The following is a 57451-nucleotide window of genomic DNA, read 5'->3' as shown; positions in this document are numbered from 1 at the left end:
CCATCGTGTCCCTGAAGGTGGCGGACATCGAGCAGTGGCTGTTGTGGATGGAGCAGGACCGGAAGCTGACGGCCCGCACCCGGCGACAGCGGTTCTCGTTCTTCTCCGGGATGATGGATTGGGCTGTCGTCAACGAGATCATCGGGCGCAACCCGTGCAAGAAGATCAGGCATGCGGGCAGCCGCGCCAAGGAGATTCGCGAGCACAAGAGCAACGCTCGACGGCTGACGACACGGGAAGTCCTGGCCATGCTGAACGGGGCTCCGCCCCGGTATCGAGCAATGCTCTGGCTCATGGCGGGATGCGGTCTGCGCATCGGTGAGGCCATGGCGGTCTCGCGCGATCAGATCGACTTCCAGGCCGAGGTCCTGCGAGTCGACTTCCAGATTGCGGAGGACGGCGAATCCGAGTCGGGGAAGAACAGTGCGCTACAGCGGCGGCACATCAAGGCTCGTGACGAGGAGGAGCCGGGGCGCGTCGTGCCGCTTCCGCCGAACGTGGCCTTCGAGTTGCGCAGGCACATCAAGAACCACGGCGTGTGGGGACCAGAGCGCCTGTTGTTTCCGAACGTCACCCGGACCGGCTACGTGTACGCCTCGTACTTCTACCGGCAGATCTGGCTGCCAGCCCTGACGAAGGGCGAGGTGACCTACTGCAAGCCGCACTCCATGCGGCACTACTACGGATCCCGATTGCTCTATGCGGGCGTCCCTGAGAACGATGTGGCCGACTGGATGGGGCACAGCAGCACGGACGTGCTCCGCGAGCACTACCACTACATATTCGAAGGGGCCGAACAGCGCGGACGGGCAGCCATCGCAAGCATGCTGACCCCAGGCGCGGATGACCCCACGGAACGGGCCGAAGTCGCCTGATCCAACCCTTACGAAAAGCCCCCGGCATCACGCCGGGGGCCTTCTCGTTTGTGCAGGTCAGAGCAGCTTTGGGGCCCGGCATCCGCCCAGGATTCCCCCAGCATGACGCCCAGGAAGGGACCCGAACGGACCTGGATGGACCGGAAGCTGATCACGACTTCCGGATCACCCAACCGGGCCGCTGACCTGCGGAAACCTTGCTACGGCAGGTTCCTCGCCATGACGATCCGCTGGACCTGATTCGTGCCTTCATAAATCTGCGTGATCTTCGCATCGCGCATCATGCGCTCGACCGGGTAGTCACGGGTGTAGCCGTAGCCGCCGAGCAGCTGGACGGCGTCCGTGGTGACCTCCATGGCCACGTCGGAGGCGAAGCACTTGGCCGCGGCGCCGAAGAAGGTCAGGTCGCTGTCGCCGCGCTCCGACTTGGCGGCGGCCGCGTAGGTCAGCTGGCGGGCGGCCTCGAGCTTCATGGCCATGTCCGCGAGCATGAACTGCACGCCCTGGAAGTCGGCGATCGGCTTGCCGAACTGCTTGCGCTCCTGGACGTAGCCCTTGGCGTAGTCCAGGGCGCCCTGGGCGATGCCGAGCGCCTGGGCGGCGATGGTGATGCGGGTGTGGTCGAGGGTCTTCATCGCGGTGGCGAAGCCGGTGCCCTCGGCGCCGATCATGCGGTCGGCGGGGATCCGCACGTTGTCGAGGTAGACCTCGCGGGTCGGCGAGCCCTTGATGCCGAGCTTCTTCTCGGGGGCGCCGAAGGAGACGCCCTCGTCGCCCTTCTCGACGACGAAGGCCGAGATGCCCTTGGAACGCATCGAAGGGTCGGTGACGGCCATGACCGTGTAGTACTCGGAGACGCCCGCGTTGGTGATCCAGCGCTTGACGCCGTTGAGGACCCAGAAGTCCCCGTCGCGCACGGCGCGGGTCTTCATGCCGGCGGCGTCGGAGCCCGCCTCGGGCTCGGAGAGGCAGTACGAGAACATGCCGTCGCCCTTGGCCAGCGGGCCGAGGTACTTGGCCTTGAGCTCCTCGGAGCCGGAGAGGATCACAGGGAGCGAGCCGAGCTTGTTCACGGCCGGGATCAGGGAGGAGGAGGCGCAGACGCGGGCCACCTCCTCGATCACGATCACGGTGGCGAGGGCGTCGGCGCCGGCGCCGCCGTAGATCTCGGGGACGTGGACGGCGTGCAGGTCGTTGGCGACGAGCGCGTCGTGGGCCTCCTGCGGGAAGCGGGCCTCCTCGTCGACCGCGGCTGCGAACGGCAGGATCTTCGCCTCGGCGAGCGAGCGGACGGACTCGCGGAGCATGTCGTGCTCCTCGGCCGGGCGGTACAGGTCGAAGTCGGCAGAACCCGCCAAGACTCTCACTCCCCAAGTGTGATGCGTGATGCTAACTACCGTTAAGTAACCCAAATCTTAGTGTCCGGCGTCCTGGCAGCGATATGTACGGGGCACGTGAGCTGCGTGACAGCCGTGTCTCCTGGGGAACGTCCCCCCGGACCGGCCCGACTATGCTCAGTGGCCGCAAACGGCCCCGCACCTCTGGAGCACCCATGGCCCCCCTCAGGATCACTGTGATCGGCACCGGCTATCTCGGCGCCACCCACGCCGCGGCGATGGCGGAGCTGGGCTTCGAGGTGCTCGGGCTGGACGTGGTGCCGGAGAAGATCGAGATGCTGGCCGCGGGCCGGGTGCCGATGTACGAGCCCGGGCTCGAGGAACTCCTCGCCGCGCACGTCGCGGGCCTGCCGGGCTCCACCGGGCGGCTGCGCTTCACCCAGTCCTGGGAAGAGGTCGGCGCCTTCGGCGACGTCCACTTCGTCTGCGTGAACACCCCGCAGAAGCACGGCGAGTACGCCTGCGACATGTCGTACGTCGACTCCGCGATGGAATCGCTGGCCCCGCACCTGACCCGGCCGGTGCTCGTCGTCGGCAAGTCCACCGTGCCGGTGGGCTCGGCGGAGCGGCTCGCCGCGAAGCTGGCCGAGCTGTCCCCGGCCGGCCCGGACGTCGAACTGGCATGGAACCCGGAATTCCTGCGGGAGGGCTTCGCCGTGCAGGACACCCTGCACCCCGACCGGATCGTGATCGGCGTCCAGGGCGAGCGCGGCGAGAAGCTGCTGCGCGAGGTGTACGAGACGCCGATGGCGGAGGGCACCCCGCTGGTGGTGACCGACTTCCCGACGGCCGAGCTCGTCAAGACCGCCGCGAACTCCTTCCTCGCCACGAAGATCTCCTTCATCAACGCGATGGCGGAGGTCTGCGAGGCGGCCGGCGGCGACGTGGTCAAGCTGGCCGAGGCCATCGGCCACGACGAGCGGATCGGCGCGAAGTTCCTGCGCGCCGGGATCGGCTTCGGCGGCGGCTGCCTGCCCAAGGACATCCGGGCGTTCATGGCGCGCGCCGGCGAGCTGGGCGCGGACCAGGCGCTGACCTTCCTGCGCGAGGTCGACTCCATCAACATGCGGCGGCGCGGGCACATGGTCGAGCTGGCGCGCGAGGCCGTGGGCGGGTCCTTCCTCGGCAAGCGGGTCGCGGTGCTCGGCGCCACCTTCAAGCCGGACTCGGACGACGTCCGCGACTCCCCCGCGCTGAACGTGGCCGGGCAGATCCACCTCCAGGGCGGCCAGGTCACCGTCTACGACCCGAAGGGCATGGACAACGCCCGCCGCGTCTTCCCGACGCTCGGGTACGCGGACTCGGCGCTGGAGGCGGCCCGCGGGGCGGAGGTCGTCCTGCACCTCACCGAATGGCGCGAGTTCCGCGACCTCGACCCGGTGGAGCTGGGCTCGGTCGTCACCGACCGCCTCATCCTCGACGGCCGCAACGCCCTCGACACCGACCGCTGGCGCGCGGCCGGCTGGACGTACCGCGCGATGGGCCGCCCCCGCGCCTGAGCCCTGGCCGGGCGGTCGTCGCGGCGGCCCGGAGCCCGGCAGCGCGGCACCGCAGGACCCCGCGTACCGGCGAAGACGGCCCCGGCACAAGGCCCGGACTGCGGGCTACGCGGTCCTGCGGTGCTGGGCGGCGCGGGCCGTGAATTCCGCGTCGCGCAGCACCCGTTGGGCGTTGTCCCAGGTCAGCAGGGCCAGGTCGGTCTCCGACCAGCCGCGCTCCAGCAGTTCCGCGATCAGCCGCGGATAGCCCGAGGGGTCGGTCAGGCCCATCGGCCGGGGGGTGCCCTGCTCGGAGCCGAAGGTGGCGCCGAGGCCGACGCAGTGCGGGCCCGCGACGGCCCGGACGTGTTCCAGGTGGTCGGCGACCGCGTGCAGGGAGTCCCCGGTCTGTTCGGCATCGAAGGTGACCATCGCCAGACCGTTCGCCGCCCGCAGGGCCATCAGCACCTCGTCGGTCACATTCCCCGGATGCGGGTTCAGCGCCGCCGCCGCGGTGTGCGAGGCGATCACCGGGGCCTTGGAGGCCCCCGCGAGCTGGCAGGCCACCTCCGGCGCACAGCCGGTCAGGTCCACCAGCATCGCCAGCCGGTTCATCTCCTTGACCACCTCGTGGCCGAAGGGCGTCAGATCGTGCTGGGCCCAGGGTGCTCCCGCGGGCGCGAGGATCCGTACGCCCAGCGCGTGGAACGCGTGCAGGGCGCCCAGCGAATCGGTCAGCGTACGGCCGGCCACGGGGCCCAGGAACGAGGCGATCCGGCCCCGGTTGCGGGCATCGGCCATGTCGTCCGCCGTCAGGGCGAGGCACAGGCCTTCGGGATAACGGCGTATCAGGGCCAGCGCCACGTCGATCTGTTCCAGGGTCTCGGACACCACCCGGTCGGCCGCCGCGGCCTCGCGCGGCAGCAGCAACGACCAGAACTGGGCGCCGACCCCGCCGGCGCGCAGCCGCGGGATGTCGGTGTCGACACCGGTGTCCGAGGTGTCGATGTCGTGGTACGGACTCTGGCGCAGGGTCCAGACAAGCGTGTTGTGCCCGTCCGCGACGGGATGCACGGACAGCAGCGCGACGGCCCGCTCCAAGGCGCTGCCCGCCACCGCGGCGGGCAGGTCCTCGGCTCCGACGGAGCCGGGGGTCCCAGGGGCCGTATCGGCGGTGTACGCGGCGTTCTGTTCATCCTGCAGGTCGGCCATGGCGTTCGCTCCGGTCTCGGCGGCAGCAGGGAGAGATGCTGCCACCGTGACACGCCGGACGGCCGGATCGCCCGGCGGATGTGGCGTTCGGGTGAAACCCGCAGGTCACACCCTTCGCCGCAGCCGCCGGGGAGGCCCTCGGCGGCTACAGCACGGCGTTGGAGGGGCCGCGGGACGCCGAGAGCTCGCGCGCCACCGCTTCCGCGTCGCGCAGCGCCCGTACCGCGTTGGACCAGGTCAGCTTGGCCAGGTCGGTCCGCGACCAGCCGCGCGTGAGCAGCTCCGCGATCAGGTTCGGGTAGCCGGCGACGTCGTCCAGCCCGGCCGGGGTGAAGGCCGTGCCGTCGTAGTCCCCGCCGATGCCGATGTGGTCGACGCCGGCCACTTCGCGCATGTGGTCGAGGTGGTCGGCGACCGTGGCGGCCGTGGCCACCGGGCGCGGGCGCTCCGCCTCGAAGGCCCGGTGCAGGGCCATCGCCCCGGGCGTGGTGTCCAGGTGGTGGAAGCCGTGCGCCCGCAGGTTCGCGTCCGCGGCCAGGGTCCACTCGACCGCGGCCGGGAGGATGAACTTCGGCACGAACGTGGCCATCGCCACCCCGCCGTTGGCCGGCAGCTGCGCCAGGACGTCGTCCGGGACGTTGCGCGGGTGGTCGCAGACCGCCTGCGCGGACGAGTGCGAGAAGATCACCGGCGCGGCCGAGACGGCGAGCGCGTCCCTCATCGTCGTCGCGGCGACGTGCGAGAGGTCGACGAGCACGCCGATGCGGTTCATCTCGCGGACGACCTCGCGGCCGAAGCCGTTCAGGCCGCCGTGGCGCGGCTCGTCGGTCGCCGAGTCCGCCCAGTCGATGGTGTCGTTGTGCGTGAGCGTCATGTACCGCACGCCCAGCTGGTGCAGGGCGCGCAGCGTGGCGAGCGAGTTGTTGATGGAGTGGCCGCCCTCGGCGCCCATCAGCGAGGCGATCCGGCCGTCGGCGCGGGCCGCCTCCATGTCGTCCGCCGTCAGCGCCCGCACCAGGTCCGCCGGGTAACGGTCGATCAGCTGGCCGACGGCGTCGATCTGCTCCAGGGTCGCGCTGACCGCCTCGTCGCCCGCGTAGTCGGAGCGCACGTAGACCGACCAGAACTGCGCGCCGACCCCGCCGGCGCGCAGCCGGGGGATGTCGGTGTGCAGCCGGCCGCTCTGGTCGCCGGCGATGTCGCGCTGCGCCAGGTCGTAGCGGACCTGCTCGCGCAGGGCCCACGGCAGGTCGTTGTGCCCGTCGACCACGGGATGCTCGGCCAGCAGCTCCCGCGCCTCGCTCAGGCGCTGCGCGGCGCTCACTTGCCGAACCCGAAGGACTCCGCGCCCGCGACCTTCGTCCGCAGCCGCTTGCCCTTCTCGGTGGCCTGGTCGTTCAGCTCCTGCTGGAAGTCCTTCATCCGGCCGAGCAGTTCCGGGTCGTGGGCGGCCAGCATCCGTACGGCCAGCAGCCCGGCGTTGCGCGCCCCGGCGACGGAGACGGTGGCGACGGGAACCCCTGCGGGCATCTGGACGATCGACAGCAGGGAGTCCATGCCGTCGAGGTACTTCAGCGGCACCGGGACGCCGATGACGGGAAGCGGGGTCACCGAGGCGAGCATGCCGGGCAGGTGGGCGGCCCCGCCGGCACCGGCGATGATCGCCTTCAGGCCGCGCTCGGCGGCCTGCTCCCCGTAGGCGACCATCTCGCGCGGCATCCGGTGCGCGGAGACCACGTCGACCTCGTAGGGGATCTCGAACTCGTCCAGGGCCTGGGCGGCGGCCTCCATGACGGGCCAGTCGGAGTCCGAGCCCATGACGATGCCGATGACGGGACCTGCGGTGGAGGTGCTCATTCGGTGATGGTTCCTCTGAGGTAGCCGGCTGCGTGACGTGCGCGTTCCAGCACATCGTCCAGGTCGTCGCCGTAGGTGTTGACGTGGCCGACCTTGCGGCCGTGTTTCACGTCCTTGCCGTACATGTGGATCTTGAGCTGGGGGTCGTGGGCCATGCAGTGCAGGTACGCCGCGTACATGTCGGGGTAGTCCCCGCCGAGCACGTTCGCCATGACCGTCCAGCGGGCCCGGGGGCGCGGGTCGCCCAGGGGGAGGTCCAGGACCGCGCGGACGTGGTTGGCGAACTGGGAGGTGACGGCGCCGTCCTGGGTCCAGTGGCCGCTGTTGTGCGGGCGCATCGCCAGCTCGTTGACGAGGATCCGGCCGTCGGTGGTCTCGAACAGCTCCACGGCCAGGTGGCCGGTCACGCCGAGCTCCTTGGCGATGCGCAGGGCGAGGGCCTGGGCCTCGCCCGCCAGGGCCTCGGAGAGGTTCGGGGCGGGGGCGATCACCGTGTCGCACACGCCGTCCACCTGGACCGACTCGACGACGGGGTAGGCCACGGCCTGGCCGTGCGGGGAGCGGACGATGTTGGCCGCGAGCTCGCGGACGTACTCGACCTTCTCCTCCGCGAGGACCGGGACGCCCGCCCTGAAGGGGGCCTCCGCGTCCTCGGGGGTCCGGACGAACCAGACGCCCTTGCCGTCGTAGCCGCCGCGCACGGTCTTGAGGATGACCGGGAAGCCGCCCACCTCCTGCGCGAAGACCGCCACGTCCTCCGGATCGCTCACGATCCGGTGGCGGGGGCTCGGCGCGCCGATCTCGTCGAGCTTGGCGCGCATCACCCCCTTGTCCGCGGCGTGCATCAACGCGTCGGGCCCCGGGCGGACGGGGATGCCGTCCGCTTCCAGGGCCCGCAGGTGTTCGATGGGCACGTGCTCGTGGTCGAAAGTGATCACATCGCAGCCGCGCGCGAAGGCGCGCAACGTCTCCAGGTCGCGATAGTCGCCGATGACGACATCGCTCACGACCTGGGCCGCCGAGTCCTGTGGGGTGTCACTGAGGAGCTTGAATCTGATGCCGAGGGGGATACCCGCCTCGTGGGTCATGCGGGCGAGCTGTCCGCCGCCGACCATGCCGACTACCGGGAACGTCACCCCTCCAGAGTATCCGCCGGTATTCCGCCATCCGGACACGGCCCTGGCCCGTACTGATCGGCGCGCGTCGTCGTCACGTCCCTGTGTGCCGTGCGTCGCACGGTGTACGAAGGCACGGACGGGCCCACGGGGCGACACTTAGCATGGGTGGGTTGACCCAAGGCGGCAGACGCCTCCGCGGACGCCTCCACGCGGGGCGGCGAAGGACAGGACTGATCCATCACATGAGCACCCCGCAGCAGGGATCCGTCCTCGAACGCGTACGCGGCCTCGCCTCCGAGGCCGCGAAGTTCGGGGCCGTCGGCGGCGTCGGTGTGCTCGTCAACCTGGGTGTCTTCAACCTGATCCGCCACACGACGGACCTCCAGGTCGTCCGGGCGAGTGTGATAGCCACCGTCGTGGCCATCATCACCAACTACATCGGCTTCCGGTACTTCACCTACCGGGACCGCGCCCAGAGCGGCAGCTCCCGCGAGCTGCCGCTGTTCGTGGCGTTCAGCGTGATCGGCCTCGTGATCGAGAACGGCGTCCTGTACACGGCCACCTACGGGCTCGGCTGGGACGGCCCGCTCGCCACCAACGTGTTCAAGTTCATCGGCATCGGCACGGCCACCGTGTTCCGCTTCTGGTCGTACCGGACCTGGGTCTTCAAGGCCCTGCCGGAACCCGCCCCGGCCCCGGCCGCGGCCTCCGCGGCCGCCTCGCCGCGCGGCGGGACCGAGAGCGGCCCGAGCGCCGCGCGCGCCCCGGAGCACGCCGGCAAGTAGCCCGGCGCCCGGCCCGTCCCCGGGGGTGCCGGCCGGCTCAGCGGACCGTTTGCTCCGGCTCCGGCCGCGTCGGCGCCGTCCGGCTCAGGAACAGCGCGAACACCGGCGGCTGCGTCTGCAGCAGCTCCAGGCGCCCCCCGTCGGCCTCCGCGAGGTCCCGGGCCACCGCCAGACCGATCCCGGTGGAATTGCGGCCGCTGATGGCCCGCTCGAAGATCCGGTTGCCGAGGTCCGGCGGGACCCCCGGCCCCTCGTCCGTGACCTCCAGCACAGCCTGGTTCCCGATCACCCGGGTACGCAGCGCGACCGTTCCGCCACCGTGCATCAGCGCGTTCTCCACGAGGGTGGCCAGCACCTGCGAGACCGCGCCCGGGGTGCCGACGGCCCGCATGCCCGTCTTGCCGGAGCGCACGATGGCCCGGCCCGCGCTGCGGTAGGCCGGCCGCCACTCCTCCACCTGCTGCTTGACGACCTCGTCCAGGTCGAAGGGGACCGCCGAGCCCGTCCGCGGGTCCCGCGAGTTCGTCAGCAGCCGTTCGACCACGTCCGTGAGCCGCTCCACCTGGGTGAGGGCGATGCTCGCCTCCTCCCGTACGGTCTCCAGGTCCTCGGTGACCGTGATCTCCTCCAGCCGCATCGACAGGGCCGTGAGGGGGGTGCGCAGCTGGTGCGAGGCGTCCGCGGCCAGGCGCCGCTCGGCGGTCAGCATCCGGCCGATCCGCTCCGCGCTGGAGTCCAGCACGTCCGCGACCCGGTCGAGCTCGGGGACCCCGTACCGCTTGTGCCGGGGCCGCGGGTCGCCGGAGCCCAGCCGCTCGGCCGTCTCGGCCAGGTCGGTGAGCGGGGAGGTCAGCCGGTTGGCCTGCCGTACGGCGAGCAGGACGGCCGCCACGACGGCGAGCAGCGCCACCGCGCCGACGACGGCCAGGGTCCGTCCGACCTCCCTGGTCACCGTGGAGCGGGACTCCTCGACGACCACGGTCTCGCCCTGCTCGCCCTTCGCGGTGCCGCGGATGACGCTGTCGGGGATCCGGTCGCCGACCTCCACGGGCGGCTGCCCGGGGACCGTGATCCGGGCGTACCCGCCCACGTCCAACTGCTCGGCGAGGGCCTGGGCGTCGATGGGCTTGTTCTCCAGGACGCTCCCCTCGACGATGCCCACCAGGCGCAGCGCCTCGGATTCGATGCGGTCCTGGGCACTGCTGGTGATCGTCCGGGTCTCCACGATCACCAGGGAGACGCCGAAGACGGCGATCACGACGAGCACCACGGCGAGCGTGGAGTTGATCAGACGGCGGCGCATGGTCCGGGAGGCCGCTCAGCTCTTCTCGAAGCGGAAGCCGACGCCGCGGACGGTGGCGATGTAGCGCGGGTTCGCGGCGTCGTCGCCCAGCTTTTTGCGGAGCCAGGAGATGTGCATGTCGAGGGTCTTGGTGGAGGACCACCAGGTGGTGTCCCACACCTCGCGCATCAGCTGGTCGCGGGTGACGACCCGGCCGGCGTCGCGGACGAGGACCCGGAGCAGGTCGAACTCCTTGGCCGTGAGCTGGAGCTCCTCCTCCCCCATCCAGGCGCGGTGCGACTCGACGTCGATCCGCACGCCGTGGGTGGCGGGGGCCTGGGTGGCCTCGTTCGCGCCGCGCCGCAGCAGGGCCCGCACCCGGGCCAGCAGCTCGGCGAGGCGGAAGGGCTTGGTCACGTAGTCGTCGGCGCCGGCGTCCAGGCCGACGACCGTGTCGACCTCGTCCGCACGGGCGGTGAGTACCAGGATGGGGAAGCCGTGGCCCTCGGCGCGCAGCCGGCGGGCGACCTCGAGGCCGTCCATGCCCGGCAGGCCCAGATCCAGGACGACGAGATCGACGCCGCCCTGCAGTCCTGCGTTCAGGGCGGTGGGGCCGTCCTCCCGGACCTCGACCTCGTACCCTTCCCGGCGCAGGGCACGGGCCAGGGGCTCCGAGATGGATGCGTCGTCCTCGGCGAGCAGTACACGCGTCATGTGGGTGATGGTAGTCCGCGGCGGCGTTGCGCAGGGTCGCACCTGCACACCCCTGCCGATCTGGTCTTATGGCAGATGCCGACCTTCGAATGTGGCCAAACGGTTCCCCGCTCGCCTGTGATCCATGTCTCAAGTCCTTTCATATGCCGCACTGTCGTGTCGTATGGTGGCGAGACGCCTGATGCACTACCTCAGAGACCTTTGCGCCGAAAAGCGAGCCGAAGGTCTCGATTCTGTCCGGATCGATCAGGGGGTCTTGACGACTCTCCTCATCGAATCCGGTGACAGTGAATGACCTGTGGGCCGGGCTCCGCACGCGAAGATGCGCGACGGAGCGTGGATCCCGGTTACGGACATCCCCCGCCTCCCTCCTCACCGGACGGGGGCAGACCCCTGGGCGTGGGGTGGGACACCCGTGGCCGGTGCCGGCCACCCCCCACCGGGCGCTGTTCCGCTCACGAAGCGAAGCGTCCCGACCAAGCAAGGATCGACCATGGCTTCCAGCCTGACGAAGGGTTCGGCGGTTCCGTCCACCGAGAAGACCTTCTTCGGACACCCCCGTGGCCTGGCCACTCTGTTCATGACCGAGATGTGGGAGCGTTTCTCCTACTACGGCATGCGTGCACTCCTGGTGTACTACCTGGTCTCGGGCGGCGCCGACGCCGCCACGGGAAGCCAGGGTGGCGGACTGGCCATGACCGCCGCCACGACCACGGCCATCTATTCCGTGTACGTCTCCATGGTCTACCTCATGGCCATGCCCGGCGGCTGGTTCGGTGACCGCGTCTGGGGCGCCCGCAAGACGGTCGCCATCGCCGGCTTCGTGATCATGGCCGGTCACCTGTCGCTGGCCCTGCCCGGCCAGGCGATGTTCTTCGTCGGTCTGATCCTCGTCGCGGCGGGTTCCGGTCTGCTGAAGGCCAACATCTCGACGATGGTCGGCCACCTGTACGACGGCCCGGAGGACCCGCGCCGCGACGGTGGCTTCACCCTCTTCTACATCGGCATCAACCTCGGCGCCTTCGTCGCCCCGCTCGTCGTCGGCACCGTCGGCAAGGAGCACAACTGGCACCTGGGCTTCGCCCTCGCCGCCGTCGGCATGGGCCTGGGCCTCACCCAGTTCCTGCTCGGCACCAAGCACCTGAGCCCGAAGAGCAGCCTGGTCCCGAACCCGCTGTCCGCGGAGGAGCGCAAGGCCGTCCTCACCAAGGTCGTCCTCGCGGTCCTGGGCATCGCGGTCTTCTACGGCGCCGTGGTCGCCCTCGGTGCCTACACGCTGAACTGGGCCCTGGTCCCGCTGACGCTGGCCGGTCTGTTCATCCCGATCGCCGTCCTGACCCGCATCAAGCGCGACAAGGACCTGTCGGGCGCCGAGCAGTCGAAGATGACCGCGTACATCTGGTTCTTCATCGCCGCCGCCGTCTTCTGGATGATCTACGACCAGGGCGGCTCCACGCTGTCCCTGTTCGCGGACGACAAGACCGCCGGCACCATGTTCGGCTTCGACTTCTCGGCCACCTGGTACCAGTCGCTGAACCCGCTGTTCGTGATGGCCCTGGCCCCGGTCTTCGCCTGGCTGTGGCTGTGGCTGGCGCGCAAGAACCAGGAGCCGAACACCATCGTGAAGTTCGCGATGGGCCTGGTCCTGATCGGTGCCTCGTTCTTCGTCTTCATCGTCCCGATGGGCATGGCGACGGGCGACACCAAGGTCTCCCCGATGTGGCTCGTCACGATCTACATGATCCAGACCATCGGTGAGCTGTGCGTCTCCCCGGTCGGCCTCTCCGTCACCACGAAGATGGCTCCGCAGAAGTACGCCTCGCAGATGATGGGCGTCTGGTTCCTCGCGGTCACCGCCGGTGACTGCATCACCAGCCTCCTGTCCATCGGCGGCGTGGACCTCAACGGCACCTGGGTGATCGCCTTCCAGGCGCTCGCCGCGGCCCTGGCCGGTTTCGCGGTCTACGCGTACCGCAAGAAGGTCCAGACCCTCATGGGCGGCGTGCACTGACGCACCCCTCCTGGCGCGTGAAGCGGCCCGGCACACCGTTCGGTGTGCCGGGCCGCTTCACGTCCGGGGCTAGCGCGTGCCGCGCAGGCGGCGCCACGGGGTGAAGGTGAAGACCGCGCCGCCGAGCAGGATCACCGTGCCGGCGACCAGGGCCAGGGCCTTGATGCCCCCCTCGTTCTCGGCGCCCGTCTCGGCGAGGCCGCCCGAGGCGCCCGAGGCGGTGGTGGAGCCGGTGGTGGACGGGGAGCCGGAGCCGCCCGTCTGGGCGGTGGTGTCGAGCTCCAGCGAGACGCCGCTGCTGGCAGCCTTGCAGGGCACGTTGATCGGCGTGGCCCCCGGGGCCATCGTGACGTCGATCGTCAGCTGGTCCGGGCTCAGCGTGACCTTGCCGGTCTTGCCGGGCTTGTAGGTGCCGGTCATGTCGCTGAGGCTGACCGGGGCCTTGTCCGGGATCGGCTCCGCGTTGGCCGGGCCGGAGACCTTGACCATGCCGCTGTCGGCGCCGCCGAGCTTGATGTCCATCGAGGGCTTGAGGGCCCCCGCCGGCAGGGCCATCGGGCTGGCCATCGCGCCCTTGGCGGTCTTGACGGTCAGGTCGTAGCTGCCGCCGTTCTTCTTCGCGTTGATCGTGACCGGGGTCTTGATGCCCCCGGGAACGACCGGGCCGCAGTCGAAGGCGACCTCCACGGGCTTGCCCGGGAAGTCGGTCTGGCCGCCGCTGCCGCCGCTGGTGGAACCTCCGCTCGCGGATCCGCCGCTGGTGGAACCTCCGCTGGTCGAGCCCCCGCTCGTGGAACCTCCGCTCGTGGAACCTCCGCTCGTGCTCCCGCCGCCCGTCGAGCCGCCGCCGGAGCTTCCGCCGCCCTCGGTGACCTTGATGGTGGCGCCGACGCCGACCGTCTCCTTCGGCGAGCAGTGCGTGACGAAGCCACTGAAGTCGACGTCGTACTTGCCGGGCGTGATCGTGACGTCCCCGGCCTTGGTCAGCTTGATCTTGCCCTTCATGTCGGACATGACCATGGGGGCCTTCTTCGGGATGGGCGGGTTCTTGCGCTCGCCCTCCAGCTTCACCTCCGCGGCGAGCGCGCCGCCGAGCTGCACGAAGCCCGTGGGCTTGACGGTGTCCTTGCCCAGGTCCATGAGATCGGTGTTGTTCGAGGCCGGCTTGACGGTCTTCCAGACCACCTCGACCTCGTCGCCGACCTTTGCGGTGGCGGGTGCGGTGATCGAGACGGTGGTCGTGCCCTGGACCGGCCCGCCGCCGCCCGCCGGCGGGATGCACTCCACCTTGTACGAGACGTCGGCCGCCTGGGCGGGGCTCGCCGCCAGCAGGATGCCCGCGCCGCCGAACAGCAGCGCGACCGCGGCCGCACTCACCCTCCGTTGGGTCTTCACGAATGTCCCTTCGTCGTCGGACTGCTCTCAGACGGTGCGGACGCCTGTGGTGCCTGTGGTGCATGTGGTGCTCTCGGCCCCGGCGCGCTGTCCGGGGTGAACCACGGCAGGACCGCCGTGGTGGTCTGGGGGGACACCGGCGCGGCCGCCGGCGCCGGCGCCGTCCCGGACGCCGCGTCCGGCTCCGGGGCCTTCGCGCCCCGGTGGCGGCCGCCGGCCGGACCCGGGCGCGGCCGGACCCTGTCGACGACGGCCATGCCGATCCGGAAGACCGCGGCCGGGATCACCAGCAGGAGCAGGCCCCAGAACAGCAGCACCCCGTACGGGCGGTCCACGCCCCAGGGCTGGGTGGCCACGACCGTGTCGCCGTACTTGAGGGAGACGGTGTAGTCCCCGTGGGCCCCCGCCGAGAGGCTGACGTCCAGCCGGATCTCCGCCTTGCCGCCCGGCGGGATCGTGCCCTTCCACCGGACCTCGTCCCACAGCGGTGCGAACACCCCGTGGGCGGTGCCGAGCTGGAAGGCCGGGTCCTTGACCGGGGCCGGGCCGAGGTTGCCGACGGTGACCGTGAACCTCCGGCTGGGCGGGGCGCCGAACCAGGTCAGCACCCCGTCCTCGCCCTCGAGCCGGACGCCGGTGAGCATCGCCAGGCGTGCCGTGCCGGACTCGGCCGGCAGCTCGGCCACCGGGTGGCCGGTGATCTTCAGGGGGGCGGCGACGGTCGACTGGTCCCCGTTGACAGAGGTGACGTTCACGATGCAGGGGCAGGGCTTGGGCGGTGCCACCACGGCGAGCCGGGCCGCGAAGCGCCCGTCGTCGCCGACCGAGACGGCGGCTCCGTCGGCGTTGGCGCAGCTGTTGGTGCCGCCGATCATGTTCTGCCCGCAGACCAGCAGCATCACCAGGGTCTTGGCGCGCCAGCCGGTGCCGGTGACGGTGATCTCGGTGCCCTTCGCGGCCTCCTCCAGCGAGAGCGCCACGGCGGGCTTGCCCTCGGCCGCTGCGGTGGCGGGGGCCGAGGGCGCAGCAGCAGCCGCGGCAGCCCCGGCCGGGAACAGGGCCGCGGACAGGGCCAGGGCCCAGACCGCCAGCCCTGCCGCGACGAGGGCCCCGACCTTGCCGCCGACCGTTCCGCCGCCCTTGGCGCTCACCTGGATGCTCCCGTCAGCTCGTGTTCCGGTGCCCGGTTCCCCGCGGGTACGGGCTCCTCGTACGGCACCGGCGGCCCCCCGCGGGTCCGCCGGTGCCGTACGAGGAGCAGCGCGGCCAGGGTGACCCCGCCGAGGCAGAGCAGCCCGGCGCCGGCCTCGGCCGCGATTCCCCCGGGCGCGAACCACGCCGACGCGGTGGCGGTGGCCGGGGCCGCGCCGGGGGCGGTGACCGTGAGGGTGAGGCCGACGTCGTCGAGGACCGGGGCTCCGGGCCAGGGCTCGGTCAGCGAGACCCGCCGGCCGGGGAGCAGCTCCACCGGCAGGGCGCGGGCGGTCCGGCCCGGGACCTCACCGAAGAGGCCTTCGGCGCGGATGGCCAGTTCGGGGGCGAGGGCCACGTTGCCGCGGTTGACCAGGGTGTACGCGACCACCGCGCGGGCGCCCTTGCCGCGTACGGAGACGTCCTCGACCGTGAGGGCGGCCAGTGTCGGGCCGACGACGCGCAGGTGGACCCGTACCCCCACCTCGCGGCCGTCCTCGGCGGCGATCACGGCGGCCGGGTGGTCGCCGGGGAGGGCGGCGGGCGGCAGGGTGACGGTGAAGGGGACCACCGCGCGGGTGCGGGGCGGGATTTTCACGGTGGCGGCGGACCCGAAGCTGATCCAGGAGCCGGCGCCGGGCACCGCGCCGTCCTGGCGGCCTCCCGCTGCGGGGGCGGCGGGGCGCACGGCGAGGGCGCCGCCTGCCGTGTTGGAGGCGTCGGCCCCGCGCAGGGTGACGGTGCGCTCCCGGTCGGAGGTGTTGGACAGGGCCAGCCGGTCCTCCAGGACGGCGCCGCCGGGGCCCGCGAGGTAGAAGGACGGCCGCGCCGCTGCGGCACTGCCCGCGGCGGGCTCGGCGGTCCAGCCGGGCTCGTCCGCGGCGGCGCCCGCCGCGGACGCGCAGAGCAGGACCGCGGCGAACAGTGGGACGCACAGGCGCTTGAGGGACGAGAGGGACGAGAGGGACGAGAGGGAGGTGCGGGACGAGAGGGAGGCGAGGGTATGGAGCACGGGCATGGCCGGGGGTGCTCCGTTCAGGACCGGGCCCGCTGACCGCGCCGGGTCAGCCAGAGCACCCCGGCGGCGCCGGTGAGCAGCACGGTGCCGCCGAGGGTGCCGAGGGCGAGGGCGGAGTCGGTGGGTCCGGTCTGCGGGAGGGTGCCGTCCTCGGTGCCCCCGGGCTGCGCGGTGGCCGTGACGTCCAGCTCCAGGGAGGGTTTGGGGCCGTTGCCGGGGGTGCAGGTGGTGGTGGTCCCCAGCGCCTTGATGGTGAGCACGCCCGCGGTGAAGGTGACCTTGCCGCTCTTCTTGGGGGTGTAGGTGCCCGAGAGATCGGTGATCTTGATGGGGGTGTTGGCGGGCACCGCCTCGGGGTTGGGCGGTCCCGAGACCGGCACGGACGCCTTCTCCGCGCCTTCGGCCACGATGACGGCGCTGGGGCTCATCGCGCCCTTGCCGAGTTCGACGGGGCTGGACGAGACGCCCTTCTGGAAGGACATCGTCAGCTTGTACCCGTCGCCCTCCTTGACGGCCTTGATGTCGATGGGTGACACCGCCGACTTGTCCCCGATGGGGGTCTTGCAGTCGTAGGCGACGTCGACGACGTCGGCGTGGGCTGCGGGGGCGGCCAGCAGGACCGCCGTTCCGGCCAGCGCGGAGGCCAGCGCAAGCGCGGTGGAGCGTTTCCGGTCGGGCACCTTCGTCTTCCCCTCGGGCCACAAGTTACTGACGACACATCAGATTGGTGGCTCAAGGTACGCCCGGGACCTTACGGAGGGAAGACACAGGACAGGCCTGGATCCACGGCCTGTCGGCCGCCTGGATTCAGGCCATGTCCGGGCGCATCGGGGGTCGTTCAGGCGGTGCGGACGCCTCGCTGCCAGACGGCGGAGACGAGCGGGACGCCGGGGCGGTAGGCCAGGTGGACGTGGCTCGGGGCCTCCAGGAGGGCCAGGTCGGCGCGGGCTCCCGGGATCACGACGCCCACGTCCGTACGGCGCAGGGCGCGGGCGCCGCCGGCGGTGGCGGACCAGAGCGCCTCGTCGGGGGTCATCCGCATGTCCCGGACCGCGAGGGCGATGCAGAACGGCATGGAACTCGTGTACGAGGAGCCCGGGTTGCAGTCGGTGGACAGCGCGACGGTGGCGCCCGCGTCGATGAGGCGGCGGGCGTCGGGCCACTGGGCGCGCGTGGAGAACTCGGCGCCGGGCAGCAGGGTGGCGACGGTGGTGTCCGCGGCCTGCGCCAGGGCGTCGACGTCGGCGTCGGTGAGGTGGGTGCAGTGGTCGGCGGAGGCGGCCTCCAGCTCGACGGCGAGCTGTACGCCGGGGCCGTAGGACAGCTGGTTGGCGTGGACGCGCGGGATCAGGCCGGCGGCGGCGCCGGCGGTGAGGATCGCGCGGGCCTGGTCGCCGTCGAAGGCGCCCTTCTCGCAGAAGACGTCCACCCAGCGGGCGTACGGGGCGCAGGCCGCCAGCATCTCGCCGGTGACGAGGTCGACGTAGCCGGCCGGGTCCTCGGCGTAGTCGGGGGAGACGATGTGCGCGCCGAGGTAGGTGACCTCCTCGGTGTGCGCGGCGGCGATGCGCAGGGCGCGGGCCTCGTCCTCGACCGTGAGGCCGTAGCCGGACTTGGTCTCGAACGTGGTGGTGCCCTGGCGGCGGGCCTCGTCGAGGTGGCGCAGCAGGTTGGCCTCGAGCTCGGCGTCGGTGGCGGCGCGGGTGGCGGCGACGGTGGTGCGGATGCCGCCGGCGGAGTAGCTGCGGCCGGACATCCGGGCGTTGAACTCGGCGGTGCGGTCGCCGGCGAAGACCAGGTGCGAGTGGGAGTCGACGAAGCCGGGGATCAGGGCTCGGCCCTGCGCGTCGAAGGTCCCGTCCGCCGACGGGGCCTTGGCCGTGGGGCCGACCCAGGCGATCTTGTCGTCCTCGATGACGACGGCCGCGTCCTCGGTCAGGCCGAGGGGGCTGCCGTCGCCGAGGGCGGGGTCGTTGGTGACGAGGCTGCCGATGTTGGTGATGACGGTGGTGGTCATGGTTCCCTTCGGGGTTCCCGAAATCGGGGCTCCGCCCCAGACCCTCCCCCGGACCGGGTCCGGGCAGAGCCCGGTTTCCGGGAAGGGGCGGGGTGGGGAAGGAGCAGCGTCAGCCCCGTACGGCTGCGATGGACTCGGACAGGGCGGACGGCACGTCCGGGACCAGGGTGTGGGCGCCGTCGCGGACTATGTGGCGGCCGCCGACCACCGTGTGCCGGATATCCGCGGCCGTCGCGGCGAACACGGCCGTCTCCGCGCCCAGCCGCGGCAACGGCCCCGCCGTACGGACGGAGTCCAGCGCGACCGTGGTGAAGTCCGCGAGCGCGCCCGGCTCCAGGCGGCCCGCATCCGGCCGGCCCAGGGCCGCATGCCCGTCGGCGGTGGCCGCGGTCAGCAGCGCGTTCGCCGTCCAGTGGCCCCGAGTACGGCTGCGCAGGCGCTCGTTGAGCTCCATCGCGCGGGCCTCCTCCAGCAGGTCGATCACCGCGTGGCTGTCGCTGCCGAGGGAGAGCGGGCTGCCCGCGCGCTGGAGCCGGCCGGCCGGGCCGATGCCGTCGGCGAGGTCGCGCTCGGTGGTGGGGCACATGCAGGTGCCGGTGGTGGTGCCGCCGAGGAGCGCGATGTCCGCGTCGGTGAGGTGCGTGTTGTGGACGCCGGTGGTGCGCGGGCCGAGCACCCCGTGGTCGGCCAGGAGCTGGGTCGGGGTCCGGCCGTGGGCGGCCTGGCAGGCCTCGTTCTCGGCGGTCTGCTCGGAGAGGTGGACGTGCAGGGGGGCCTGCCGCTCCTCGGCCCAGCGGGCGACGGTGGCCAGTTGCCCGGCCGGTACGGCGCGCACGGAGTGGATCGCGGCGCCGATCAGGGCGTGCTCACGGGGCTTGAGGGCCGAGACGCGCTCGGCCCAGGCGTCGGCCGTGCCGTCGGAGAACCGCAGCTGGTGCGGGTCGGGGGCCGCACCGAAGCCGGACGACACGTACGCCGTGTCGAGGAGGGTGATGCGGATGCCCGCCGCGGCGGCGGCCTCGATCAGCGCCTCGCCCATGGCGTTCGGGTCGGCGTACGGGGCGCCGCCGGGGGCGTGGTGGACGTAGTGGAACTCGCCGACGTCGGTGATGCCGGCGAGCGCCATCTCCGCGTACACCGCGCGGGCGAGCGCGAAGTACGTGTCGGGGGTGAGGTTCTGGGCGACCTGGTACATGAGCTCGCGCCAGGTCCAGAAGGTCCCGGAGCCCACCTGCACCAGGGAGCGCAGAGCCCGGTGGAAGGCGTGGCTGTGGGCGTTGGCCAGACCGGGAACGGTCAGGCCGCGCAGGACCTCGGCCCCCGGCGGCGGGGTCTCGGCCGCGGTGCGCAGGGCGGCGATCCGCCCGTCGGCGCCCACCTCCAGGGTCACGCCGGACTCGACGAGGGTGCCGAGCCAGGCGTGCTCCAGCCAGTACGTCTTCAGCACGTGCCCCTTCAACGACATGCGAGTCCTTCCAGTACGTCGGCGAGGGCGAGGACACCGGCCACGCAGTCGTCCTCCGGGGCGAACTCCCGCGGGGAGTGGGAGACGCCGGTCGGGTTCCGTACGAACAGCATCGCGGTCGGCACGGCCGCGGAGAGGATTCCGGCGTCGTGTCCCGCCCCGGTGCCGAGGACGGGGACGGCCCCGCCCAGGATCCGGTTCATCTCGTCGCGCAGGGCGTGCTCGAACTCGACGACCGGGGTGAAGGACTCCCGGACGACGGCCAGGTCGATGCCGTCCTGGTCGGCGCGCTCGCGGGCGGCCTTCTCGATGGCGGTGACCACCGTGTCGAGGGTGGCCTGGTCGGCGGCGCGGGAGTCGAGCCAGCCGCGCACCAGCGACGGGATGGCGTTGACCCCGTTGGGCTCGACCGAGATCTTCCCGAACGTGGCGACGGCGCCGGCGAGGGCCGCCTCGGTACGGGCGGCCAGGACGGTCGCCGCGTAGGTGAGCATCGGGTCGCGCCGGTCCACGAGACGGGTGGTGCCGGCGTGGTTGGCCTCGCCGTGGAAGTCGAACCGCCAGCGGCCGTGCGGCCAGATCGCGGACGCGATGCCGACGGCGTCGCCGGACAGGTCCAGGGCCCGGCCCTGCTCGACGTGGAGCTCGACGAAGGCGCCGATACGGGCGAGGCGCTCCGGGTCGGCCCCGATGGCGTCGGGGTCGTACCCGGCGGCCTCCATGGCCCGGGGCAGGCTGATCCCGTCGGCGTCGCGGAGCTCGTACGCCTTCTCCTTGGTCAGCTGCCCGGCGGCGAGCCGGGAGCCGACGCAGGCGAGTCCGAAGCGGGCCCCTTCCTCGTCGCCGAAGTTGGTGATGGCCAGCGGCCTGGAGAACTCCGCGCCCCTCCTGCGGAGTTCGTCCAGGGCGGCGAAGGAGGACACCACGCCGAGGGGCCCGTCGAAGGCGCCGCCGTCGGGGACGGAGTCCAGGTGGGAGCCGGTGACGACGGCGTCACCGGCGAGGGGATCGCCGAGCCAGGCCCACTGGTTGCCGTTGCGGTCGGTCTCGTACGTGAGCCCGCGGGCCTCCGCCTGCGCCTGGAACCAGGTCCGGCAGTCGGCGTCGGCGCCGGTCCACGCGAAGCGGCGGTACCCGCCGCTGTCCGCGTGGCGGCCGATGGGGGTGAGCTCGTTCCACATGCTGTGGAACGAGCTCGCCCCGGCGGAGTTGTCGCTCACGCGTCGTCGCCCTCGCGCATGGGGACGCGGACGCCGCGCTCGGTCGCGACCGACTCGGCGATGTCGTAGCCCGCGTCGACGTGGCGGATGACGCCCATGCCCGGGTCGTTGGTGAGGACGCGGCGGATCTTCTCGCCCGCGAGCTTGGTGCCGTCGGCGACGGTGACCTGGCCCGCGTGGATCGAGCGGCCCATCCCGACGCCGCCGCCGTGGTGGATCGAGACCCAGGAGGCGCCGGAGGCGACGTTGACCATGGCGTTGAGCAGCGGCCAGTCGGCGATCGCGTCGGAGCCGTCGAGCATGGCCTCGGTCTCGCGGTACGGGGAGGCCACCGAACCGCAGTCGAGGTGGTCGCGGCCGATGGCCAGCGGGGCGGCGAGCTCGCCGCTCGCGACCATGTCGTTGAAACGCTCGCCGGCCTTGTCGCGCTCGCCGTAGCCGAGCCAGCAGATGCGCGCCGGCAGGCCCTGGAAGTGGACCCGCTCGCCGGCCATCTTGATCCAGCGGTGCAGCGACTCGTTCTCCGGGAAGAGCTCCAGCATCGCCTTGTCGGTCTTCGCGATGTCCGAGGCCTCGCCGGAGAGGGCCGCCCAGCGGAAGGGGCCCTTGCCCTCGCAGAACAGCGGGCGGATGTAGGCCGGGACGAAGCCGGGGAAGGCGAACGCGCGGTCGTAGCCGGCCAGCTGGGCCTCGCCGCGGATGGAGTTGCCGTAGTCGAAGACCTCGGAGCCCGCGTCCATGAAGCCGACCATGGCCTCGACGTGCTTCGCCATCGACTCGCGGGCCCGCGTGGTGAAGCCCGCCGGGTCCTTGGCCGCGTACGCCGCCATGTCGTCGAAGTCGACGCCCACGGGCAGGTACGCCAGCGGGTCGTGCGCCGACGTCTGGTCGGTGACGATGTCGATCGGGGCGCCTTCCGCGAGCATCTGCGGGAGGAGCTCGGCCGCGTTGCCGAGGAGGCCGATGGAGAGGGGCTTGCGGGCGTCGCGCGCCTCGACCGCGAGCTGCAGCGCGTGCTGCAGGCTGTCGGCCTTCACGTCCAGGTAGCGGTGCTCGATGCGGCGCTCGATGGCGCGCGGGTCGACGTCGATGCAGATCGCGACGCCGTCGTTCATCGTCACGGCCAGCGGCTGGGCGCCGCCCATGCCGCCGAGGCCGGCGGTCAGGGTGATGGTGCCCGCGAGGGTGCCGCCGAACTTCTTCGCGGCGACGGCCGCGAAGGTCTCGTACGTGCCCTGGAGGATGCCCTGGGTGCCGATGTAGATCCAGGAACCGGCGGTCATCTGGCCGTACATGGTCAGGCCGAGGTGCTCCAGACGGCGGAACTCCTCCCAGTTGGCCCAGTCGCCGACGAGGTTGGAGTTGGCGAGGAGCACGCGCGGCGCCCACTCGTGGGTCTGCATCACGCCGACCGGGCGGCCGGACTGGACGAGCATCGTCTCGTCCTGCTTGAGGGTCTGCAGGGTGCGGACCATCGCGTCGAAGGAGCGCCAGTCGCGCGCGGCCTTGCCGGTGCCGCCGTAGACGACGAGCTTGTCGGGGTGCTCGGCGACCTCGGGGTCGAGGTTGTTCTGGAGCATCCGGAGGGCGGCTTCCTGCTGCCATCCCAGGGTGCTGAGCTCGGTGCCTCGCGCAGCACGTACGGGGCGGGGTCCTGACATGGCGGTGCCTCCTCCGGTGTTGGTCAATCTATTCACATCCTGACTTCCTGAATAGATTCAGTCAACAGCTGCGGGCCGACCCGCCGGATGATTGGCTGGCGGACATGGCTGCCGAGATGCCCGCGGGCATGCACGCGAGGACGCACGGGGAGGGCGCCGCAGCGCGCCGGGACCTGGCCGTACGGGCCGCGGTCGAGCAGGGTCTGGTGGGCGGGGCGAATGCCGCGGAGCCCCTGGTCTGCCTGCTGGACGTGACCGGGATCCGATCCTCCGCCGCCGCCCTGACCAGCGCCTTCGCGGCGGCGCTGGCGCCCGGCACCCCCGTCCTGCACGCCTTCGCCGTGAAGGCGTGCCCGCTCGTGCCGGTGCTGCGGCTGCTCGCGGACTCCGGCCTCGGCTGCGAGGTCGCGAGCCCCGGCGAGCTGGCGCTGGCCCGGGCGGCCGGGGTGGAGCCGGAGCGGACCGTTCTGGACTCCCCCGCCAAGACCTCGGCCGAACTGCGCGAGGCGCTGGCCCTCGGGATCGCCGTCAACGCCGACAACCGCCAGGAGCTGGAGCGGCTCGACGCGCTCGTCGCCGCCGCCCCCACGTCGGCCCCCCTAGGGATCCGGATCAACCCGCAGACCGGCGCGGGCGCGATCGATGCACTGTCGACTGCCACCGCGACCTCGAAGTTCGGGATCGCGCTGCGGGATCCGGGGGCGCGCGAGTGGCTCGTACGGGCCTTCGTGGAACGGCCGTGGCTGACCCGGCTGCACACCCACTCGGGCTCACAGGGCGTGCCGCTGCCGCTGATCGCGGAGGGGGTGCGGGATCTGCACGCGCTGGCCGAGGAGATCAACGCCGCGGCCGGGCGCCGCCAGGTCGACACCCTCGACATCGGCGGGGGCCTGCCGGTGAACTTCGCGTCGGACGCCGAGGCGCCGTCGTACGCGCAGTACGTGGCGGCCCTCAGGGAGGCCGCCCCGGCCCTGTTCTCCGGCCGCTACGGCCTGGTGACGGAGTTCGGCAGGTCCCTGCTGGCCAAGCACGGGCTGATGCTCTCCCGGGTCGAGTACACGAAGACCACCGGGGGCCGCCCGATCGCGCTCACGCACGCGGGGGTCCAGCTGGCGACCCGTACGGTGTACGCGCCGGCGGCGTGGCCGCTGCGGATCCTGCCGTACGACGCGAAGGGCGCCCCGAAGACGGGCCCGCCCGTCCCCCAGGACATCGCGGGCCCGGCGTGCTTCGCGGGCGACCTGCTGGCCACGGCCCGGGAGCTGCCGGAACTGGCCCCGGGCGACCTGATCGCGGTCCCGGACACGGGCGCGTACTTCTTCACGGCCCACTACGGCTACAACAGCCTCCCGCGCCCGGCGGTCCACGGCTTCACGACGACCCGGTCGGGCACGGTCCGCTTCGCCCTGGCCCGCCCGGCGCAGTCGCTGTCCGCACTGACCGCGGAGGCCGGAGCCGCCCTCCGCGACGCCCTGCTCTGACGCGCGGCCCCGCCAGGGGATCCGCCCCCGAACCCGGCGCCTCAAACGCCGGCGGGCTGGGCGTTGCCGGTCGACGGCCGCCTCCCGCGCCGCAGGATCAGGCCGGGTCGGCCAGGGTGGCGGCCAGGGCCGGGGTGAGGCCTGCGACCACGGCATCCGGGGTCAGGGACGTCACCGCGGGCAGGCGCAGCAGGTACCGGGTCAGCCCGAGCCCGAGCAGCTGCGCCGCCATCAGCCCGCCGGCCTGCGCGGCCCGCGCCGGGCCGACCGCCGCCGCCAGCGCCGGGGCGACCTGCGCCGCAAATACCTCCCGCATCCGCTCCGCCGCGCGCTCGTTCGTCACCGCCGACCGCAGCAGCACCAGCAGCGCGTCATCCGCCGGATCGCCCTCCCACCGGTCCAGGAAGTGCCGTACGAGCGCGCCGGGCAGCTCCGCCGCCGGCACGGCCGTGAAGTCCGGCAGCCGCAGGTCCACCGTCAGCGCCGCCTCGAAGAGCTTCTCCTTGCTCCCGAAGTACCGCATCACCATCGAGGGGTCGATCTCCGCGTCCGCCGCGACGCCGCGGATCGTCGTCCGCTCGTACCCCTGCGCCGCGAAACGCTCCCGCGCCGCCCGCAGGATCGCCGCCTTGGTCTCTGCCCCCTGTGCCATGCCAACAAATGTAGGCCAACAACCGTTGACATGCCACCCGGGCAGGCGCACGCTATGTCAACAGCCGTTGGCCAACAACCGTTGACCCAGGAGGACCCCATGCCCGCGTCCCCGCTCCCGCTCCCCCTCCCGCTCCCCTCCCGGACCGCCGTCGCCATCGTCGGCGCCGGTCCCACCGGCCTCGCCCTCGCCGTGACCCTCGCCGAAGCCGGAGTCGACTCCGTCCTCCTCGACCGCCAGGCCGAGGGCGCCAACACCTCCCGCGCCGCCGTCGTCCACGCCCGCACCCTGGAGGTCCTCGACGAGCTCGACCCGTCCGGCGCCCTGTCCGCCGAGCTGGTCGGCCGCGGCATCCCGGTCAGCCGGTTCCGGATCCGCGACGGCGCCCGCCTGCTCGCCGCCGTCCCCTTCGACGGCCTGCCCACGGCCCACCCGTACGCGCTGATGGTCCCCCAGTACGAGACCGAGGCCGTGCTCCTGGCCCGCCTGCGCGCCCTCGGCGGCGACGTCCACCGCCCGTACGAGGTCACCGGCATCGCCCAGGACCCCGGCGGGGTCACCCTCACCACCGCCACCGGCGAGACCCTGCGCGCCGACCACGCCGTCGGGGCCGACGGCATGCACAGCGTGGTCCGCGAGGCGACCGGCATCGGCTTCGCGGGCAGCGCGTACGAGGAGTCCTTCGTCCTCGCCGACGTGGCCATGGACTGGGCCCCCGGCCCGCAGGAGGTCTCGCTCGCCTTCGGCGCGGCCGGACTCACCGTCGTCGCCCCGCTGCCCGGCGGGTCCGGCGGGCCCGGCACGCGCTACCGCGTCGTCGCCACCGTGGCCGAGGCCCCGGCCGAGCCGAACCTCGCCTTCGTGCAGGGCCTGCTGGACGAGCGCGCCCCGGGCCAGGCCCGTGTCCGCGCGCTCGTCTGGTCGTCCCGGTTCCGGGTCCACCACCGGGTCGCCGACCGCTACCGCGCGGGCCGGCTGCTGCTCGCCGGGGACGCCGCCCACGTGCACAGCCCGGCGGGCGGCCAGGGCATGAACACCGGCATCCAGGACGGATACGCCCTCGGCCGCGCGCTCGCCACCGGGAACCTCGACGCCTACGAGGCCACGCGCCGCCCCGTCGCCCTGCACGTGGTGGCCCTGACCGACCGGATGACCCGCATCGCGACCACCCGCAATCCGGTCCTGCGCGCCGTACGCAACACCGCGCTGCCCCTGCTCGCCCGCATCCCCGCCCTGCGGGGTCGCCTCGCCACGGAGCTGGCCGAGCTCAACTACCGCTGACCGCCACCGTGACCGCGCCCCTGTTCCTTCCCCTGTCCCTGCCCCTGACCGGGGACTACTCCACGAACAGCCCGCGCGCCGCGGCCCGCGCGTCGAAGGCCTCCAGCCGCGCCTGCGCGTCCGGCAGCGCGTCCGCCATCGCCTCCAGCAGCACCCGCCCCAGCAGCATCGGCGCGCACGCCGTGTCGAAGGCCAGTCCGGTGCCGACGGGTGCCGGGATCAGCAGGTCCGAGGACCGGGCCACCGGGGCGAACGCCGAGTCGGCGACCGTCACCACCTTCAGGCCGGCCGCCCGCGCGTGGTCCAGGGCCTCCGCCACCTCCCGCGGGTGCCGCGGGAGCGCGAAGCACAGCAGCGCCGAGGCCCCGGCCGCGGCGGCCGCGTCGATCCGGTCGGCGAGCATCGAGCCGCCCTCGTCGAGGAGCCGTACGTCCGGGTGCACCTTGGCGGCGAAGTACGCGAACCCGCGCGCCTGCGAGGACGCCGCCCGCAGCCCGAGCACGGGCAGCGGGCTGGACCCGGCGAGCACCCGGCCCGCCTCCTCGACCGGCGAGGGGTCGGCGAGCATGGCCGACAGCTGCCGCAGGTTCTCGATCTCCCCCTGCACGGCCTGCTGGTACTCGTTGTACGCGTCCTCCTGCGCGGCCGCGGCGCGCTCGGCGGGAGCCACCTCGCGCAGGTGCCGGCGCAGCGCCGGGTACCCGTCGAAGCCGAGCGCCACCGCGAAGCGGGTCACCGAGGGCTGGCTCACCCCGGCCAGCTCGGCGAGTTCCACGCTCGACAGGAACGGCACGTCCGCCGCTCCCCGCACCATGCAGTGGGCGATCCGCCGCTGGGTGGGCGTCAGCCGGTGCCCCTCGAACAGCTTCTGCAGCCGCGCTGCCGGGCTGTCGCTCATCCCGACCCCTCCGTCCCCGTGAATATTCAGTCACCGAGCACTCTGCATGCGCTTATGCAGGACGGCAAGCGGCGGACCGCTCCGCGAGACGGTCCGGGGCGCGGATACGGGGGCTAACCCCAGTGCCGGGGCCCCGGGCCGTTCCTACGCTGGGCGCATGGAGTCCCAGGAGCTGAAGAAGGAACTCGACGCGACGTTGGACGCCCGGCGCGAGCTGGGGCCGGAGTACGAGGCCGCGCTCGTGGACTCCTTCGTGGAGAAGGTCGACACCCAGGTCCGGCGCCGGCTGGCCGAGGAACGCCTGACTGCCGTCCGCGGGGGCCGGGGCGGGGCGTCTGCGCTGGACGGCAACTTCGGCGAACGCTTCGGCTTCGCCATCATCACGCTGATCCTGGCGATCCCGCTGTCCGGCATCGGCGCCACGCAGGCGGGGTTCAAGGGACTGCTGGTCGCCTGGGCGGGCGTGCTCGGCGTGAACTTCATCCACGCCTCGAAGCGCCTGCGCCCCCGCCCCCGCCTCCGCCTCCGCCCCTGACCGCTGACCGCTGCACGGGCGAGTGAGCCGGGGCCCCGGAAAGAAGTGTGCGCGGGGACCGCCGCACCCTCGCGTACGAGGGGCGGGACGACGGCGGTCCCCGCGAAGGACACGGGACGGGTCAGGGCCGTCCGCGTCCATGGCGTTCACGCGGTCCGGGAGCCGCTCCGGAAGTACGTCAACGCCGTTCGGTGGTGCCGGCCGGGGCGTTCGCTCCTGGCCGACAACCACCACTGTGCCGTAGCCGTGTTAAGCCGGTGCTGCCGTCACATGACGGGCCCGTACCTTTTGTGCGACGGGCCGACACGGCGGCATCACGCCGCCGGCAGCGGCTACTTCGCGCCCTTCGCGAGGAACGCCAGCAGGTCCTGACGGCTCACGACACCGGTCGGCTTGCCCTCGACCAGCACGATCGCCGCGTCCGCGTCGCCCAGCACGGCCATGAGCTCGGACACCGGCTCGCCCGAGCCGACCTGCGGCAGCGGCAAGCTCATGTGCTTCTCCAGCGGGTCGGACAGCAAGGCCTGCTTCGCGAACAGCGCCGCCAGCAGCTCCTTCTCCACGACCGAGCCGATGACCTCGGCGGCCATCACGTCCGGGTGGCCGGCGCCGGGCTTGACGATCGGCATCTGCGAGACGCCGTACTCGCGCAGCACCTCGATGGCCTCGCCCACGGTCTCCTCGGGGTGCATGTGGACCAGGGACGGCATGGCGCCCTCCTTGTCCGCGAGCACGTCGCCGATGCGCGCCGAGGGGCCCGCCTCCTCGAGGAAGCCGTGACCGGCCATCCACTCGTCGCTGAAGATCTTGCTGAGGTAGCCGCGGCCGCTGTCCGGCAGCAGCACGACGACCACGTCGTCCGGGCCGAGCCCCTCGGCGGCCTTCAGCGCCGCCACGACCGCCATGCCGCAGGAGCCGCCGACGAGCAGCCCCTCCTCCTTGGCCAGGCGGCGGGTCATCTGGAAGGAGTCCTTGTCGGACACCGCGATGATCTCGTCGGTGACGTTCGGGTCGTACGCGGTCGGCCAGAAGTCCTCGCCGACGCCCTCGACCAGGTACGGGCGGCCGGATCCGCCGGAGTAGACCGAGCCCTCGGGGTCGGCGCCGATGACCTTGACCTTGCCGCCGGACACCTCCTTGAGGTAGTTGCCGGTGCCCGAGATCGTGCCGCCCGTGCCGACGCCGGCGACGAAGTGGGTGATCTTCCCGTCCGTCTGCTCCCACAGCTCGGGACCGGTGGTCTCGTAGTGCGAACGGGGGTTGTTCGGGTTGCTGTACTGGTCCGGCTTCCAGGCGCCCGGGGTCTCGCGGACGAGGCGGTCGGACACGTTGTAGTACGAGTCCGGGTGCTCGGGGTCGACGGCGGTCGGGCAGACCACGACGTCGGCGCCGTACGCGCGCAGCACGTTGATCTTGTCCATGGACACCTTGTCAGGGCAGACGAAGATGCACTTGTAGCCCTTCTGCTGGGCCACGATGGCGAGTCCTACACCGGTGTTGCCGCTGGTCGGCTCCACGATGGTGCCGCCGGGCTTGAGGGCACCGCTCTGCTCTGCGGCCTCGATCATCCGGACGGCGATCCGGTCCTTCACGGATCCACCGGGATTGAAGTACTCGACCTTGGCAAGGACGGTGGCCTGCAGGCCTTCGGTCACACGGTTGAGCTTCACCAGCGGGGTGTTGCCGACGAGGCTGATCATCGAGTCGTGGAATTGCACCATGTTCTCCAGGGAGGGGACTCCACGGGTTCTCCGGGAGGTCCGGCCAGACTATGCGGAAAGGGATTGACCGACGGGCAGTACGGGGCAGGTAGGTCAACGAGGCCGGGCAGGAAAGCGAGGTGGCTCGAGGGGTGTCCAGGGCGAGGACGGCCCGCCGGATCGCGGCGGGCGCGGCGTACGGCGGCGGCGGGCTGGGGCTGGTAGGAGCCGCCGCCGTGGGGCTGGTGCTGGCGGAGGTCCAGTTCGCGAAGCGGACGGTGGGCACCGGGCTGGGCGTTCCGCCGCGGGCGGACGGGCTGTACGGGAGCGAGTTCGACGGCCCGGAGCTGAACCCCGGGCCCCTGCGGCTGGGCATGCTGGGCGACTCCACGGCCGCCGGGCTCGGCGTGCGCCGGGCCAGACAGACCCCGGCCGCGCTGCTGGCCTCGGGGCTGGCGTCGGTGGCCGAGCGCCCGGTGGAGCTGCGCAACGTGGCCGTCTCCGGGGCCATGTCCGACGACCTCGACCGCCAGGCGGGCCTGTTGCTGGACGGCGGGCTGCCGCCGCCGGACGTGTGCGTGATCATGATCGGCGCGAACGACGTGACGCGGCGCATGCCGCCCACCCAGTCGGTCCGCCATCTCACCTCGGCCGTACGCCGGCTGCGGCTCGCGGGCTCCGAGGTGGTGGTCGGCACCTGCCCCGACCTGGGCACCATCGAGCCGGTGTACCAGCCGTTGCGCTGGCTGGCCCGCCGCGTCTCGCGCCAGCTGGCCGCCGCCCAGACCATAGGGGTGGTCGCGCTGGGCGCCCGTACGGTCTCCATGGGGGACCTGCTGGGCCCCGAGTTCGCCGCCAACCCGCGCGAGATGTTCGGCCCGGACTCGTACCACCCCTCGGCGGAGGGGTACGCGACCGCCGCCATGGCGGTCCTCCCCACCCTGTGCGCGGCGCTGTCGCTGTGGCCGGAGTCCGACCGGCTGGAGGTGGCGCGGAACGAGGACATGCTCCCGGTGGCCAAGGCCGCGTCCGCCGCTGCCGGGCAGGCGGGCACCGAGGTCACGGCCGCCCGCGGCCCGTGGGCCCTCCTCAAGCACCGCCGCCGCCGGCGGGTCCCGGGCGAGGACCTGGCCCCCACCCCGCCGGACCCGACGGAATCCGTCCCGGGCCCCCAGGTGGCGGGCACGTAACCCGCCGCCCCCGTGCCGAGGCCACCGCCCGCGCCGATCCACCCCCACCGGGCCGGGGCACGGGCCCCGGGCCGATTCAGCCCCGCCGGACCCGGGGCACGGACCAGCGGGCCGATTCAGCCCCGCCAGGCCAAGGCACGGACCAGCGGGCCGATTCAGCCCCGCCGGACCCGGGGCACGGACCAGCAGGCCGATCCACCCCCGCCAGGCCAAGGCACGGACCAGCGGGCCGATTCAGCCCCGCCAGGCCAAGGCACGGGCCCCGGGCCGATTCAGCCCCGCCGGCGTTTGAGGCGCGGGCCCGGGCAGAGCCCGGCACCCGGCGGAGCCGGGTTTCCCGGGGTGAGGCCCCGAACCCAGGGCTCGGGGCGCGGGCCCAGGGCTCGGACCCGGGGCACGGGGGCCGGGGCCCGGGGCACGGGGGCCTGGGCCGGGGTGCGGAACAGAACGGCGGGTCGGTGCGTTCCACCCGCGGAGCGACCGGCATCACATGCCGAAGTCGGTGACCTCGACCGTACGGGCCGGTAACTTCGCTTGCGGTCCCGCAACGAGCCGCAACTCACCCCCCTTGGAGCCCCGATGCCCGAAGCCGTCATCGTTTCCACTGCCCGCTCCCCCATCGGGCGCGCCTTCAAGGGGTCCCTCAAGGACGTGCGCCCGGACGACCTGACCGCCACGATCATCCAGGCTGCGCTCGCCAAGATCCCCGAGCTGGACCCGCGCCAGATCGACGACCTGATGCTCGGCTGCGGCCTCCCCGGCGGCGAGCAGGGCCACAACCTCGGCCGGATCGTCGCCGTGCAGATGGGCATGGACTACCTGCCCGGCACCACGATCACCCGCTACTGCTCCTCCTCGCTCCAGACCTCCCGCATGGCGCTGCACGCCATCAAGGCCGGCGAGGGCGACGTCTTCATCTCCGCGGGCGTCGAGATGGTCTCCCGTTCCGTGAAGGGCTCCTCCGACGGCCTGCCGGACACCCACAACCCGCTCTTCGTCGACGCGGAGGCCCGTACGGCCGCCGTCGCCCAGAGCGAGGGCGCGTCCTGGCACGACCCGCGTGCGGACGGTCTGATTCCGGACGCGTACATCTCCATGGGCCAGACCGCCGAGAACCTGGCCCGCCTCAAGGGCGTGACCCGCCAGGACATGGACGAGTTCGGCGTCCGTTCGCAGAACCTCGCCGAGGCCGCGATCAAGAACGGTTTCTGGGAGCGGGAGATCACCCCGGTCACCACCCCGGACGGCACCGTGGTCTCCACGGACGACGGCCCGCGCGCCGGCGTCACCCTGGAGGGCGTCCAGGGCCTCAAGCCCGTCTTCCGCCCCGACGGTCTGGTCACGGCCGGCAACTGCTGCCCGCTCAACGACGGCGCCGCCGCGCTGGTCATCATGAGCGACACCAAGGCGCGGGAGCTGGGCCTGACCCCGCTGGCCCGGATCGTCTCCACCGGTGTCACCGGCCTCTCCCCCGAGATCATGGGCCTCGGCCCGGTCGAGGCGTCGAAGCAGGCCCTGAAGCGCGCCGGTCTGACCGTCGGCGACATCGACCTGTTCGAGATCAACGAGGCCTTCGCGGCCCAGGTCATCCCGTCCTACCGGGACCTGGAGATCCCGCTGGAGAAGCTGAACGTCAACGGCGGGGCCATCGCCGTCGGTCACCCGTTCGGGATGACCGGTGCCCGCATCACCGGCACCCTGATCAACAGCCTGCAGTTCCACGACAAGCAGTTCGGCCTCGAGACGATGTGCGTGGGTGGCGGGCAGGGCATGGCCATGGTCATCGAGCGGCTGAGCTGAGCCGGAGCGGAGGGTAGGGGTCGCCGCGAGGAACGAGCGGCGGCACCTGCCCGCAGCGGTGGCGAAGACCAGCGCGACCACAGGAACCGAGCGGCCGAGCTGAGCCGAGCGGAGCATCGGTCCAGACGCCGCAAGGGATCCGCTTGATCGCTTGTGTCGTACTGACGCCGAATCCAATCCCGTCGCGGCCGACCTGTGACCGAATCTCCCCCAGGATGTGACCTTTATCCTGGGGGTTTGCCATATCCCCAGGTCAGGGCAGTTTCACAAGGCCCCGATGTGACCAAAGCCCTGTCCAATTCGTGACGTAATGCACTGCACGCCATTCCCAGGTCGGGACACTCTGATGTAGGAAGTCGGGGGATCGAATCAATCAGGAGTTAGTCAGTGAGCGCCATGTCTCTTGCCCTGCTGCTGACCACGGCCGTCGCCGCGGCCGTGGGCGCTGCTGCGCTGCACGCCGTACACGGCCTGCGCAAGCAGGTGACGGCCCTCCGCGGTGAGCTGGCTTCGCCGGCCCACGCCCGCGGTGCGACCGTCCCGCACGCCCGCAGCGCCGTGCATTCCCCCGCCGCCGAGATACGAGCCGCCGTGGCCGAGGCCCTGGCCGAGGAGCGCGAGCGCGAGCTCGCCGAGGCGCGGGCCTTCTGGGCCGCGCAGGAGGCCCGTGACGCCGCCGACGCGCCTTCGCTGCTGGGCGGCCTGCCCGGACTCGGGGAGGACGGCCCGGCCCTCTTCCTGCCCCGCCAGGCGGACCTGGTGGGCCTGGAGCCGGTGCTCGGCGACGAAGCCGCCGACGACTACCCGGAGGATTCCGCCGAGCTGGCCGCCGCCCGCCGACGCCACCCCTCGCACCCCGACTTCGTACCGGCCCAGGCCTCGGCCCCCGGCGCCGACCACGAGCGCACGGTCAGCCGCCTGGAGGAGCTCGCGGAGGCCCGTACGGCCCTCGCGGACGTCCGCCCGGGCCCGCTGGGCACGCTGGACGTGTACGTCTTCACCGACGGCACCACGCTGTGCATGACCCCGGGCCACCGGGAGACGGCGGAACGCCTCGCCGAGGCGCTCCGCTCGGGCACCGCGCCGGTGCTGCTGGGCGGCTCGGGCATCTCGGGCGCCTACGCGCTGACCTTCTCCTGCGGTGACTCGCAGGACCCGGACAACAACGTCTACATCCTCGCGGACCGCGTCATCGCGTCGCTCTGACGTCCGCCTGCTCCACCAGCCGCACGGCCTCGTCCAGCATCTCGGACGGGGCCTTCGCGGTTTTCGGGACCCCGTCGGCCGGAGCGTCGGCCGCGGCGCGCAGCGCCTCGGCGAGGTCGGTCCCGGCCACCGCCACCTGGTCCCCGACCACGAAGACCCCTGCGTCGGGCATCTCCCGCGCCGGAGCCGCCCCCTCGGCCCGCTGCGGGGCCTCCAGCGCCTGGGCCCGTACGGAGAGTTCCCTGGCCAGCTCCAGCGCCTCGGCGGCGGCCCCCTGCTGGAGGCGGCTCTGCGGCATGGCCCGCAGCCGGTCGGCGAAACGTTCCACGGCGGCGGTCAGGGGTGAAGTATCAAGCACCCGGCCGACCTTACGCGCCGCCGCGGCACCATTGCCAACGGGCGAACTCTCCGGCACGGTGGCGTGAAGAGAACAGCACAGCACGGCGATACCTCCGGAGGCGCCCATGTCCGTAGAGTTCTCCGAGCAGACCCACCGGAACATGATCGACAGAATCCCCCAGACCACCGGTCGTGAACTCTCCGACTGGCTCCGCGCCGTGGACGACGGCCCCTCCCTCGTCCGGTTCGAGGAGAAGGTCAGCTGGCTGCGCGGCGCGCACGAGCTCTCGTACGGCCAGGCCAAGGCGATCATCCACGAGTACGACCTGCGCAGGGCAGCCCGCAAGTTCGGCTGAGCCCTCCCCCGTCCCGTTCCCCCCGATCCCGATCCCGCCCCCGACCCGTGCCCCCGACCCCGTACCCCCTCCGAGACGCGGGAAGGCCCCGCGAGCGGTGAGCTCGCGGGGCCTTCCCCATTCCGTCTGCGGGCGCCGGTACGACTAGTCGTCGCCGGAGAGCATCTGGAACAGGCGCAGCAGCTCCAGGTAGATCCACACCAGGGTCAGCGTGAGGGCGAAGGCCGCCAGCCAGGCCTCCTCGCGCGGCGCGCCGTACGTGATGCCGTCCTCGACCTGCTTGAAGTCCAGGGCGAGGAAGCAGGCGCCGAGGATGACGCCGATGACGCCGAACAGGATGCCGAGGCCGCCGCTGCGGAAGCCGAGGCCGTCACCGCCCGCGAAGACCGAGAAGAGCAGGTTCGCGACCATGAGCAGCATGAAGCCCATGGCGGCCGCCATCACGAAGCCGTAGAAGCGGCGGGTGACGCGGATCCAGCGCATCTTGTACGCGAAGAGCACGGAGGCGAACACGCACATCGTGCCGAGCACGGCCTGGATGACCACGCCGGCGCCGAGGAAGGTGCTGGTGGCCGCGCTGATGACGCCGAGGAAGAAGCCCTCGAAGGCCGCGTAGCCCAGGATGATCGCCGGGGAGGCCTTGCGCTTGAAGGTCTGGACGAGCCCGAGGACCATCGCGACGAGCGCGGCGCCGACGGCGATCCCGTACGACTTGTTGAGGTTCGCCGGGTCGACGGGCATGGCGATCCACGCGATCGTCGCCGTGAGGATGACCGTACCGAGCGTCATGGCCGTACGGCTCACGACGTCGTCCATCGTCATCACATCGGCGCGGGCGGGCGCCTGCGGCATGCCGGTGGTCAGGTCGGTGGCGTAAGGATTCGTCGCGTACGGGTTGGTCCCGGCCTGCTGGTGCTGCGCGTCGAAACCTGCGTAGCCCCCGCTGTCGCGGCTGAACCCCCGTCGCGAGAAGACCGGGTTACTGCTCCTCATCTCACTCCTCCATGGCCACCGTGCGCGGCCTTGCGACAAGAGTAATGTGCTCGCAAAGAAAGCACCCTACTGCTGGAGGAGGATCTTAGGAGAAGGCGCGGCGAAGCGCAGGGGATATACGCGCGGGATGCGGGAGTGCCCGGAGCCAGACTCGAATCCGGCCCGTCACATCATCTGACCTGGGACCCGCCAGGTGCTGCACGTTCGGCCCCGTTGGTCCCCGCTCCGGCCCGCCGCCGGCGGCCCTGTGGAAATCGCAGGCGGCCAGAACTCGGCGGCACTCTCTCGACCGCCTGTGCGAATGAAGCCGGATCGATGATGTACGTGATCCGGGAGCACGCATGACCACCTGCCAATGCGGGGAGCCTGGAGTCGTCCAGTGGCGGCGCCGGCCCACCGCGGCCGAGAGCGGCCAGCTCTTCAACACCACAGCAGACGCCGGCTCCCTCATCCCTGTGTACGGGTGCGCCGATCACGCGCTCACCCCCGAGGCCGCCGCCCGCATGCATCGAGCGACACGCACCGGGCCCGGCGAAACCTCGGCCTGCGCGTGCACGCCCGAACCCTCTCCCCCGCAGTACTTCCCCCCGCCGGACGACGGCCGCCCGAAGCGGCGCCGGCCCCCCGGCTGGTAACGCCCGTCCCCCCACCGAGCTCCGACCCTCCGGTCGGAGCTGCTCCATGTCATGGAGGTCCTCATGACCTTTTCCCGCACCGCCTACGTGAATCTCCTCCGCAGCCAGACCGGCTACCACGAGGGCCGCGACCCCGACGGCAACTGGAACAACATCCAGCGCTTCAGCCCCGAGACGCCCGGCCTGGAATGGTCGCAGGGCCAGCCCTGGTGCGCGGTCTTCACCGCCTGGGGCGCCGACGAGCTCGGCGCGCGCGACCTGTGGCCGATCACGGCATCGTGCACGACGGCCGTTTCGTGGTGGAAGCAGCACGGCCGCTGGACCGACTACCCCGTGCTCGGCGGCCCCTTCTACATGGGCTCGGCCGGGCAGGACCACGTGGGCGTGGTGTACGCCTACGACGCAGACTCGATCTACACGGTGGAGGGCAACACCAACACGACCGGCGCGTACCAAGGCGACGGCGTGTACCAGCGCGTGCGCCCCCGCCGCGGCCTGGACAGTCCGTACGGGTACGGCGTCCCGAACTTCGACGAGGGCACCGTCTCGGCCGACCCCGCACTGGGCGGCACCGCCTCGGCGTCCGTGCCCGCTCCGGAGCCGCCGCCGGTCCGGGTGTCCCTCGCCCACGTAGTGGCCGCAGCGAGGCGGGACCCCGGGCTGGGCCAGGGCGGCACCACGTACCCGGCCGAAGTCAACGTCGTAGAGGTGGCGCTCGCGGCGGAAGGCCTCCTCCAGGACGCGTACGCCCACGACGGATCATTCGGATCCCTGACCGTCACGGCCTTCGCGAAGTGGCAGCGCCGCTACAGCGAGCGGGGCGGCCTGGGCTGGTCGTCGTCGGACTGCGACGGCATCCCCGGCAAGACCTCACTGACCGCCCTGGGCAAGGACCGCGGCTTCACCGTGACCAGCTGAAAGAAGGACTCCGCCGAGCGCACCGCCCGAACGGTGCCGCAGACCGCGCTCGCCCTGGCGGTGACCCCGCCCGCCATCGTGGACGAAGTGCCCCCCTCTCGCCCGAGGGGGCGCCCTCGTCGTGTCCGGGATCAGGCGTTCGAGGAGGAACTGCCGTCCGCCGTGGGCCTCATCGGCCATGCGCCGCACGTGCCCGAAGAAGCGACGGCGCTCCTCCCGGGTGAGCTCGGGCCGGCTGGTGGCGGGCCCGCGGCGGTACCGGAAGCACCCGAATGGGGCGTGTTCCCCGCGTGTTCCCGGAACGGGTGAACAGACAGGCCGATCCCCTGTAATTCCGCAGGTAGATCGGGAGTGCCCGGAGCCGGACTTGAACCGGCACGGCCTAAGGCCAGCGAGGTTTAAGCTCGCCGTGTCTGCATTCCACCATCCGGGCAGGGCGTAGCGGCTCCCGTACACAAAGCACTGAACGCTGCGCCGAGCCTATCCGGAACGCCCAGGTCGCCAGTGGGTCGTCTATCCGATGTTGTCTGATTTTATTGGCGCTTGAGGGACCGTCAGGCGCGAGAACACGCGGTGGGCCCGTTACGGGCGGCGATCACCCCCGAAACGGAAATGACGGGATTTCGATGGCTCGCGCCACCCCGCCCGCCACCCTCCCCGCCACCCCCGGCCACCCCGGCCGCCCCGGCCGCCCCCGAGCACCGCCGGCCCGCTGTCATACCAGAGGAGGAGACACCCGGCCCGGCGATCAGACTCCAGTGGGCCAGGGAACGGGCACCTCGGCTGATCCCCGGCGGGGTGGGCGCGGCGACGATGGAAGAGTCCCGCCGATCAGCGGACCGCACCCCGGTCCGCAGCCCGAGGAGTCGCTCCCGTGACCACCATGAACTACGCCCCGCACACCACCCAGGCCGTGGCCGCCCGGGCCACCGGCCTCTCCAAGGTGTACGGCCAGGGCGAGACCCAGGTGGTCGCCCTGGACAACGTCTCCGTGGACTTCGGCCAGGGCCAGTTCACCGCGATCATGGGGCCCTCGGGCTCCGGCAAGTCCACGCTGATGCACTGCGTCGCCGGCCTGGACACCTTCTCCGCCGGCTCCGTCCGCATCGGCGAGACCGAGCTCGGCACCCTCAAGGACAAGCAGCTGACCCAGCTGCGCCGGGACAAGATCGGCTTCATCTTCCAGGCGTTCAACCTGCTGCCGACCCTGACGGCGCTGGAGAACATCACCCTGCCGATGGACATCGCGGGCCGCAAGCCCGACCGGCAGTGGCTGGACAACGTGATCCGCATGGTCGGCCTCTCCGACCGGCTCAGCCACCGCCCCACCCAGCTCTCCGGCGGCCAGCAGCAGCGCGTGGCCGTGGCCCGCGCCCTGGCCTCCCGCCCCGAGATCATCTTCGGTGACGAGCCCACCGGAAACCTGGACTCGCGCTCCGGCGCCGAGGTCCTCGGCTTCCTGCGCAACTCCGTCCGCGAGCTCGGCCAGACCGTCGTCATGGTCACCCACGACCCGGTGGCCGCCTCCTACGCGGACCGCGTCATCTTCCTCGCCGACGGCCGCATCGTCGACGAGATGCTCAGCCCCACCGCCGACGGGGTGCTCGACCGTATGAAGGCCTTCGACGCCAAGGGCCGCACCAGCTGAGGGACTGCCCCTCCGCCAGTCCTCCGCTGACTTTTGGGTCGCGCTGGTCTTCGCCACCGCTTCGGGCAGGGGCCGCCTCGTACCTCGGGCGACCCCGCCCTCCGCCACGGCTCAGCCCAGCCGCTCGCCCCCCGACATCCTGGACTCCTCCACCATGTTCCGTACCGCCCTGCGCAACGTCCTCGCGCACAAGGCCAGGCTGCTGATGACGGTGCTCGCCGTCGTCCTCGGCGTCGCCTTCGTCTCCGGCACCCTCGTCTTCACCGACACCCTCGGCAAGTCCCTCAGCAGCCAGTCCGCAAAGAGTTACGAAGGCGTCGCGGTCTCCGTCACCTCGTACGGCCAGACCCGCGACGGCAACGGCCAGAAGCAGGGCGAGCCCGGCATCAGCCAGCAGACCCTCGACAAGGTCAAGGGCGTCAAGGGCGTCGACGCCGTGAGCGGCCGGGTCTCCGGATTCGCCGGCGTCGGCGACGAGAACGGCAAGCTGATCGGCCAGGGCTGGGCCAACAAGGGCTCCAACTTCGCCCCCGTCAAGGACGGCAAGGACCCGCGCTACACCTTCGCCGAAGGCGCCGCACCGGCCAAGGACGACCAGATCGCCCTCGACAAGGAGACCGCGTCCAAGGGCAAGTACGCGGTCGGCGACAAGGTGCGCGTCGCCACCAACGGCCCGGTCAAGGAGTACGCCCTCACCGGCGTCTTCACCACCGAGGACGGCTCGGTCAACGCGGGCGGCAGCCTGGTGCTGTTCGACACCGCCGTCGCACAGCAGCTGTACCTGAAGCCCGGCTTCTACCAGGAGCTCTCCGTCAGCGCCAAGGCCGGCACCACCGCCGACCAGCTGCTGTCCGAGGTCAAGCCGCTGCTCGACGCCAAGAACACCAAGGCCCAGACCGGCGCCGAGCTCGCCAAGGACCAGGCCAAGGACATCGAGAAGGGCATGAGCGGCATGAACACCATGCTGCTGATGTTCGCCTTCATCGCGCTCTTCGTCGGCGTCTTCCTGATCTACAACACGTTCACCATGCTGGTCACCCAGCGCACCAAGGAGCTGGCCCTGCTGCGCGCCGTCGGCGCCAACCGCGGCCAGGTCATGCGCTCGGTGCTCGCCGAGGCCCTGGTCGTCGGCATCGTCTCCGCCGCGATCGGCCTCGCCACCGGTGTCGGCCTCGCGGTCGGCATGCGCTCCCTGATGGACTCCTTCGGCGCCAAGGTCCCGGCCGGCGATCTGGTGGTCGCCCCGACCACGATCGTCGCGGCCCTGGTCATCGGCGTCCTCGTCACCGTGCTCGCCGCGCTGCTGCCCGCCTGGCGCACCGGCCGGATCGCCCCGGTCGCCGCCATGGGCAGTGCCCACCTGCCGGCCACCGCGAAGTCCCTCGTCGTGCGCAACGTCATCGGCAGCGTCCTCGGCCTGGTCGGCATCGGCGTGGTCATGCTCGGCGTGTCCATGGGCAGCGACGGCCGGATGGTCATCGGCGGCGGAGCGTTCTTCCTGCTCATCGGTCTGATCGTGCTGCTGCCGCTGCTGTCGCGGCCGGTCATCTCGGCCCTGCGTCCGCCGCTGCAGAAGGTCTTCGGGGTGCCCGGCAAGCTGGCCGCGCAGAACGCCCTGCGCAACCCGCGCCGTACGGCCGTCACGGCCGCTTCGCTGGCCATCGGCCTGACCCTGGTCACCGCGCTCTCGGTCATCGGCATCACCATGGGCAAGGCCGTGGACCGGATGAGCACGGACAAGATCAAGGCCGACTACAAGATCTCCATGAACGGCGGCATGGGCAGCCTCGACAAGTCGGTCGCCGAGACCCTGGCCAAGGCCCCCGGCATCAAGGCCGTCTCCCCGCAGGCCGGCGTTGCGCTGAGGATCGGCAACGAGGTCCACGCGGCTTCGGGCGTCAACCCGGCCGCCATCGGCGAGATGCTCAACGTCGACGTCGTCAGCGGTTCGCTGAGCAGCCTGGGCAAGGGCGAGGTCGCCGTCGCGGACAAGACCGCGGCGAAGGCCAAGCTCTCGGTCGGCTCGACGCTCCAGGTCACGTACGACGACGGCCAGAAGGACTCGCTCAAGGTCGGCGCGGTCTACAAGGAGCTGGACGGCCTGCTCTCCCCGTACGTCCTCGACGACAAGATCCTCAGCGCGCACTCCGACGACCCCTTCATCCCCGAGGTGTACGTCAACGCCACCGGCGGCGAGTCCAAGGCCAGCGAGAAGGCCGTCCTGGACGCGCTCGGCAACAACCCGGCGATCGGCATCGCCACCCAGCAGGACATGCGCAACGAGATGGGCGGCATGGTCAACGTCGCGCTGAACATCATGTACGGCCTGCTCGGCATGGCACTGATCATCTCGGTGCTCGGCGTGGTCAACACCCTCGCGATGTCCGTCTTCGAGCGCAAGCAGGAGATCGGCATGCTGCGGGCGATCGGTCTCGACCGCAGCCGGGTCAAGAACATGATCCGTCTGGAGGCCGTGGTCATCTCGCTCTTCGGCGCGATCCTCGGCATCGGCGTCGGCGTCTTCCTCGCCTGGGCCGTCGGCACCACCTTCAGCAAGTCGGTCCCGGGCTACGCGCTGGTCATCCCGTACGACCGGATCGGCATCTTCCTGCTGCTCGCCGGCGTGGTGGGCGTCCTGGCGGCCATGTGGCCCGCCCGCAGCGCCGCCCGGCTGAACATGCTGACCGCCATCAAGACCGAGTAGCCCCGGCACGGCGGCGGTTGGTTCGCAGGGACACGGAAGGGCCCCGGGGCACACGCCCCGGGGCCCTTCCCGCTGCCGTACGGGGTCACGCGCCCCAGGTGCGCAGCCGCAGCGGCAGCCCCGACCGCCCGGCCGCCGCGGGCTTGACGGCGAGGACCTGGTTGACGCCGAGCCGGCCGTGCTCGAAGCCCAGGGCCGAGGCCGCCATGTACAGCAGCCAGACCCGGGCCCGCCCGGGCGTGGTCAGCCGTACGGCCGCCTCCCAGTGCTCCTCCAGCCGTGCCACCCAGGCGCGCAGGGTCAGCGCGTAGTGCTCGCGCAGCGCCTCCACGTCGCGGACCTCGAAGCCGGCCCGCTCCAGCTCGCCCACCGTCGTGCCCAGCGGGGAGAGCTCGCCGTCGGGGAAGACGTAGGCGTCGATGAACTCGTCGACGCTGTACGCCTCTTCGTCCGGTTCCGGGGGGCGCGCGATCTGGTGGTTCAGCAGCCGGCCGCCGGGTCCCAGCAGTTCGTGCAGGGTGCGGGCGTATTCGCGGTAGCGGTCGGCGCCGACGTGCTCGGCCATGCCGATGGACGAAATGGCGTCGTACGGGCCGTCCTTGACGTCCCGGTAGTCCTGGATCCGGATGTCGACCAGGTCGGCCAGGCCTTCCTCCGCGGCCCGCTTGCGGGCGTAGGCGGCCTGCTCGCGCGAGAGGGTGATGCCGGTGACGCGGACCCCGTACTCCCGGGCCGCGTGCAGCGCCATGGAGCCCCAGCCGCAGCCGACGTCGAGGAGCCGTCGGCCGGGCTGGAGGCCCAGCTTCCGGCAGACCAGGTCGAGTTTGTCCCGCTGGGCGTCCTCCAGTGTGGAGCCGGGGTTCCAGTAGGCGCAGGAGTACACCATCGAGGGGCCGAGGACGTGCTCGTAGAACTCGTTGCCGACGTCGTAGTGGTGGCTGATCGCCTGCCGGTCGCGGATCCTGCTGTGCGTCGGGCCCCCGCGGCGGGGGGCCTCCTCGGGCGGCGGCGCGGGCGCCGGCCACGGCCGGGCCAGGGCGACGAGGTCGCGCAGGGCGGCCCGGGCGTCCGGGTCGCGCAGCAGCGCGGCGGTTCCGGCGGCGCCCGCGGCCCGGTCCGGCAGGTGCGGCAGCTGCGGGCGCAGGGCGCCGAGTTTGCCGAGCCCGGAGCGGCGGACCGCCGGCGGGGCCTCGGGGACGGCGACGGGTGCCCGCTCCCAGAGCAGGCCGGCCACCCGGTCCAGCAGTTCGAACAGGTCGCCCTCGACGGTGATGTCGCCGGCGACCCAGGCACGGGCCAGGCCCAGTTCACCCGGCCGCCACAGGACGCGGCGCAGGGCGCGCCGGTTGGCCAGCACCAGGGTGGGGCCGGGGGGCGGTCCGGCCTCGCTGCCGTCCCAGGCACGAATCCGGACGGGCAGCGGGGCGCCCAGCAGAGTCTCGGCAAGAGCGGCCAGCCGCGGCGCGGCTTCGGTCATCGAAGGCACCTCCAGAACGATCCGACCGAACGGCATACCCATTTCCGGGACCGGTCAATCGGACGGGAACGCCGAAGGGGCCGCCCGCACCACGGATGGCGAGCGGCCCCTTCGGGGACGTGCTGGAGCAGTTGCCGGTCAGGCCCGGGTCAGGAGGCCTTGGCCTTCTCGGCGGGGGCTGCCGCGGCGGCCGGAGCCGGCGCCGGCTTGGCGGCCTCGTAGAACTCCTCGCGCGGGGTCTCGAGCGCACCGAGGGAGACGACCTCGCGCTTGAGGAACATGGCGAGGGTCCAGTCGGCGAAGACGCGGATCTTGCGGTTCCAGGTCGGCATGGCCATGCCGTGGTAGCCACGGTGCATGTACCAGGCGAGCCGGCCCTTGAGCTTGATCTTCATCTTGCCCATGACGATCATCGCGACGCCCTTGTGGAGGCCGAGGCCCGCCACCGCACCCTTGTTGGAGTGCGCGTACTCGTGCTGCGGGAAGCCCCGCATGCCCGAGATGACGTTGTCGCCGAGGACCTTGGCCTGGCGCAGCGCGTGCTGGGCGTTCGGCGGGCACCAGGCGTTCTCGACGCCGGCCTTGCGGGCGGCGATGTCCGGGACCTGGGCGTTGTCGCCCGCGGCCCAGATGTAGTCGGTGCCCTGGACCTGGAGGGTCGGGGCGGTGTCGACGTGGCCGCGCGGGCCCAGCGGCAGGCCATAGCGGGCCAGCACCGGGTTGGGCTTGACGCCGGCGGTCCACACGAGGGTGTTGGAGTCGACCTCGAGGCCGTTCTTCAGCACCACGTGGCCGTCCACGCAGGAGTCCATGGAGGTGTTGAGGTAGATCTCGATACCGCGGGACTCGAGGTGCTCCTTGCCCCAGGTGCCGAGCTTGGGCCCGACCTCGGGGAGGATCTTGTCGGCCGCGTCCACCAGGATGAAGCGCATGTCCTCGCGCTTGATGGTGGTGTAGTACTTCGCGGCGTCGCGGGCCATGTCCTCGACCTCGCCGATGGTCTCCGCACCGGCGAAGCCGCCGCCGACGAAGACGAAGGTGAGGGCCTTGCGGCGGACGTTCTCGTCCGTCGTGGACTCGGCCTTGTCGAGCTGCTCGAGGACGTGGTTGCGCAGGCCGATGCCCTCTTCGACGCCCTTCATGCCGATGCCCTGTTCGGCGAGGCCGGGGATCGGGAAGGTGCGGGAGACGGCGCCGAGCGCGATCACCAGGTAGTCGAAAGGCAGCTCGTACGCCTCGCCGACGAGCGGCGTGACGACGGCGACCTTGCGGTCTTGGTCGATGCTGGTGACCCGGCCGGTGAGAACCTCTGCCTTGGGCAGCACGCGTCGCAGCGGGACGACGACGTGCCGAGGCGAGATGCTGCCTGCGGCCACTTCAGGGAGGAAGGGCTGGTAGGTCATGTACGAGCGCGGGTCGACGACCGTGACAGTCGCCTCGCCGTAGCGCATCTTCTTCATGATGCGCTTGGCTGCGTACAGGCCTACGTACCCACCTCCTACAACGAGGATCCTGGGACGCTCCGTGGTGCTCATGGAACGAGTATCCAGCACCCCAAGGGGTGATGCTCGTGAGCCCCTTCACAAGGTGTTGGAAGGCCTCTGCTACACTGCGCGGCCCACGTGACGGAGGTCATGGCGCAAAATGGGAACCAGGGTGTAACGGGAGTCGTTGTTCACCCGTCCTGAACTGGCCTCCAGGCCCGCAAGCGGAATAGACCACCGGGTTGGTGGATACCTACCGACAGCACCGGACCGCGGCCTCAAATCGCACGAACGGTCGCACGAAAGGGGCCTGCGGACCCCGGGAGTGCCCTTAAGGACCCTTCCCGCGGCCCAGCAGGCCCCTTTTCCTTGTGAAGAACTTCACGAACTTTCTGTGGGCGAGCGGACGTAAGGCCCCCGTAAGGGCCTCCGAGAGCCCTCCGGAGGGCCCCTGCGACCCTCGCACGAGGTCCTCACGAGGCTCCCGCGAGCCGCCCGTCAGGCGACGGACCAGGCGATTCCGTCGAGGATGTCGTGCTCCGAGACCACGACCTCCGAGGCGCCGATCCGCTCCATGACCGCGAGCAGCACCAGGGTGCCCGCGCCGATGACGTCCACCCGGCCCGGGTGCAGGACCGGGATCGCCGCGCGCTCGGCGTGCGTGGCCGTCAGCATCCGCTCGCTGATCTCCCGGACCGTCTCGTACGGGATCCGCGCGTGGTGGATCGCCGACGAGATGTACTCTGGCAGCCCGAGGGCGATCCCGGCGACCGTGGTCACCGAACCGGCCAGGCCCACCAGCGTCCGCGCCTCGGAGAGCGGGACCGTCTGCTCGACCAGGTCCAGCGCCGCCTCGATGTCGGCCCGTATGGCGGCGATCTGCTCCGCGGTCGGCGGATCGCTGACCGCCCCGTCCACCACGAGGTGACGCTCGGTCATCCGTACGCAGCCCACGTCCACCGAGCGGGCCGCCCGCACGTGCTCCTCGCCGACCACGAACTCGGTCGAGCCGCCGCCGATGTCCACCACCAGGAAGGGCTTCTCCATGTGAGTGGTGCCCATCAGCTCCTTGGTGGCGCCGGTGAAGGAGAACTCCGCCTCCTGGTCACCGGAGATCACCTCGGGCTCGACGCCCAGGATGCCGAGGACCCCCTGGACGAACTCGTCCCGGTTCTCGGCGTCGCGGGAGGCCGAGGTCGCCACGAAGCGCAGCCGCTCCGCACCCAGCTCCTTGATGACCGCCGCGTACTCGCGGCAGGCCGCGAAGGTGCGCTCCAGCGCCTCCGGGGCCAGCCGGCCCGTCCTGTCCACGCCCTGGCCCAGGCGGACGATCGTCATCCGCCGGTCCAGCTCGATCAGGTCACCGGTGGCCGGGTCGCAGTCCGCGACCAGGAGGCGGATCGAGTTCGTACCGCAGTCGATTCCGGCGACCCTGGTCACTCCGCCCCCTTCTTCTCGGCCTTCTGCGCGCACGGCGCGACGCAGGCGCCCTTCGCCCACCACTCCGGCAGCATCGCCAGGGCCTCGTCGCCGAACGGGTTCACCCCGGGACCGGCGGCCAGCGAGTGGCCGACCAGCACGTGCAGGCACTTCACCCGGTCCGGCATCCCGCCGGCGCTCGGGAAGCCCTGGAGCACCTCGATGGCGTCACGGCGCCGGATGTAGTCCTCGTGCGCGGCCTGGTAGGCGGCGGCGAGCTCGGGGTCCTCGGCGAGCCGGGCCTGCATCTCCTTCATCACGCCGTTCGCCTCGAGCGTGCCGATCGCGGAGGCCGCGCGCGGGCAGGTGAGGTAATACAGCGTCGGGAAGGGCGTGCCGTCGGGCAGCCGCGGGGCGGTCTCCACCACGTCCGGCTGGCCGCAGGGGCAGCGGTGGGCGATGGCGCGCAGCCCGCGCGGCGGGCGGCCGAGCTGCTGCTCGAACGCCTCGATGTCCGCGTCGGTCGGCTCGGTCCGGTCGGTCTGGGGCGGGGGCGTCTGCATGCCTGGAGGAAGTCTCTTCGTTCTCGTGGATGGGTGCGGTGCTCGTCAGTCGCCGGGGCGGTCGGCCTTGTCGACGCCGTCCCAGACGTTCGAGTACCAGGGCCGGTCGGATCCGGCCGTTCCGGTGCGGTGCCGCTCGGCGGCCCCGGCCCCGGGGTCGGTCATGATGTAGCTGATCTCGCCCGGGCGGACGAAGTGCAGGTGCTTGCGCGCCTGCTGCTCCGCGTACGCGTTGTCCTGCCAGCGGGCCTTCTCGTCACGGAGGCGTTCGAGGCGCCGGCCCGCGGCCCCGGCGGCCCGCCGCTGCTCCGCGATCTCCGAGCGCTGGGAGACGTACTGGCGCATCGGATACGCGAGGGCGACGACCAGCGTACAGAGGACCAGCACCAGGAGCGCGGCCCGGCCGGTGAGCCGGCTGCGCCGGACCTGGCGGCGCGTCTGCGAGCGGTAGACGTGGGCGGCGGTCCGCTCCCCGAGCTGCTTGAGCCTGGTCGCGGTGGAGAAGGTGGAGAACCGATCCCGGTTCCCGGCCATTGATCCCGCCTCCCCTGTATACGCACTACGCAATACGTCCCCGCACACGGTACGGGACCGAGTGCGGGGACGTACGGAGGCAAGAGCGTGATTAGCCCTTGAAGCGCGGGAAGGCGGAGCGGCCCGCGTACACCGCGGCGTCGTCGAGGATCTCCTCGATGCGCAGCAGCTGGTTGTACTTGGCGACGCGGTCCGAGCGGGCCGGGGCGCCGGTCTTGATCTGACCGCAGTTCACGGCGACGGCGAGGTCGGCGATGGTGACGTCCTCGGTCTCACCGGAGCGGTGCGACATCATGCACTTGAAGCCGTTGCGCTGGGCCATCTCGACGGCGTCGAGGGTCTCGGTCAGCGAACCGATCTGGTTCACCTTGACGAGCAGGGCGTTCGCGGAGCCCTCCTCGATACCGCGGGCCAGACGCTCCGGGTTGGTGACGAAGAGGTCGTCGCCGACGATCTGGACCTTGGCGCCGAGGCGGTCGGTGATGGTCTTCCAGCCGGCCCAGTCGTCCTCGAACAGCGGGTCCTCGATGGAGACGAGCGGGTACGCCTCGACGAGCTCGGCGTAGTAGTCGGTCATCTCGGCGGCCGAGCGGGACTGGCCCTCGAACTCGTACTTGCCGTCCTTGTAGAACTCGGACGCGGCGACGTCGAGGGCGAGCGCGATGTCCTTGCCCGGGGTGTAGCCGGCCTGCTTGATGGCCTCGATGATGAGGTCGAGCGCGGCGCGGTTGGACTCCAGGTTCGGGGCGAAGCCGCCCTCGTCGCCCAGGCCGGTGGACAGACCCTTGGTGTGCAGGACCTTCTTGAGGGTGTGGTAGACCTCGGCACCCCAGCGCAGGGCCTCGGAGAAGGACTCCGCGCCGATCGGGGCGATCATGAACTCCTGGATGTCCACGTTGGAGTCGGCGTGCGACCCACCGTTGAGGATGTTCATCATCGGAACGGGCAGCAGGTGCGCGTTCGGGCCGCCGAGGTAGCGGAAGAGCGGGAGGTCCGAGGCCTCGGACGCGGCGTGCGCGACGGCGAGGGACACGCCGAGGATGGCGTTGGCGCCGAGCGAGCCCTTGTTGTCGGTGGCGTCCAGGTCGAACATGGCCTGGTCGATCAGGCGCTGCTCGGTGGCGTCGTAGCCGACGAGCTCCGGGCCGATCTGCTCGATGACGGCGAGGACGGCCTTCTCGACACCCTTGCCCATGTAACGGTTGGGGTCACCGTCACGGAGCTCGATGGCCTCGAATGCACCGGTGGAGGCGCCGGACGGAACTGCAGCACGGCCGGTGCTGCCATCGTCGAGGCCCACCTCGACCTCGACCGTGGGGTTGCCTCGGGAGTCCAGGATTTCCCGGGCTACGACGACGTCGATGGACGGCACGAGCATCTCCTTCTGGGATGTGACGCTGGATGTGCGGTGGCGTGTCAGGCCGTGGGATGGCCTTGCCGCCTAGAGCCTAACCGGCTCCGGGCGCTCGACCGGCCGACCGCCCGGCCCCTGGGACGAAAAAGGGCCCGAATACCCGCCTTCCGGGACATAGGACTCTCGATTGCCGGCGTCTCGACCGGGGCCGCGCAGGAAAAACGCCACCGCCCGGCGCGTGGGGGCAGACGCGCCGGGCGGTGGGGATGCTGCGTGTTGCACGAGCTGCCGCGGTAGTTACCGCGGGATTCAGCTGAGCTTCAGCTTCTGACCGGGGAAGATCAGGTCGGCATCCGAGACGATGTCCTTGTTGAGCTCGAAGAGCTTCTCCCAGCCGCCCTTGACGCCGTTGGCCTCGGCGATGGTGCCCAGGGTGTCGCCGGACTTGACCTCGTACGAGCCGTTGCCGGTCTTCGGGGCCGGGGCCTCGGAGCGCTCGGAGCGGGTGGTCGGGGCCTCGGAGCGCTGCGTCTCCTTCTTCGGCTCGGTCTTCTTCGGCTGGGTCTTCTTCGTCTCGGCCTTCTGCTCCGTCTTCTTCGGGGTGTCGGTCGTACCACCACCGGTGTAGGAGGAGTTGGACAGGCCGACGCCGCAGGACGGCCACGCGCCCTTGCCCTGGCCCTTGAGGACCTTCTCGGCGATGGCTATCTGCTGCGCCTTGGAGGCCTGGTTGGCCTGGGCGGCGTACGCCTTGCCGCCGTACGCGGCCCAGGTGGAGGCCGAGAACTGCACTCCGCCGTAGTAGCCGTTGCCCGTGTTGATGGCCCAGTTGCCGCCGGACTCGCACTGCGCGACGCGGTCCCACTCGGAGACGGTCGCGGCGGAGGCGGAGCCCGCGGTCATCAGGGGCGCCGCGACGGCGACACCGGCGACGCCGGCGAGCGTGACGATGCGGGTGGTCCGCTCGATGGCGGTGGCGCGGCGGTGCTTGCCCTTGCCGGAAAGCAGCATGGAGTTCTCCTCACCGACGCCTGCGAGGTGAGCTGTCGGGTTCGGGCGGATGAGTGCCCGGCCGTGCGATGTGGCGCACGACTTAACCCCTAGCCGTTTCCGTGACCGTCTCTCAACGGCCGGTCCCGGCGCCTACCTTGGTTCCCCCGCTCCTGCCTTCGGCGCTTGACGCGACGACTGTTCCCCCCGTCCGCCGGCAGGACTCGGCGATGCGGTCGAAGAGGCCCGCGGTGGCGGGCGACTCAGAAGGTAGACAGGTCTCTCCCCGATGTTCAACGAGGAACATCGGGGAGAAACGACCCCTACTTGCGCTCTCCTTGCGGGCATTTGCGCAGGTGAGGACGGGGTTTGCGGAAGGCTTCGGGCGGGACACGCCAGTTGACCGGAAGAGACACATGTCTCACTTGCAGATAACAGACATTCAGCTCTTTTTGGGTGTCCGAAGTGTCACTATTTCTGGCTTAGATGCAGATTCTGGCCAGGCTTGATCAGATCGGCGTCATCCCCGATGACCTGCTCGTTGGCCTGGTAGAGCGCGTTCCAGCCGCCCTTGAGGCCCTTGGCAGACGCGATGGTGGCCAGGCTGTCACCCGCCTGGACGGTGTACGAGGGGGCCGACGCCGCCTCTGACACGACGGGCGCCTCGGGGGCCGGCGTACCACGGTGCTTGCCGGTGCCGGAGGTGTCCGGGATGGCGGCCGGGTCGGTGGAGGCGCCCGGGGTACCGGGGGTACCCGGGGTCGAGGGGGCGCCGGGCTTGGCCGGGTTGGCCGGAGCGGTCGGGTCCGCCGGGTGCCCGGGCGTGGTCGGGGTTCCCGGGGCCGTCGGCGCGATGGGCGTCGTCGGGGCCGTGGGGACGCCCGGGTTCACGGTCGGGTCGCCCGGGAGCACCGGGACGGACGGCGACGTGGACGGCGCATCCGGGTCGGGCATGACGGGCAGTCCGCTGTTCGGCGCGAGCGGCGCCGGCGGGAGCGTGAAGTCGGGGGCCGGGGTCGGGGTCGGGGCGCCGAAGTCCATCGCCTTGGCCCCGGTGCCGCCGCGCGGGACCGAGTCGTCGGGGCGCGAGTGGCTCGGGGCGACCGGTCCGAGCGTGCCGGGCAGGCCCGGGTCCACGCTCGCGGCGGGAGCCTGCTGGGTCAGCCCGGCCGACTCCGAGCACTGCCCCCACGCCGAGGGACCCTGGGCGCCCAGCACGCGCTCCGCGACGGCGATCTGCTGCGACCGGCTGGCGAGGTCGGGACGCTCGGCGAACGCGAGGCCGCCCGAGGCGTTCCACTGCTCCTGCGTGAACGAAAGTCCGCCGTACGACCCGCTGCCGAAGTTGGCGCTCCAGGAGCCCCCGCTCTCGCACTCGGCGACCTTGTCCCACGTGGAGGTGTCGGCCGCGCTCGCGCCGGTGGCGGCGAGCAGCGGTAGTGCCAAAGCGGAGCCAGTGACTCCGGCGGTGACGACTATCGCGGGTACCTGGCGGGGGCGTCTGTGGCGGCCGTTCCCGGAACGCATGAGCTGCACCTTTCGCATAACGGCTGGGTAACGGCAGAACCTAGCCGTCTTAGCACGATAGTCACAACTCTTGACGGGAGCTGACTTACGGTCAGGGGACGTTCAGGTGTTTCAAGGTGTGAACCGGACGGGAAGAGTGCGCAGGCCACGCATGATCAGACCCCCGCGCCAGCGAAGGTCGTTGGGCGGAACAGCGAGTTCCAGATCTGGCAGACGCGTCAGCAAAGTCGCAAGCGCCGTCTGCCCTTCAAGTCGTGCGAGCGGAGCGCCCAGGCAGTAGTGGATGCCGTGCCCGTATCCGAGGTGCTGGTTGTCCGTGCGGGAGAGGTCCAGGGTGTCCGGATCGGCGAACCGCTCGGGATCCCGGTCGGCCGCGGCGAGGACGACGAGCACCGGATCGCCGGCCGCGACGTCCTGGCCCCCGAGGGTCAGCGGCTCGGTGGCGAACCGCCAGGTGGCGAGCTCCACGGGACCGTCGTAGCGGAGCAGCTCCTCGATGCCGGTCTCCAGCAGGCCGCTCTCACCGGCGGCGAGGGAGTCCTGGAGGCGGGCGCGCTGGTCCGGGTTCATGAAGAGGGAGTGGACGCCGTTGCCGATGAGGTTCACGGTCGTCTCGAATCCGGCGAAGAGCAGGATGAAGGCCATGGCGGTGGCCTCGGCCTCCGTCAGGTGGTCGCCGTGGTCGCTCGCGCGGATCAGGTCGGAGATCAGGTCATTACCCAGATCATCCCTTTTGCGGTGGATGAGTTCACCGAGGTAGGTCCGCATCTGCTTCACGGAGCGGGCGACGCCGCCGCGCGGGCCGCCGCCGTGCCGGATCATCATCCCGGCCCAGTCGCGGAAGTCGTCCTGGTCCTCGCGCGGTACGCCGAGCATCTCGCAAATGGCGTAGATGGGGAGCGGGAAGGCGAACTCGTGGATGAGGTCCGCCTCCCCCCTGCTCGCGAACTGATCGATGAGGTGGTCGGTCAGCTCCTGCACCCGGGGAGTGAACTCGGCCACCCGGCGCGGGGTGAACGCCTTCGACACCAGCCGCCGCAGCCGGGTGTGGTCCGGCGGGTCGATGTTGAGCAGATGCGTCATCAGTTCCGCCTTGCGCTCCCCCGGGATCCCGGTCTTGCCCTTGGCGTGCGCCGGCTCCGCGTGGTGCGCCGGGTTCTTGCTGAGCCGCTGGTCCGCAAGGGCCTGGCGGGCGTCGGCGTACCGGGTGACGAGCCAGGCCTCGACCCCGCTGGGGAGCTTGGTGCGGTGCACCGGGGAGTGCTCGCGCAGCCAGGCGTACGCCGGGTACGGATCGGTCGCGAACTCCCAGTCGAACAGGGTCGGGCCCTGGGGAGGAGTGCTGTCTGCGGGGGCTCTGGAGGTCGGCTCGTGCACCCGCTGACCGTATCCCGCGCGCCGGCCGCCATCCCATATGGGTCGTTCGCCGCGGCTGTCCGTAGATCCGCCATCGCTTGACCTCGCGTTCCCCGGCCCTCCTATTTTCGGATGTGTGGATGTGAGGATCTTGAAAAGCAGCTTCGCGGTGGTGGAGAGACGGGCCGAGCACGCGGTCAAGTACTTCTACTCCCACCTCTTCTGGCACAACCCCGGGTTCCGTGGACTCTTCCCGGCCTCCGCGCAGGACATGGAACGCCAGCGCGACCGGCTCTTCGCCGCGCTGACCCACGTGGTCGCCCACTTCGAGGACGAGAACCTCCTCCCCTATCTCCACGACCTCGGCCGCGACCACCGCAAGTTCCTCGCCGGCCCCCACCACTACGCGGCCGTCGGATCCAGCCTGCTCGCCGCGCTCGCCCGGACCTCCGGCGAGGCCTGGACCCCGGGCGTGGAGAAGGTCTGGTCCGAGGCGTACCAGGTGGTCGCCGACGCCATGATGGCCGGAGCCGCCGCGAGCGAGGACCCCCCGTGGTGGGACGCCGAGATCGTGCGCCACCTCCGGTACGGGGAGGACATAGGGGTGCTGACCCTGCGCCCGCACGAGGCCTTCCCCTATCTCCCCGGCCAGTACGCGAGCGTGAGCAGCGCCCGGGTGCCGACGACCTGGCGCACGTACTCCATCGCAAACGCCCCGCGCCCGGACGGCACCCTCGACCTGCACGTCAGCCGCGTCGAGCGCGGCCGGCTCAGCACCGCCCTGGTCCGCGAGGCCCGGCCCGGCGAGGTGCTGCGCCTCGGCGCGGCCGGCGGGCAGCTCACCTTCCGCCGCGCCGACCGCCCGGTCAGCTTCATCGCGGCGGGCACCGGCTGGGCCCCGATCCGGGCCATGCTGGAGGAACTCGCCGAGCATCCTCCCGATCAGGACGTACGGCTCTTCGTGGTCGCCCGGGACGCCGCCCACCTCTACGACCGCCCGCTGATCGACGAGTACGCCGCCGCCTTCCGCTGGCTCGGCGTCACCTACATCACGCCCGCCCCCGGGCAGCACCGCAACGAGGCCACCGGGCGGCTCGCGACCGCGCTCGGCCACCGGGCCCTGTGGCCCGACCAGGACGTCTACCTCAGCGGCCCGCCGCCGTTCATCGACGAGACCGCGTACCTGCTGCAGGAGCTGGGCGCCCGCCCCGCCCGGATCTTCCACGACTCCGTACCCGCCGTCGCCGGCACGGGCCACGGCCCGGGCGGCCGGCCGCTGGGCTTCGCGGAGTGGTTCCTGAGCCGCCCCGCGCCGCACTGGCACAACCCGTCGGGCCGCGCGCCCCGGAACGGGTAGGACCCTGCTGCCGCGGGCTACTCGCCGACGCCCTCGGCGGCCCGGATCGCGTCCCGGTAGGCACGGGCCGCAGCGCGCAGCGCGGTCTCGGGGTCGACCCCCGCCGCCTCGGCGCGCGCCGCCAGTTCCAGCAGCTCGTATCCGATGCCCTCGCCGCGGGGCAGTTCCACGGCCACACCGCCCGCGCGGACCCGGCCGGCGAGCTTGGCCGCCAGCGCGAGACCGGGCTGGCCCAGCGGGATCCCCTCGGTGACCGACTCCCGCTGCTTCTCGACCGCCTTGGTGCGCTGCCAGTGCGCGCTGACGTCCTCCGGGGTCTGCGCGTCCGCGTCCCCGAAGACGTGCGGATGCCGGTGGATCAGCTTCTCGACGAGGCTGCCCGCCACGTCGTCGACGGAGAACGGCTCTTCGGGATGCTCCTCGGCGATGCGCGCGTGGAAGACCACCTGGAGGAGTACGTCGCCGAGCTCCTCGCGCAGCGCCTCCCGGTCCCCGTCCTCGATGGCCTCGACCAGCTCGTACGCCTCCTCCGTGGCGTACTTGACCAGGCCCTCGTGGGTCTGGCGCGAGGTCCAGGGGCACTCCCGGCGGACCCGGTCCATCACCTGGACGAGGTCGAGCAGGCGGGCGCCGGGCAGATCGTACGAGCCGGGCAGCAGCTCGAGGTCGGGCATGTCGACCCGGCCGGAGCCGGCGAGCCGGGCCAGTCCGTCGGTGAGCCGTTGGTCGCCCTCGCCGCCCGGGATCACCACGACCGTGCGGCCGCCTGCGCAGGCCTCGACCAGCGCGTGCGCGTCCGGGGTCTCGTGCGCGACCTCGACCCCCGCCTCGCGCAGGTACGGCAGCTGCGGGTGGCCCGGGTCGGCGCACAGCACCCGGTCCGCGGCGTGCAGGGTCTGCCATGCCGGCCAGGACAGCAGACCGGGGGCGACCCGGTGGCTGGCGGTCAGCAGCACGATCCGGCCCGCTGCCGTGTCGGCGGCGGCGGGATCGGCGGCAGGTGCGGCGGGGGCGGGTTCGGCGGCGTGGTCGGTCACCCTCCGAACCTACCTCCGTACGGATGACTCAGGCTCCGGCGGGGGCCTGCTCGGGCCGGGTCCGCTGGACGATCCAGGGCGTGTCCTGGTCGCCGAGCACGATCTGCTGCGCGTCCCAGACGCCGTAGCGCGGGTTCACCTCGATGTGCAGCGCCTTCGCGGCGGACGCGAGCTTCTCGACGGCCTTGTCCTGGCTGCCGTAGTGGTCGAAGAGCTTGTCGCGCAGCAGCTTGAAGCGGGCGTCGGCGTCGAGCTGGTCGGGCGCCAGGTGGGCCTGCTCGAGGGCCGCCGCGGCCAGCTTCTCGCTGCCGCCCGCCTTGTCCAGCTGGGCCTTGCGGAAGTCCTGGACCTCCTTCTCGCCGACGCTCACGCCCGCGTCCTTCGCGGCGCGCTCCAGGACGACGGTCTGGATCATCTTGTTGAGCTTGACGCGCTCCAGGCCGGGCGAGGCCTGGATCAGCTGGGCGGCGGTCGGCCCGGACCCGTTCTGCGCCGCGCGGACATCGTTGACCTGGGCCTGGAGCGCGGAGGTGGTGATCCGTTCGCCACCGACGACGGCCGCGGTGCCGGGGCGGGCCTGACCCGAGCAGGCGGACAGCAGGGGGGCCGCCACGAGCAGGGCGGCGGAGACGGAGAGCGCTGTGCGACGGTGCAAAGGAGCCTCCAGGGCCGGGAGATTGTGCGTCGGTGCACAAGGGCCGTGCGGTGATCGATGGTATGCAGTCAAGGTGATCCGAGCCACCGGTTCGACCAACGATTCCCGGGGTGTTGGGGCACGTATTCACCCGGTGGCCACCCTTTGGTCCACCGGCACTGCCAAGGTCGGCCCACCATGTCGACACCGCACCGCTCGCCGCGCCGCCGGAGCCTGCACGGCTCGGCCCTCGCCGCCCTGATCACGGTGGTGGCCGTGTGCGCCGGGGACGCGGCCGCCCGCGTGTTCCCGTACGGGCACCGCCACCGCAGCATCAACGACCTCGGGAACCAGTTCGTCCCCTTCCACGCCCACCTGTGGGACCTCCTGCACGGGCGGGCGGAGGGCGGACTGCTCTTCAACTGGCAGTCCGGATACGGCATGAGCTTCCTGCCCGACTTCGGCACCTACCTCTCGAGCCCCTTCGCGGTGCTCGTCGGCCTCTTCCCGCGCGAGGACATCGACCTCGCGGTGTACGTGGTCACCGTGCTCAAGATGACCGCCGCGGCGGCGGCGATGGCCTGGCTGCTGCGCACGCAGCGCCGCGGGCCGTGGTGGGCGGCGGCGCTGCTGGGCGCCTCGTACGCGCTGTGCGGCTGGTCGGTGATCGAGGCCTCGTACAACCCGATGTGGCTGGACGGGCTGATCGCGTTCCCGCTCCTGTGCCTGACGGGTGAATGGGCGCTGCGGGGGCGCCGGCCGGCGGTCGCCGTCCTCGTGGTGGGGCTGTCCTGGACGGCGAACTTCTACACGGCCTACATGGCGACGCTCGGCGCGGCGCTGGTGCTCGTGGTGCGGGTGGTGCTGACCCGTGAAGGAGTACGGGAGCGGCTGCGGGTGCTCGGCCGCGCGGCGGGGACGACGCTGCTGGGCATCGCGGTGTCCGCCCCGGTGCTGGTCCCGCTCTTCCTGAGCTCGCAGCAGGCGTACCCGGGCTGGACGCGGCAGTTCCAGCCGGTGTCCTGGCCGGACCTGTTCGCACGGATCCTGCCCGCCACGTACTCCTTCTCCTCACCGGCGCTGTTCGTGGGCACGGGGACGCTGCTGCTGGTGGCGGCCCTGCCGTTCCACCGGGCGGTGCCGTTGCCCGCCCGCCTGGGGTGGGCGGGGCTGACGGCGGCCGTCCTGCTCTCCTTCCAGTGGACGCCGACGCACCTGGCCTGGCACCTGTTCGCGACCCCGAACGGCAGCCCGTACCGGCAGACGTTCGTCCTGGCCGGGGTGGCCGTGATCGCCGCGTGGACCGGGCTGGCGACGGCCGGGCTGCCGGGGCCGCGGGCGCTGGCGGCGGGGGCGGCGGTGCTGGCCGCGGCGGCCGTGGCGGCGAGCGGCAGCACGCTGGCGACGACGTGGGGGGTCGGGCTCTTCTGCGGTGGGCTGGCCCTCGCGGCGGGGGCCTGGTGGTGCCTGCGATACCGCAGGCTGGTCCTGCCGGCGGCCGGGGTGCTGGCGCTGGTGCTGGTCGGCCAGGCGGCGGCGACGACGGCGTTCGGACACAAGGGCAAGCTGGGGGGCCTGGACGACTACCCCTCGTGGGGTGCGGCGCACACGGCGCGCGCCGAGGCCCTCGCCGGCGGCGAGGGCTGGCCGGCTTACCGCACGGACCCGAGCCGGCCGGCGCTGTCGGGCAACGACCCGCTGCTGCTGGGCGGGGAGGGCGGCGCCTACTACAGCAGCCACACCCCCGACGTGTTCACGCGGACGATGGTGGCCCTCGGGGCGGGCTGGACCTCGCGCGGGCGCAATGTGCAGAGCATCGACAACCCGGTGACGGACGCGGTCTTCGCGGTCGGCGCCCGCCTGCGGCCCGACGGCACGATCGGCCGCGCGCAGGTCCCCCCGCTGATCACGATCCGCCCGCCGGGGCCCGCGCCCTCCTACACCGACGGGCCGCCCTTCCCCAACCAGGAACTCCTGCTCGGCGCCCGGGTGTACGAGGACCCGGTCTCCGTCGGGGTCTGCCGCGCGGGCACGGAGGCCTATCTCTGGGCCCCGGAGTACAACGCGACGGCCCGCCTCGCGGACGGCCCCGCCTTCCGCCTGAACGGCAACGCCCCCCGCAACCGGGCGGCCCTCCAGCCGCTGGGCGCCTCCCGGGGCGCCTCCTCGGCCCTCGTCTTCGACGCTCCCCCGCCCCCGCGCCGGACCCTGTCCTGCCTGGACCGCGCCCGCCTGGACACGGCGGTGTCCGCGTTGCGCGCGACGGCGCCGACGTCCCTGCGGGTCGCCGCGTCGAGCGTCCGGGCCACCGTCCCGGCGGGCACCACGGGCACGGCGGTCCTCTCGTCCCCGGCGGTCGCGGGCTGGACCTGCAACGACCGCCCGGCCACTGCCTACCTGGGCCTGGTCTCCGTCCCCGTGACCCCCGACACCACCACGATCACCTGTACCTTCCGCCCCCCGGGCCTCATCCCGGGCACGGCCGTCGCGGCAACGGCCCTGCTCCTCCTGGCCGGGCTCCTCGCGGCGGAACGGCGCCGCAGGACCCGGGCGGGCCGGATCCCCCGTTCGGGCGAACACGCCCTGTCGGCTTAGGGGGTGTCCGGCGGATCAGGGCCGGATAGCCCGGGTCGTCTGGTGCCGTGGATTGCAAGGCGGAGGAGGGAGCCACTGCGGTGGGGGCACCT

At 71.9% G+C, this 57451-nt stretch carries 47 protein-coding genes, 1 tRNA gene and 1 riboswitch (1 of these 49 cut by a window edge); of the genes, 16 read left to right on the top strand and 32 right to left on the bottom strand.

Translation table 11 applies throughout. The features are described 5' to 3' along the window. Positions 1-875 carry the 3' portion of a site-specific integrase gene (locus tag AB0I68_RS28355; protein WP_363180190.1) on the top strand. 301 nt of this gene lie to the left of the window's left edge, so only the last 875 of its 1176 coding nucleotides appear in the window; its start codon lies off the left edge, out of view; the stop codon is at positions 873-875. A gap of 200 nt (positions 876-1075) precedes the next feature. Here the strand turns inward: AB0I68_RS28355 and AB0I68_RS28350 are convergent, their stop codons facing one another. Continuing rightward, entirely contained in the window at positions 1076-2233 is a 1158-nt protein-coding gene (locus AB0I68_RS28350; protein WP_363180189.1) for an acyl-CoA dehydrogenase family protein, read from the bottom strand. Positions 2234-2427: 194 nt separating this feature from the next. Here AB0I68_RS28350 and AB0I68_RS28345 point away from each other — a divergent pair, with 194 nt between their 5' ends. After that, on the top strand, positions 2428-3771 hold the full coding sequence (locus tag AB0I68_RS28345; protein WP_363180188.1) for a UDP-glucose/GDP-mannose dehydrogenase family protein: 1344 nt from the start codon (positions 2428-2430) through the stop codon (positions 3769-3771). 105 nt (positions 3772-3876) lie between these two features. Here the strand turns inward: AB0I68_RS28345 and AB0I68_RS28340 are convergent, their stop codons facing one another. The 4 genes from AB0I68_RS28340 to AB0I68_RS28325 all read right to left on the bottom strand — a co-directional run bounded on the left by AB0I68_RS28340 (position 3877) and on the right by AB0I68_RS28325 (position 7955). Next, positions 3877-4962, bottom strand: coding sequence for a dipeptidase (locus tag AB0I68_RS28340; RefSeq protein WP_363180187.1), 1086 nt, complete (start codon positions 4960-4962; stop codon positions 3877-3879). A 145-nt stretch (positions 4963-5107) separates the two neighbouring features. Continuing rightward, positions 5108-6286, bottom strand: coding sequence for a dipeptidase (locus AB0I68_RS28335; RefSeq protein ID WP_363180186.1), 1179 nt, complete (start codon positions 6284-6286; stop codon positions 5108-5110). Next, positions 6283-6819 (bottom strand): 5-(carboxyamino)imidazole ribonucleotide mutase, encoded by a 537-nt coding sequence (gene purE / locus AB0I68_RS28330; RefSeq protein WP_363180185.1) that lies wholly within the window; start codon positions 6817-6819, stop codon positions 6283-6285. The genes AB0I68_RS28335 and purE overlap by 4 nt, the downstream gene beginning before the upstream one ends. Continuing rightward, the gene (locus AB0I68_RS28325; protein WP_363180184.1) at positions 6816-7955 is read right to left on the bottom strand and encodes a 5-(carboxyamino)imidazole ribonucleotide synthase; all 1140 of its coding nucleotides are present in this window, start codon (positions 7953-7955) and stop codon (positions 6816-6818) included. Before AB0I68_RS28325 ends, purE begins: the two co-directional genes overlap by 4 nt. A gap of 224 nt (positions 7956-8179) precedes the next feature. Here AB0I68_RS28325 and AB0I68_RS28320 point away from each other — a divergent pair, with 224 nt between their 5' ends. Then, positions 8180-8722, top strand: coding sequence for a GtrA family protein (locus tag AB0I68_RS28320; RefSeq protein WP_363180183.1), 543 nt, complete (start codon positions 8180-8182; stop codon positions 8720-8722). Positions 8723-8759: 37 nt separating this feature from the next. Here AB0I68_RS28320 and AB0I68_RS28315 read toward each other — a convergent pair whose 3' ends face one another. Together AB0I68_RS28315 and AB0I68_RS28310 are read right to left on the bottom strand one after the other, a co-directional pair. Next, positions 8760-10025 carry an ATP-binding protein gene (locus tag AB0I68_RS28315; RefSeq protein WP_363180182.1) on the bottom strand — a complete coding sequence of 422 codons (1266 nt, stop codon included), beginning with the start codon at positions 10023-10025 and terminating at the stop codon, positions 8760-8762. A 15-nt stretch (positions 10026-10040) separates the two neighbouring features. Then, on the bottom strand, positions 10041-10718 hold the full coding sequence (locus AB0I68_RS28310) for a response regulator transcription factor (RefSeq protein ID WP_363180181.1): 678 nt from the start codon (positions 10716-10718) through the stop codon (positions 10041-10043). A gap of 493 nt (positions 10719-11211) precedes the next feature. Between AB0I68_RS28310 and AB0I68_RS28305 the strand changes: the two genes are divergently transcribed. Beyond that, positions 11212-12729, top strand: coding sequence for an oligopeptide:H+ symporter (locus AB0I68_RS28305; RefSeq protein WP_363180180.1), 1518 nt, complete (start codon positions 11212-11214; stop codon positions 12727-12729). A 69-nt stretch (positions 12730-12798) separates the two neighbouring features. Here AB0I68_RS28305 and AB0I68_RS28300 read toward each other — a convergent pair whose 3' ends face one another. From AB0I68_RS28300 to hutU, 8 genes are all read right to left on the bottom strand, one after another. Continuing rightward, entirely contained in the window at positions 12799-14106 is a 1308-nt protein-coding gene (locus AB0I68_RS28300) for a hypothetical protein (protein WP_363180179.1), read from the bottom strand. Positions 14107-14120: 14 nt separating this feature from the next. Then, the gene (locus tag AB0I68_RS28295; protein WP_363180225.1) at positions 14121-15182 is read right to left on the bottom strand and encodes a hypothetical protein; all 1062 of its coding nucleotides are present in this window, start codon (positions 15180-15182) and stop codon (positions 14121-14123) included. An 89-nt stretch (positions 15183-15271) separates the two neighbouring features. After that, on the bottom strand, positions 15272-16333 hold the full coding sequence (locus tag AB0I68_RS28290) for a hypothetical protein (RefSeq protein ID WP_363180178.1): 1062 nt from the start codon (positions 16331-16333) through the stop codon (positions 15272-15274). 17 nt (positions 16334-16350) lie between these two features. Next, positions 16351-17013 carry an LPXTG cell wall anchor domain-containing protein gene (locus AB0I68_RS28285; protein ID WP_363180177.1) on the bottom strand — a complete coding sequence of 221 codons (663 nt, stop codon included), beginning with the start codon at positions 17011-17013 and terminating at the stop codon, positions 16351-16353. A gap of 158 nt (positions 17014-17171) precedes the next feature. Continuing rightward, entirely contained in the window at positions 17172-18350 is a 1179-nt protein-coding gene (gene hutI / locus AB0I68_RS28280) for an imidazolonepropionase (RefSeq protein ID WP_363180176.1), read from the bottom strand. Positions 18351-18459: 109 nt separating this feature from the next. After that, on the bottom strand, positions 18460-19815 hold the full coding sequence (locus AB0I68_RS28275; protein WP_363180175.1) for a formimidoylglutamate deiminase: 1356 nt from the start codon (positions 19813-19815) through the stop codon (positions 18460-18462). Then, positions 19806-20996: an allantoate amidohydrolase gene (locus tag AB0I68_RS28270; RefSeq protein WP_363180224.1), complete on the bottom strand. Its 1191-nt coding sequence runs from the start codon at positions 20994-20996 to the stop codon at positions 19806-19808. Before AB0I68_RS28270 ends, AB0I68_RS28275 begins: the two co-directional genes overlap by 10 nt. Before the next feature lie 35 nt (positions 20997-21031). Further along, the gene (gene hutU / locus AB0I68_RS28265) at positions 21032-22696 is read right to left on the bottom strand and encodes a urocanate hydratase (RefSeq protein WP_363180174.1); all 1665 of its coding nucleotides are present in this window, start codon (positions 22694-22696) and stop codon (positions 21032-21034) included. Positions 22697-22800: 104 nt separating this feature from the next. Here hutU and AB0I68_RS28260 point away from each other — a divergent pair, with 104 nt between their 5' ends. Continuing rightward, positions 22801-24177: a diaminopimelate decarboxylase gene (locus AB0I68_RS28260; RefSeq protein ID WP_363180173.1), complete on the top strand. Its 1377-nt coding sequence runs from the start codon at positions 22801-22803 to the stop codon at positions 24175-24177. Positions 24178-24274: 97 nt separating this feature from the next. Here AB0I68_RS28260 and AB0I68_RS28255 read toward each other — a convergent pair whose 3' ends face one another. Next, positions 24275-24829, bottom strand: coding sequence for a TetR family transcriptional regulator (locus AB0I68_RS28255; RefSeq protein ID WP_363180172.1), 555 nt, complete (start codon positions 24827-24829; stop codon positions 24275-24277). Between the two features lie 99 nt (positions 24830-24928). Between AB0I68_RS28255 and AB0I68_RS28250 the strand changes: the two genes are divergently transcribed. Continuing rightward, positions 24929-26110, top strand: coding sequence for an FAD-dependent monooxygenase (locus tag AB0I68_RS28250; protein ID WP_363180171.1), 1182 nt, complete (start codon positions 24929-24931; stop codon positions 26108-26110). Positions 26111-26165: 55 nt separating this feature from the next. Here AB0I68_RS28250 and AB0I68_RS28245 read toward each other — a convergent pair whose 3' ends face one another. Then, complete coding sequence (locus AB0I68_RS28245; protein WP_363180170.1) at positions 26166-27008, bottom strand: MurR/RpiR family transcriptional regulator; 843 nt, start codon at positions 27006-27008, stop codon at positions 26166-26168. Positions 27009-27165: 157 nt separating this feature from the next. On the opposite strand from AB0I68_RS28245, the gene AB0I68_RS28240 reads away from it, so the two are divergent. Beyond that, positions 27166-27543, top strand: coding sequence for a hypothetical protein (locus tag AB0I68_RS28240; protein WP_363180169.1), 378 nt, complete (start codon positions 27166-27168; stop codon positions 27541-27543). A gap of 332 nt (positions 27544-27875) precedes the next feature. Here AB0I68_RS28240 and AB0I68_RS28235 read toward each other — a convergent pair whose 3' ends face one another. Then, positions 27876-29261, bottom strand: a complete 1386-nt coding sequence (locus AB0I68_RS28235; RefSeq protein WP_363180223.1) for a cystathionine beta-synthase — start codon at positions 29259-29261, stop codon at positions 27876-27878. A gap of 122 nt (positions 29262-29383) precedes the next feature. On the opposite strand from AB0I68_RS28235, the gene AB0I68_RS28230 reads away from it, so the two are divergent. The 3 genes from AB0I68_RS28230 to AB0I68_RS28220 all read left to right on the top strand — a co-directional run bounded on the left by AB0I68_RS28230 (position 29384) and on the right by AB0I68_RS28220 (position 33439). Continuing rightward, positions 29384-30433 (top strand): SGNH/GDSL hydrolase family protein, encoded by a 1050-nt coding sequence (locus AB0I68_RS28230; RefSeq protein WP_363180168.1) that lies wholly within the window; start codon positions 29384-29386, stop codon positions 30431-30433. Between the two features lie 579 nt (positions 30434-31012). Beyond that, entirely contained in the window at positions 31013-32233 is a 1221-nt protein-coding gene (locus AB0I68_RS28225; protein WP_363180167.1) for an acetyl-CoA C-acetyltransferase, read from the top strand. A gap of 396 nt (positions 32234-32629) precedes the next feature. Beyond that, entirely contained in the window at positions 32630-33439 is an 810-nt protein-coding gene (locus AB0I68_RS28220; protein ID WP_363180222.1) for a hypothetical protein, read from the top strand. Here AB0I68_RS28220 and AB0I68_RS28215 read toward each other — a convergent pair. Continuing rightward, positions 33423-33797: a hypothetical protein gene (locus AB0I68_RS28215; protein WP_363180166.1), complete on the bottom strand. Its 375-nt coding sequence runs from the start codon at positions 33795-33797 to the stop codon at positions 33423-33425. The genes AB0I68_RS28220 and AB0I68_RS28215 overlap by 17 nt on opposite strands. Before the next feature lie 106 nt (positions 33798-33903). On the opposite strand from AB0I68_RS28215, the gene AB0I68_RS28210 reads away from it, so the two are divergent. Continuing rightward, entirely contained in the window at positions 33904-34134 is a 231-nt protein-coding gene (locus tag AB0I68_RS28210; RefSeq protein WP_363180165.1) for a DUF4287 domain-containing protein, read from the top strand. A gap of 144 nt (positions 34135-34278) precedes the next feature. Here AB0I68_RS28210 and AB0I68_RS28205 read toward each other — a convergent pair whose 3' ends face one another. Next, entirely contained in the window at positions 34279-35127 is an 849-nt protein-coding gene (locus tag AB0I68_RS28205; RefSeq protein WP_363180164.1) for a Bax inhibitor-1/YccA family protein, read from the bottom strand. Between the two features lie 698 nt (positions 35128-35825). Here AB0I68_RS28205 and AB0I68_RS28200 point away from each other — a divergent pair. Continuing rightward, positions 35826-36680, top strand: a complete 855-nt coding sequence (locus tag AB0I68_RS28200) for a hypothetical protein (protein WP_363180163.1) — start codon at positions 35826-35828, stop codon at positions 36678-36680. 352 nt (positions 36681-37032) lie between these two features. On the opposite strand, the gene AB0I68_RS28195 is transcribed toward AB0I68_RS28200, so the two are convergent. After that, positions 37033-37113: transfer RNA gene (locus AB0I68_RS28195), tRNA-Leu, on the bottom strand. A 450-nt stretch (positions 37114-37563) separates the two neighbouring features. On the opposite strand from AB0I68_RS28195, the gene AB0I68_RS28190 reads away from it, so the two are divergent. Together AB0I68_RS28190 and AB0I68_RS28185 are read left to right on the top strand one after the other, a co-directional pair. After that, entirely contained in the window at positions 37564-38328 is a 765-nt protein-coding gene (locus AB0I68_RS28190) for an ABC transporter ATP-binding protein (protein ID WP_363180221.1), read from the top strand. Between the two features lie 154 nt (positions 38329-38482). After that, positions 38483-41032: an FtsX-like permease family protein gene (locus tag AB0I68_RS28185; protein WP_363180162.1), complete on the top strand. Its 2550-nt coding sequence runs from the start codon at positions 38483-38485 to the stop codon at positions 41030-41032. A gap of 85 nt (positions 41033-41117) precedes the next feature. On the opposite strand, the gene AB0I68_RS28180 is transcribed toward AB0I68_RS28185, so the two are convergent. From AB0I68_RS28180 to AB0I68_RS28140, 9 genes are all read right to left on the bottom strand, one after another. Next, entirely contained in the window at positions 41118-42509 is a 1392-nt protein-coding gene (locus tag AB0I68_RS28180) for a cyclopropane-fatty-acyl-phospholipid synthase family protein (protein WP_363180160.1), read from the bottom strand. Positions 42510-42658: 149 nt separating this feature from the next. Further along, positions 42659-44044 carry an NAD(P)/FAD-dependent oxidoreductase gene (locus tag AB0I68_RS28175; RefSeq protein WP_363180159.1) on the bottom strand — a complete coding sequence of 462 codons (1386 nt, stop codon included), beginning with the start codon at positions 44042-44044 and terminating at the stop codon, positions 42659-42661. Positions 44045-44491: 447 nt separating this feature from the next. Further along, positions 44492-45433: a Ppx/GppA phosphatase family protein gene (locus tag AB0I68_RS28170; RefSeq protein ID WP_363180158.1), complete on the bottom strand. Its 942-nt coding sequence runs from the start codon at positions 45431-45433 to the stop codon at positions 44492-44494. Next, positions 45430-45975 (bottom strand): DUF501 domain-containing protein, encoded by a 546-nt coding sequence (locus tag AB0I68_RS28165; protein ID WP_363180157.1) that lies wholly within the window; start codon positions 45973-45975, stop codon positions 45430-45432. Before AB0I68_RS28165 ends, AB0I68_RS28170 begins: the two co-directional genes overlap by 4 nt. 45 nt (positions 45976-46020) lie before the next feature. After that, positions 46021-46509, bottom strand: coding sequence for a septum formation initiator family protein (locus AB0I68_RS28160; RefSeq protein WP_363180156.1), 489 nt, complete (start codon positions 46507-46509; stop codon positions 46021-46023). Between the two features lie 91 nt (positions 46510-46600). Next, positions 46601-47887, bottom strand: a complete 1287-nt coding sequence (eno, locus tag AB0I68_RS28155; protein ID WP_030028493.1) for a phosphopyruvate hydratase — start codon at positions 47885-47887, stop codon at positions 46601-46603. A gap of 285 nt (positions 47888-48172) precedes the next feature. Beyond that, positions 48173-48874: a transglycosylase family protein gene (locus AB0I68_RS28150; RefSeq protein ID WP_363180155.1), complete on the bottom strand. Its 702-nt coding sequence runs from the start codon at positions 48872-48874 to the stop codon at positions 48173-48175. Between the two features lie 2 nt (positions 48875-48876). Then, positions 48877-49048, bottom strand: a riboswitch (cyclic di-AMP (ydaO/yuaA leader). A gap of 276 nt (positions 49049-49324) precedes the next feature. Further along, complete coding sequence (locus AB0I68_RS28145) at positions 49325-50380, bottom strand: transglycosylase family protein (RefSeq protein WP_363180154.1); 1056 nt, start codon at positions 50378-50380, stop codon at positions 49325-49327. Positions 50381-50491: 111 nt separating this feature from the next. Then, positions 50492-51757 carry a cytochrome P450 gene (locus AB0I68_RS28140; RefSeq protein ID WP_363180153.1) on the bottom strand — a complete coding sequence of 422 codons (1266 nt, stop codon included), beginning with the start codon at positions 51755-51757 and terminating at the stop codon, positions 50492-50494. Between the two features lie 148 nt (positions 51758-51905). On the opposite strand from AB0I68_RS28140, the gene AB0I68_RS28135 reads away from it, so the two are divergent. After that, positions 51906-53093, top strand: a complete 1188-nt coding sequence (locus tag AB0I68_RS28135; protein WP_363180152.1) for a globin domain-containing protein — start codon at positions 51906-51908, stop codon at positions 53091-53093. 17 nt (positions 53094-53110) lie between these two features. Here AB0I68_RS28135 and AB0I68_RS28130 read toward each other — a convergent pair whose 3' ends face one another. Beyond that, positions 53111-54130, bottom strand: a complete 1020-nt coding sequence (locus AB0I68_RS28130; protein ID WP_363180151.1) for a nucleoside triphosphate pyrophosphohydrolase — start codon at positions 54128-54130, stop codon at positions 53111-53113. A gap of 28 nt (positions 54131-54158) precedes the next feature. After that, the gene (locus AB0I68_RS28125; RefSeq protein ID WP_363180150.1) at positions 54159-54785 is read right to left on the bottom strand and encodes a SurA N-terminal domain-containing protein; all 627 of its coding nucleotides are present in this window, start codon (positions 54783-54785) and stop codon (positions 54159-54161) included. A gap of 177 nt (positions 54786-54962) precedes the next feature. On the opposite strand from AB0I68_RS28125, the gene AB0I68_RS28120 reads away from it, so the two are divergent. Next, on the top strand, positions 54963-57359 hold the full coding sequence (locus AB0I68_RS28120) for a YfhO family protein (RefSeq protein WP_363180149.1): 2397 nt from the start codon (positions 54963-54965) through the stop codon (positions 57357-57359). Positions 57360-57451: the final 92 nt, after the last annotated feature.

The sequence above is a fragment of the Streptomyces sp. NPDC050448 genome, from assembly GCF_040655295.1.
Classification (GTDB): Bacteria; Actinomycetota; Actinomycetes; order Streptomycetales; family Streptomycetaceae; genus Streptomyces.
The sequence above is the reverse complement of the archived record's forward strand: the minus strand, read 5'-3'. Positions and strand labels throughout refer to the sequence as shown.

Coding starts and splice junctions, on each gene's coding strand:
- AB0I68_RS28345 (WP_363180188.1), top strand. CDS start 2,428: ATGGCCCCCCTCAGGATCACTGTGATCGGCACCGGCTATCTCGGCGCC.
- AB0I68_RS28340 (WP_363180187.1), bottom strand. CDS start 4,962: ATGGCCGACCTGCAGGATGAACAGAACGCCGCGTACACCGCCGATACG.
- purE (WP_363180185.1), bottom strand. CDS start 6,819: ATGAGCACCTCCACCGCAGGTCCCGTCATCGGCATCGTCATGGGCTCG.
- AB0I68_RS28320 (WP_363180183.1), top strand. CDS start 8,180: ATGAGCACCCCGCAGCAGGGATCCGTCCTCGAACGCGTACGCGGCCTC.
- AB0I68_RS28315 (WP_363180182.1), bottom strand. CDS start 10,025: ATGCGCCGCCGTCTGATCAACTCCACGCTCGCCGTGGTGCTCGTCGTG.
- AB0I68_RS28310 (WP_363180181.1), bottom strand. CDS start 10,718: ATGACGCGTGTACTGCTCGCCGAGGACGACGCATCCATCTCGGAGCCC.
- AB0I68_RS28305 (WP_363180180.1), top strand. CDS start 11,212: ATGGCTTCCAGCCTGACGAAGGGTTCGGCGGTTCCGTCCACCGAGAAG.
- AB0I68_RS28290 (WP_363180178.1), bottom strand. CDS start 16,333: ATGCCCGTGCTCCATACCCTCGCCTCCCTCTCGTCCCGCACCTCCCTC.
- hutI (WP_363180176.1), bottom strand. CDS start 18,350: ATGACCACCACCGTCATCACCAACATCGGCAGCCTCGTCACCAACGAC.
- AB0I68_RS28275 (WP_363180175.1), bottom strand. CDS start 19,815: ATGTCGTTGAAGGGGCACGTGCTGAAGACGTACTGGCTGGAGCACGCC.
- AB0I68_RS28270 (WP_363180224.1), bottom strand. CDS start 20,996: ATGTGGAACGAGCTCACCCCCATCGGCCGCCACGCGGACAGCGGCGGG.
- hutU (WP_363180174.1), bottom strand. CDS start 22,696: ATGTCAGGACCCCGCCCCGTACGTGCTGCGCGAGGCACCGAGCTCAGC.
- AB0I68_RS28260 (WP_363180173.1), top strand. CDS start 22,801: ATGGCTGCCGAGATGCCCGCGGGCATGCACGCGAGGACGCACGGGGAG.
- AB0I68_RS28255 (WP_363180172.1), bottom strand. CDS start 24,829: ATGGCACAGGGGGCAGAGACCAAGGCGGCGATCCTGCGGGCGGCGCGG.
- AB0I68_RS28250 (WP_363180171.1), top strand. CDS start 24,929: ATGCCCGCGTCCCCGCTCCCGCTCCCCCTCCCGCTCCCCTCCCGGACC.
- AB0I68_RS28245 (WP_363180170.1), bottom strand. CDS start 27,008: ATGAGCGACAGCCCGGCAGCGCGGCTGCAGAAGCTGTTCGAGGGGCAC.
- AB0I68_RS28240 (WP_363180169.1), top strand. CDS start 27,166: ATGGAGTCCCAGGAGCTGAAGAAGGAACTCGACGCGACGTTGGACGCC.
- AB0I68_RS28225 (WP_363180167.1), top strand. CDS start 31,013: ATGCCCGAAGCCGTCATCGTTTCCACTGCCCGCTCCCCCATCGGGCGC.
- AB0I68_RS28220 (WP_363180222.1), top strand. CDS start 32,630: ATGTCTCTTGCCCTGCTGCTGACCACGGCCGTCGCCGCGGCCGTGGGC.
- AB0I68_RS28210 (WP_363180165.1), top strand. CDS start 33,904: ATGTCCGTAGAGTTCTCCGAGCAGACCCACCGGAACATGATCGACAGA.
- AB0I68_RS28205 (WP_363180164.1), bottom strand. CDS start 35,127: ATGAGGAGCAGTAACCCGGTCTTCTCGCGACGGGGGTTCAGCCGCGAC.
- AB0I68_RS28200 (WP_363180163.1), top strand. CDS start 35,826: ATGACCTTTTCCCGCACCGCCTACGTGAATCTCCTCCGCAGCCAGACC.
- AB0I68_RS28190 (WP_363180221.1), top strand. CDS start 37,564: ATGAACTACGCCCCGCACACCACCCAGGCCGTGGCCGCCCGGGCCACC.
- AB0I68_RS28185 (WP_363180162.1), top strand. CDS start 38,483: ATGTTCCGTACCGCCCTGCGCAACGTCCTCGCGCACAAGGCCAGGCTG.
- AB0I68_RS28180 (WP_363180160.1), bottom strand. CDS start 42,509: ATGACCGAAGCCGCGCCGCGGCTGGCCGCTCTTGCCGAGACTCTGCTG.
- AB0I68_RS28175 (WP_363180159.1), bottom strand. CDS start 44,044: ATGAGCACCACGGAGCGTCCCAGGATCCTCGTTGTAGGAGGTGGGTAC.
- AB0I68_RS28165 (WP_363180157.1), bottom strand. CDS start 45,975: ATGCAGACGCCCCCGCCCCAGACCGACCGGACCGAGCCGACCGACGCG.
- AB0I68_RS28160 (WP_363180156.1), bottom strand. CDS start 46,509: ATGGCCGGGAACCGGGATCGGTTCTCCACCTTCTCCACCGCGACCAGG.
- eno (WP_030028493.1), bottom strand. CDS start 47,887: ATGCTCGTGCCGTCCATCGACGTCGTCGTAGCCCGGGAAATCCTGGAC.
- AB0I68_RS28150 (WP_363180155.1), bottom strand. CDS start 48,874: ATGCTGCTTTCCGGCAAGGGCAAGCACCGCCGCGCCACCGCCATCGAG.
- AB0I68_RS28145 (WP_363180154.1), bottom strand. CDS start 50,380: ATGCGTTCCGGGAACGGCCGCCACAGACGCCCCCGCCAGGTACCCGCG.
- AB0I68_RS28120 (WP_363180149.1), top strand. CDS start 54,963: ATGTCGACACCGCACCGCTCGCCGCGCCGCCGGAGCCTGCACGGCTCG.